This window comes from Bacillus sp. T2.9-1, assembly GCF_950097965.1.
GTDB classification, from domain to species: Bacteria; Bacillota; Bacilli; order Bacillales; family Cytobacillaceae; genus Niallia; species Niallia hominis.
Genome location: NZ_CATNHG010000088.1, coordinates 1 through 48,305, shown reverse-complemented (window position 1 = coordinate 48,305; position 48,305 = coordinate 1). Strand labels below are relative to the sequence as shown.

General features: G+C 36.3%; 46 protein-coding genes and 4 pseudogenes. 37 read left to right on the top strand and 13 right to left on the bottom strand.

The window, feature by feature from the left end; all coding sequences use genetic code 11:
* Positions 1-71: pseudogene (locus QQZ16_RS23245) on the top strand (IS200/IS605 family transposase); the annotation flags it as partial.
* Between the two features lie 117 nt (positions 72-188).
* Here the strand turns inward: QQZ16_RS23245 and QQZ16_RS11215 are convergent.
* The 4 genes from QQZ16_RS11215 to QQZ16_RS11200 all read right to left on the bottom strand — a co-directional run bounded on the left by QQZ16_RS11215 (position 189) and on the right by QQZ16_RS11200 (position 4,330).
* Entirely contained in the window at positions 189-491 is a 303-nt protein-coding gene (locus tag QQZ16_RS11215; protein WP_031536502.1) for a hypothetical protein, read from the bottom strand.
* A gap of 252 nt (positions 492-743) precedes the next feature.
* Positions 744-2,876, bottom strand: coding sequence for a heavy metal translocating P-type ATPase (locus QQZ16_RS11210; protein WP_031536501.1), 2,133 nt, complete (start codon positions 2,874-2,876; stop codon positions 744-746).
* Positions 2,869-3,237 carry a Cd(II)-sensing metalloregulatory transcriptional repressor CadC gene (gene cadC / locus QQZ16_RS11205; RefSeq protein WP_031536500.1) on the bottom strand — a complete coding sequence of 123 codons (369 nt, stop codon included), beginning with the start codon at positions 3,235-3,237 and terminating at the stop codon, positions 2,869-2,871. Before cadC ends, QQZ16_RS11210 begins: the two co-directional genes overlap by 8 nt.
* A 529-nt stretch (positions 3,238-3,766) precedes the next feature.
* Positions 3,767-4,330: a recombinase family protein gene (locus QQZ16_RS11200; RefSeq protein WP_031536499.1), complete on the bottom strand. Its 564-nt coding sequence runs from the start codon at positions 4,328-4,330 to the stop codon at positions 3,767-3,769.
* Between the two features lie 351 nt (positions 4,331-4,681).
* Between QQZ16_RS11200 and QQZ16_RS11195 the strand changes: the two genes are divergently transcribed.
* The 18 genes from QQZ16_RS11195 to QQZ16_RS11110 all read left to right on the top strand — a co-directional run bounded on the left by QQZ16_RS11195 (position 4,682) and on the right by QQZ16_RS11110 (position 17,211).
* A complete protein-coding gene (locus QQZ16_RS11195) occupies positions 4,682-5,134 on the top strand; it encodes a hypothetical protein (RefSeq protein ID WP_031536498.1) in 453 nt (150 codons plus the stop codon).
* A 746-nt stretch (positions 5,135-5,880) separates the two neighbouring features.
* A complete protein-coding gene (locus QQZ16_RS11190; RefSeq protein WP_031536497.1) occupies positions 5,881-6,111 on the top strand; it encodes a helix-turn-helix transcriptional regulator in 231 nt (76 codons plus the stop codon).
* Between the two features lie 248 nt (positions 6,112-6,359).
* Entirely contained in the window at positions 6,360-6,587 is a 228-nt protein-coding gene (locus QQZ16_RS11185) for a helix-turn-helix domain-containing protein (protein WP_031536496.1), read from the top strand.
* Between the two features lie 108 nt (positions 6,588-6,695).
* A complete protein-coding gene (locus tag QQZ16_RS11180; protein WP_152910815.1) occupies positions 6,696-7,235 on the top strand; it encodes a hypothetical protein in 540 nt (179 codons plus the stop codon).
* Positions 7,232-7,468 (top strand): hypothetical protein, encoded by a 237-nt coding sequence (locus QQZ16_RS11175; protein ID WP_031536494.1) that lies wholly within the window; start codon positions 7,232-7,234, stop codon positions 7,466-7,468. Before QQZ16_RS11180 ends, QQZ16_RS11175 begins: the two co-directional genes overlap by 4 nt.
* Positions 7,465-7,857: a hypothetical protein gene (locus QQZ16_RS11170; protein WP_031536493.1), complete on the top strand. Its 393-nt coding sequence runs from the start codon at positions 7,465-7,467 to the stop codon at positions 7,855-7,857. Before QQZ16_RS11175 ends, QQZ16_RS11170 begins: the two co-directional genes overlap by 4 nt.
* Before the next feature lie 88 nt (positions 7,858-7,945).
* Positions 7,946-8,299 (top strand): hypothetical protein, encoded by a 354-nt coding sequence (locus QQZ16_RS11165; protein WP_031536492.1) that lies wholly within the window; start codon positions 7,946-7,948, stop codon positions 8,297-8,299.
* Between the two features lies 1 nt (position 8,300).
* On the top strand, positions 8,301-8,717 hold the full coding sequence (locus QQZ16_RS11160) for a phBC6A51 family helix-turn-helix protein (RefSeq protein WP_031536491.1): 417 nt from the start codon (positions 8,301-8,303) through the stop codon (positions 8,715-8,717).
* Positions 8,707-8,955, top strand: a complete 249-nt coding sequence (locus QQZ16_RS11155; RefSeq protein ID WP_284561359.1) for a hypothetical protein — start codon at positions 8,707-8,709, stop codon at positions 8,953-8,955. Before QQZ16_RS11160 ends, QQZ16_RS11155 begins: the two co-directional genes overlap by 11 nt.
* Before the next feature lie 206 nt (positions 8,956-9,161).
* Positions 9,162-10,802 (top strand): DUF6119 family protein, encoded by a 1,641-nt coding sequence (locus tag QQZ16_RS11150; RefSeq protein WP_031536489.1) that lies wholly within the window; start codon positions 9,162-9,164, stop codon positions 10,800-10,802.
* 1,041 nt (positions 10,803-11,843) lie between these two features.
* Complete coding sequence (locus QQZ16_RS11145; RefSeq protein ID WP_031536487.1) at positions 11,844-12,155, top strand: UPF0175 family protein; 312 nt, start codon at positions 11,844-11,846, stop codon at positions 12,153-12,155.
* Positions 12,139-12,381, top strand: a complete 243-nt coding sequence (locus QQZ16_RS11140) for a hypothetical protein (protein WP_031536486.1) — start codon at positions 12,139-12,141, stop codon at positions 12,379-12,381. The genes QQZ16_RS11145 and QQZ16_RS11140 overlap by 17 nt, the downstream gene beginning before the upstream one ends.
* Positions 12,365-12,634 (top strand): DUF3368 domain-containing protein, encoded by a 270-nt coding sequence (locus QQZ16_RS11135; RefSeq protein ID WP_202908298.1) that lies wholly within the window; start codon positions 12,365-12,367, stop codon positions 12,632-12,634. The genes QQZ16_RS11140 and QQZ16_RS11135 overlap by 17 nt, the downstream gene beginning before the upstream one ends.
* Positions 12,635-13,155: 521 nt before the next feature.
* The gene (locus tag QQZ16_RS11130) at positions 13,156-14,835 is read left to right on the top strand and encodes an SWIM zinc finger family protein (RefSeq protein ID WP_031536484.1); all 1,680 of its coding nucleotides are present in this window, start codon (positions 13,156-13,158) and stop codon (positions 14,833-14,835) included.
* A gap of 279 nt (positions 14,836-15,114) precedes the next feature.
* A complete protein-coding gene (locus QQZ16_RS11125; protein ID WP_031536483.1) occupies positions 15,115-15,645 on the top strand; it encodes a hypothetical protein in 531 nt (176 codons plus the stop codon).
* A 5-nt stretch (positions 15,646-15,650) separates the two neighbouring features.
* On the top strand, positions 15,651-16,082 hold the full coding sequence (locus tag QQZ16_RS11120; RefSeq protein ID WP_031536482.1) for a hypothetical protein: 432 nt from the start codon (positions 15,651-15,653) through the stop codon (positions 16,080-16,082).
* A gap of 59 nt (positions 16,083-16,141) precedes the next feature.
* A complete protein-coding gene (locus QQZ16_RS11115) occupies positions 16,142-16,603 on the top strand; it encodes a UPF0158 family protein (protein ID WP_048717064.1) in 462 nt (153 codons plus the stop codon).
* A 74-nt stretch (positions 16,604-16,677) separates the two neighbouring features.
* Positions 16,678-17,211 carry a helix-turn-helix domain-containing protein gene (locus tag QQZ16_RS11110; protein ID WP_051640932.1) on the top strand — a complete coding sequence of 178 codons (534 nt, stop codon included), beginning with the start codon at positions 16,678-16,680 and terminating at the stop codon, positions 17,209-17,211.
* Between the two features lie 349 nt (positions 17,212-17,560).
* Here QQZ16_RS11110 and QQZ16_RS11105 read toward each other — a convergent pair whose 3' ends face one another.
* A complete protein-coding gene (locus QQZ16_RS11105; protein ID WP_031536479.1) occupies positions 17,561-18,979 on the bottom strand; it encodes an ApeA N-terminal domain 1-containing protein in 1,419 nt (472 codons plus the stop codon).
* 497 nt (positions 18,980-19,476) lie between these two features.
* Between QQZ16_RS11105 and QQZ16_RS11100 the strand changes: the two genes are divergently transcribed.
* From QQZ16_RS11100 to QQZ16_RS11090, 3 genes are read left to right on the top strand one after another with little or no spacing between them, the layout of a single operon-like run.
* Complete coding sequence (locus tag QQZ16_RS11100; RefSeq protein WP_031536478.1) at positions 19,477-21,624, top strand: hypothetical protein; 2,148 nt, start codon at positions 19,477-19,479, stop codon at positions 21,622-21,624.
* Positions 21,605-23,464: a hypothetical protein gene (locus tag QQZ16_RS11095; RefSeq protein WP_031536477.1), complete on the top strand. Its 1,860-nt coding sequence runs from the start codon at positions 21,605-21,607 to the stop codon at positions 23,462-23,464. Before QQZ16_RS11100 ends, QQZ16_RS11095 begins: the two co-directional genes overlap by 20 nt.
* Positions 23,465-23,477: 13 nt before the next feature.
* A complete protein-coding gene (locus QQZ16_RS11090) occupies positions 23,478-24,443 on the top strand; it encodes a hypothetical protein (RefSeq protein WP_031536476.1) in 966 nt (321 codons plus the stop codon).
* Between the two features lie 205 nt (positions 24,444-24,648).
* Here the strand turns inward: QQZ16_RS11090 and QQZ16_RS11085 are convergent, their stop codons facing one another.
* Both QQZ16_RS11085 and QQZ16_RS11080 read right to left on the bottom strand, forming a co-directional pair.
* A complete protein-coding gene (locus tag QQZ16_RS11085) occupies positions 24,649-25,752 on the bottom strand; it encodes a site-specific integrase (RefSeq protein WP_031536475.1) in 1,104 nt (367 codons plus the stop codon).
* Between the two features lie 80 nt (positions 25,753-25,832).
* Positions 25,833-26,135, bottom strand: a complete 303-nt coding sequence (locus tag QQZ16_RS11080) for a DUF771 domain-containing protein (protein ID WP_031536474.1) — start codon at positions 26,133-26,135, stop codon at positions 25,833-25,835.
* A gap of 165 nt (positions 26,136-26,300) precedes the next feature.
* Between QQZ16_RS11080 and QQZ16_RS11075 the strand changes: the two genes are divergently transcribed.
* The gene (locus QQZ16_RS11075) at positions 26,301-27,158 is read left to right on the top strand and encodes a DUF5677 domain-containing protein (protein WP_065429052.1); all 858 of its coding nucleotides are present in this window, start codon (positions 26,301-26,303) and stop codon (positions 27,156-27,158) included.
* A gap of 119 nt (positions 27,159-27,277) precedes the next feature.
* Entirely contained in the window at positions 27,278-28,165 is an 888-nt protein-coding gene (locus tag QQZ16_RS11070) for a DUF2971 domain-containing protein (protein WP_031536472.1), read from the top strand.
* A gap of 299 nt (positions 28,166-28,464) precedes the next feature.
* On the opposite strand, the gene QQZ16_RS11065 is transcribed toward QQZ16_RS11070, so the two are convergent.
* The 3 genes and pseudogenes from QQZ16_RS11065 to QQZ16_RS11055 form a co-directional block, all read right to left on the bottom strand.
* Positions 28,465-29,310, bottom strand: a complete 846-nt coding sequence (locus QQZ16_RS11065) for a nuclease-related domain-containing protein (protein WP_035416230.1) — start codon at positions 29,308-29,310, stop codon at positions 28,465-28,467.
* Positions 29,311-29,575: 265 nt separating this feature from the next.
* Positions 29,576-29,902 (bottom strand): annotated as a pseudogene (locus tag QQZ16_RS11060) (transposase); the annotation flags it as partial.
* Positions 29,903-30,002: 100 nt separating this feature from the next.
* Complete coding sequence (locus tag QQZ16_RS11055) at positions 30,003-30,908, bottom strand: DMT family transporter (protein WP_031536468.1); 906 nt, start codon at positions 30,906-30,908, stop codon at positions 30,003-30,005.
* Between the two features lie 109 nt (positions 30,909-31,017).
* Between QQZ16_RS11055 and QQZ16_RS11050 the strand changes: the two genes are divergently transcribed.
* Complete coding sequence (locus tag QQZ16_RS11050; protein WP_031536467.1) at positions 31,018-32,454, top strand: aminotransferase-like domain-containing protein; 1,437 nt, start codon at positions 31,018-31,020, stop codon at positions 32,452-32,454.
* A 94-nt stretch (positions 32,455-32,548) separates the two neighbouring features.
* Here the strand turns inward: QQZ16_RS11050 and QQZ16_RS11045 are convergent, their stop codons facing one another.
* Positions 32,549-34,126 (bottom strand): FAD-dependent oxidoreductase, encoded by a 1,578-nt coding sequence (locus tag QQZ16_RS11045; protein ID WP_031536466.1) that lies wholly within the window; start codon positions 34,124-34,126, stop codon positions 32,549-32,551.
* A gap of 93 nt (positions 34,127-34,219) precedes the next feature.
* Here QQZ16_RS11045 and QQZ16_RS11040 point away from each other — a divergent pair.
* Together QQZ16_RS11040 and QQZ16_RS11035 are read left to right on the top strand one after the other, a co-directional pair.
* Positions 34,220-34,315, top strand: a pseudogene (locus QQZ16_RS11040) (dihydropteridine reductase); the annotation flags it as partial.
* Between the two features lie 856 nt (positions 34,316-35,171).
* Positions 35,172-35,882 carry a GNAT family N-acetyltransferase gene (locus QQZ16_RS11035; RefSeq protein WP_048719076.1) on the top strand — a complete coding sequence of 237 codons (711 nt, stop codon included), beginning with the start codon at positions 35,172-35,174 and terminating at the stop codon, positions 35,880-35,882.
* A gap of 319 nt (positions 35,883-36,201) precedes the next feature.
* Here QQZ16_RS11035 and QQZ16_RS11030 read toward each other — a convergent pair whose 3' ends face one another.
* Positions 36,202-36,522, bottom strand: a complete 321-nt coding sequence (locus QQZ16_RS11030) for a hypothetical protein (RefSeq protein WP_414630350.1) — start codon at positions 36,520-36,522, stop codon at positions 36,202-36,204.
* Between the two features lie 321 nt (positions 36,523-36,843).
* Between QQZ16_RS11030 and QQZ16_RS11025 the strand changes: the two genes are divergently transcribed.
* The 7 genes from QQZ16_RS11025 to QQZ16_RS10995 all read left to right on the top strand — a co-directional run bounded on the left by QQZ16_RS11025 (position 36,844) and on the right by QQZ16_RS10995 (position 43,778).
* Positions 36,844-37,089, top strand: coding sequence for a hypothetical protein (locus QQZ16_RS11025; RefSeq protein WP_031536463.1), 246 nt, complete (start codon positions 36,844-36,846; stop codon positions 37,087-37,089).
* Positions 37,089-38,438, top strand: coding sequence for a tripartite tricarboxylate transporter permease (locus QQZ16_RS11020; protein ID WP_031536462.1), 1,350 nt, complete (start codon positions 37,089-37,091; stop codon positions 38,436-38,438). Before QQZ16_RS11025 ends, QQZ16_RS11020 begins: the two co-directional genes overlap by 1 nt.
* Positions 38,439-38,484: 46 nt before the next feature.
* Entirely contained in the window at positions 38,485-39,453 is a 969-nt protein-coding gene (mvk, locus tag QQZ16_RS11015; protein ID WP_284561358.1) for a mevalonate kinase, read from the top strand.
* A gap of 24 nt (positions 39,454-39,477) precedes the next feature.
* The gene (gene mvaD / locus QQZ16_RS11010; RefSeq protein WP_031536460.1) at positions 39,478-40,467 is read left to right on the top strand and encodes a diphosphomevalonate decarboxylase; all 990 of its coding nucleotides are present in this window, start codon (positions 39,478-39,480) and stop codon (positions 40,465-40,467) included.
* Positions 40,468-40,482: 15 nt separating this feature from the next.
* A complete protein-coding gene (locus QQZ16_RS11005) occupies positions 40,483-41,559 on the top strand; it encodes a phosphomevalonate kinase (protein ID WP_031536459.1) in 1,077 nt (358 codons plus the stop codon).
* A gap of 16 nt (positions 41,560-41,575) precedes the next feature.
* On the top strand, positions 41,576-42,595 hold the full coding sequence (gene fni, locus QQZ16_RS11000; RefSeq protein ID WP_031536458.1) for a type 2 isopentenyl-diphosphate Delta-isomerase: 1,020 nt from the start codon (positions 41,576-41,578) through the stop codon (positions 42,593-42,595).
* 217 nt (positions 42,596-42,812) lie between these two features.
* The gene (locus QQZ16_RS10995; protein ID WP_031536457.1) at positions 42,813-43,778 is read left to right on the top strand and encodes a tRNA dihydrouridine synthase; all 966 of its coding nucleotides are present in this window, start codon (positions 42,813-42,815) and stop codon (positions 43,776-43,778) included.
* Positions 43,779-44,772: 994 nt separating this feature from the next.
* Here QQZ16_RS10995 and QQZ16_RS10990 read toward each other — a convergent pair.
* Complete coding sequence (locus QQZ16_RS10990) at positions 44,773-46,116, bottom strand: ISLre2 family transposase (protein ID WP_284561357.1); 1,344 nt, start codon at positions 46,114-46,116, stop codon at positions 44,773-44,775.
* A gap of 186 nt (positions 46,117-46,302) precedes the next feature.
* Here QQZ16_RS10990 and QQZ16_RS10985 point away from each other — a divergent pair.
* The 3 genes and pseudogenes from QQZ16_RS10985 to QQZ16_RS10975 all read left to right on the top strand — a co-directional run.
* A pseudogene (locus QQZ16_RS10985) lies at positions 46,303-46,596 on the top strand (tyrosine-type recombinase/integrase); the annotation flags it as partial.
* Positions 46,597-46,758: 162 nt separating this feature from the next.
* Positions 46,759-47,160, top strand: coding sequence for a VOC family protein (locus QQZ16_RS10980; RefSeq protein ID WP_031540344.1), 402 nt, complete (start codon positions 46,759-46,761; stop codon positions 47,158-47,160).
* A 260-nt stretch (positions 47,161-47,420) separates the two neighbouring features.
* On the top strand, positions 47,421-48,164 hold the full coding sequence (locus QQZ16_RS10975; protein WP_031540343.1) for a hypothetical protein: 744 nt from the start codon (positions 47,421-47,423) through the stop codon (positions 48,162-48,164).
* The last annotated feature ends 141 nt before the right edge of the window (positions 48,165-48,305 follow it).

Below are 48,305 nucleotides of genomic sequence, written 5' to 3'. Positions count from 1 at the left end.
ATTATATGGCTGATCAGCTAACGTTGTTCGAAGAATTCGATCCGTTCACGGGTGAGAAAAATCGGAAGTAAATAAAGAAATTCTTTAGAATTGGTGAGTGAATGTGGTGCAGAAGGGAAACCTTTTCAGTGGGCCTTTAAGGCCGAGGCCGGTAAGAGAGGCTTTTAGCCGCAGAGCAAACCACCAGTTCACACTGGTGGTTTTGATTCCCGATAGTTTAACAATGATTGAATAATTTCTTCGTTTGGAAGTTGTTTAGCTGCCAAATCGTCAAGAAACTTCGTTGAATCGCTTGCGGGATCGCTTGCTTCGTCCTTCGGGAATTGTAATTTCGATAATATTGTAAATGCGTTGTATTGATGAACACGGTCAAGGGGTGTTCCTTCTTCGTAATAGATAGACGCCAGGTCAACGGAATCCCCTTCCGTGATAATCTTCTTATGTGCTTCGATCGAAACAACAAGAAGACGGTCTTTCAAGTATTGCTTCAAAGTAATTCACCGCCTGAATAAAATTCTTGCGTATATTATAGCAAATTTGACGATAAGCGTCACAAACCGCCGCTTTGACGCCAACTTTTACAACTTAGAAACTTTTTGTTTTTGTTTATCATGGTAATTCCCAAACTAAGGCGGAAACATTAAGCCCTACCGAATTACTCGCCTACAGCATCAGTTAGTTAAATTAGGTATTCAATATTATTAAAAAAAGCCAGGGAAACCCTGGCTAATGAAACCTAATTTTTACTCTTTTACCTTTAATAATCGTAAGCTATTTAATGTCACAAGAAGTGTTGCACCCATATCAGCAAAAATCGCTATCCATAAGGTTAACCATCCAGGCATGACTAAAAGTAATGCCACTAATTTAATCGCTAAAGAGAAGGTAATGTTTTGCTTGATGATTGCCAAAGCCTTACGGCTCAATTTAATCGTATATGGCAATTTACTTAAATCATCGGACATTAACGCAATATCGGCTGTTTCTAATGCTGTATCCGTTCCAGCGCCACCCATTGCTACACCAACTGTGGAAGCTGCAAGTGCTGGAGCATCGTTCACGCCATCACCAACCATCGCTACACTTTGATGTTTAGCACGAAGTTCTTTAATGAAATTCAACTTATCTTCTGGAAGTAAATCGGCTTTAATATCCGAAACACCAACTTGTTTTCCAATTGCCTCGGCAGTCCGTTGGTTATCACCTGTTAGCATCACTGTTTCGATTCCCATATTGTTCAACTTTCCGATAACTTCTTTGGATGATTCCCTCATTTCATCAGCTACGGCAATGAACAAAAGAATTTCTTTTTCAGTTCCTAACACCATCACAGTTTTCCCTTGGGTTTGCATTTCAGCGATTTTTTCTTTCCTGTCATTTGAAATGCTTCCGTGCAATTCCTCAAAAAGATTCGGACTTCCAACATAGTACATTTGGTTGTTTACTTTAGCTTTAACGCCCTTACCAGTAATAGATTGGAAATCATCGACTGATACATCATTGAACTTTAATCCCTTTTCCTCTGCTTTTCTCATAATCGCTGAAGCAAGAGGATGCTGGGATCCTTTTTCAATGGCTGCCGTGGTTAACAACAAGTTATTTTGATCTCCACCAAAGATTAAGATGTCGGTCACAGCAGGAATACCTTTTGTTAATGTTCCTGTTTTATCAAAAGCAATAGCTTTAAGGGCTCCCGATTCTTCTAAATGGATACCGCCTTTAATTAAAACGCCATTTTTCGCAGCATTTCCAATGGCAGTAACAACAGCAACAGGAGTTGAAACAACCAAGGCACACGGACAACCAACCACTAACACGGCTAACCCTTCATAAATCCATTTGCTCCAATCCCCTCCAAAAAATAAAGGAGGTACCACAACAATTAAAAGAGCTAGGATAACAATTGCTGGTGTATAGTATTTCGCAAATTTATCTACAAACGCTTGAGAAGGTGCTCTTTCTGCTTGAGCTTCTTCGACTAAATGAATAATTTTCGAGATTGTGGTATCTTCGACTCGTTTTGTTACTTTAACTTCAAGTAACCCTTCTTCATTCAAGGTTCCTGCAAACACTTCATCATCAATGTTTTTTGTTACTGGAACACTTTCACCAGTAATAGCAGCCTGATTTAGCGTAGAAGTGCCTTTAATGACCAATCCATCCATCGCTAACTTTTGACCAGGCTTAACAATCATAATATCGCCAATTTGAATATCTTCAACGTGGACGACCATTTCTTCATTACCACGACGAATTAACGCTTCTTTTGGAGCAATATCCATCAACGATTCAATGGATTGACGAGCTTTATCCATAGAATAACGCTCTAAAGCTTCACTGACAGCAAACAGTATAACAACGGTTGCCCCTTCGCCCCATTCACCAATGATTGCAGCTCCTATAATGGCGATCGTCATTAACGTATTCATATCGAACTTTAACCGGCTTAGATTTTTAAGACCTTTAATAAACAGTGAATATCCGCCAATTAAGATGGACGCTGCATAACCAATCGTTGGAATAATATGTTCTTCTCCTAATTGCTTACCTAAAAACCAGCTAATCACAAGCAAAACGGCTGAAATATATACCTTAATATTTTCTTTTTGCTTCCAGAACGGTTCTCGCTCAACTCTTTGTTCTTTTTCGTCCCTGATCTTTAAATTTTCAAATGCTCCTGCTTTTTCTAATTCTTCAATTGTTGTCGTACCTTTAACATAAACTTTAGATGCTCCGAAGTTAACTTTCGCATCCTGAACACCTGGCAATTCTTTAACATTATTTTCAAAAATAGCCGCACAGTTCGTACAAGTAAATCCTTGAACACGATAAGCTTTCATTTCTTGTTCAGATAGTTTTGCTTGTTGTTCAGACATTGACCTTCACCTCTTTCTTATGTGCTAATGCAATCATCATAATCTGTCTGATGTGTTCATCATCTAACGAATAAAACGCGAGTTTTCCTTCTTTTCTAAACTTCACAACACCTTGTTTATGAAGAGTTCGCAAGTGATGGGATGCATTTGCAACTGTAACACCTACAATATTTGCTATATCACATACACATAACTCTTCATCTTGACATAAAGCATAGGTAATTTTTGCTCTATTTTCGTCAGCGATTGCTTTTAACATTTGGGCAACACTAACAATATCAATTGTTTGTAAATCCCCTTGTATTCGATTGACCTTTTCTTCGTCATAACAATAAATCTCACAAGTATCCTTCTTCTTCATTTTCTCACCTCATTCTCATTCAAATATTTACTTGAATGTATTATAACCCTTTTCTCAACTAATATTCAAGTGGTTACTTGAATGAATTAAATAAAGAATTGGAATCGCAATTCATTTAATTAAAGGAGAAAAACAATAACAGCAAATTAACCGAGTTAAACAAATGTATGGAGGGGGTTCATCGTGTAGCGTCCTTTTTTGGCGCTGCATTCCCTTCGAATGACGTTTAATAATAACAATCAAGTTTCGAATAGCTATCAAAGGGAAAAAAATATGCGGAAGGGGGCTCGTTTTTGGCGTTGTGGGCTTCGTTTTAGCTTCGAAGGGTTAGAAATAGGGGAACGTTCGAATTCGCTGAAATCGGCAGAATAACGCCGGAATTAACACTTCAAAAACCCGCTGGAAGCCCTTTTTACGTCCCAAAGCGTCCGAAAAATTCAACAAGCTAAACACGAACATTCCCAGCAACGACAAGGATTCGAAGGGCATGGCGATTTTATTCGATAAGACACACAAAAAAGACGACGATTTATTTCGCCGCCTTTACTTTATTCTTCGCCCTTATTAACGTTGATTTCGATATTCCCGTGGTTTCGCTAACTTCCTTGTATGAATGCCCTTCGTCCAACAATAAAAGGGCATGTTCGATTTGTTTCTTCGTGAATTTCTTCGGTCTTCCTTCTCGAAAGTCTTCCCGCTGCTTCGCTATTGCTTTGCCTTCTTGCGTCCTTGTTACAATCATATCCCTTTCGAATTCGGCGAATGAACTCATAACGTTGAAGATTAATCGTCCCGTTGGCGTATCTTCGACAATTCCCATATTCAAAACGTGTACCTTTACGCCACGATCGAATAGTTCTTTGATTGTTGTCATTGCGTCGATTGCCGACCTTGCAAAGCGGTCTAATTTCGTAATAACAAGCGTGTCACCTTGCGATAATACTTCAAGTAAAGATTCGAATTCTGGACGCTTCTTCGTTGTTCCCGTAAATTTCTCTTTATATATTTTGTCGCAACCTTCCGCTTCCAACGCTTGAAGTTGTGCTTCCAAGTCTTGGGCGATTGTTGAAACTCTTGCATATCCGTACTTCATTACAATTCCCCCTATTACTTTTGATACTAAGTTATGACACCGTTGGATACCTTAATTTTATTACGTTGTTAAATCGGTGTCAATACTTATAAGATATGAAACCATTTAGGTAGCTACAAAGCCCTATTAAATGAAGAACAATAAATAATATTTGCGTGTAAAAGTTCGGAAATATTCAACCCCTACCACCGCCCCACTACCCCCTTTTTTCAACGGAAGAAGGCGTTCAGAAAATATACGCAATAATTTCGAAAAGTACGGGCAGCAAACGGACAAGAAATGACACGCTTTTCACTGTTTGATAGAATCGAAATAGATAGATACATAATTTTACATAAGGGGGAATTCGATTTGCCTACGTGGATTCAATGGGTTAGTTTTGCGTTATCGGTTGTCGGTTCTATCTCGGGAATTTACGCTTTGATCCTCAACCATCAAAGAACTACAATCACAAAACGCAAAGAAAAGGAACGGCTTGAAGCAAAAAAGAAAGCGAAATTCTCGATTGAGCGAACCAAAGAAATGGGTTCAAAACGAATGCAAGACAAATTTATCATTCGTAATATTGGCGAAGCAGAAGCAAGGAACGTCAAAGTAGAATTTTACAATTACGATAGGAAAGGCGACGGTTCTAAACGATTAGTTACCCCACTTATGGACGTTATTCCTTCGACTATAAACGCAGGTCACACAATTAAAACTGTAATGATTATCGCTGGAAATACCGCACCGCCTTGGGAAGTCGTTATTACTTGGGACGACGATTTTAAAGAAGGAAATGTTATCGAAATTACTTTAAATTGACGACAAAAATTTGTTATAATATTGCCAACATCTTCAAGCAATCGTTCACCCCTAGCGGAAGAACGAAACCCGTCCTAAATTCTAACCTATGGGGCGGGTATTTTTTTTTGTTTATGAAGTTGAACATTGTCCCCGTATCGTTACAAACGTAGGTAGTGACAAAATTGTCATGACGTCACAAGCGGGGCGGACGGGTGCTGCCTATGCTTAAAATCGTCAAACAGTCGTTCAATATATTACAAAAATGTTACAAGTGTTACTTAAATGTTAAAATTTTGTGAACGACCTTGTTAACGATTCCGGCAGCTATATTAATTATTGAATAACGCTATAACGTTAGTATTACGTTAAGATTCAACGAATCTTCGATAACAATACTTCGAATCAAGTAAAAAGTCTTCATTCGTAACAATTAACATTGTTACTCATGAAGTCTTGCAAGCATAGCTTGCTTGGCTTTGGAACAAAGTGACAAAGACAATTAATAATAACGACAAAGATATTCGAGTTATAAAACGTTATATACGTTTATATCGCCAAGATTAACGATAATAACGAATTCATATTGTCGTATTAAATTACGAATAAGGCGATAAGACCAACGTTTCATATTAACATTCATTTTCGAATGATTCCCCTATATTGCGGCAACTTTGTTGATTTGCCGTTCTTATATTCCCGTCTTATTGGCGGGATTATTTTTTTGTCGTTTAAGTAGCAAATTTCTAGCGTTCGGGGGTGCGGTTATGGACGGTTATTTCGTTAGAATCTTACGGGTCAATCTTGGAATTAATCAAGAGGAATTCGGAATGGAAGTCGGCGTTTCACGTCAAGCAATATCCGCAATCGAATCGGGCAAATTGGCGATTTCAAAGCGATTGGAACAAAGGATTCTTTATCGCTTTAACATAACTGACGAAGAACTTCGGGCAATTGAAACCTTGAAACGGATACTTCACGGCATTGAAAAAAAATAAAAATTTTTTCAAAAAGATACTTGTCGGGAAGGCGTTTTGTTTACTTGTATTACAGGAAGGTTTGCCAGTCGCCTTTCTTGTTGCGTTAGTTGGGCTGGAAACACCTCTTTTGTAGTTTAACTAAGACGGGCTTTTCGTGTTGCATACGTTCAACTTCTTTAATTGGGACGCTGGAATAGCGTCTTTTATTTTTTGGTCTTTCAAGTTTACTAATATAACAATCACAATTTTATAGTGGGGGTCAATTCATGAGAAGCGATTTTCAACTTTACGGTAAAGCGTTAAAGATGATTCGTCTATCCAAAAACCTCAAGGCGGTCGAAGTTGCGAAAAATTTGAACGTCACAAAGCAATATATTTCAAACTGCGAAACTGGAAGGCGAAAACTTTCGGCAACAAAAACGAAGCAATTCCTTGAACTTGTTGGAATAAGCGAAGAACAGGCAAAGGCATTTGTTCAAATTATTGAAAATTAAACACATTGGGGGAATCGAAAAATGATACTATTTGAAAATGAGAAATTAACGAAGGTCAATGAACGTATCAAGGAACTTGAAGATAAGAAGGCAGCCGTTCAAAGCGAAATGAATGAGATCCTTGAAGCAATCGAAAAAACTATTGAATCATATGCACTCGGGGATGTTGACGAACAAGACGTTGAAAAAGCAAAGGAACTTCTTGAAGCGAAGAAAAATGAAATCAAGGAAATTGACGAACTAATCCAGCGGGTGAAAGCCGTTCGTAAATCTGTTGTTATGGATTCCGTTCCGTTGGTTCGTGAATGGCGACAAAAACAGGTCGAAACGGTTCAAGCCGAAGTAAATAAAGCGGTTCAAGAGGCGTTAAAAGCCCGTGAAATTTACGTCAAGTCATTAGCGAAGATTGGGCAAGCAGCGAAGAAAATAGACACAGCAAATGACGATTATAACGCTATAATGCGAGAACTTGGCGAAAGGGAAATACAAGGCGGCGTAAATATTCCGTCAATCTATCCCGAACAAATCATGATTGGATTGTACGGTTCAACAATCGAAGAATCAACGGCAATTGGTTTGTCGAAGGAAACGCAAGAAGCCGCAGTAAAGAAAGGAATCTTACCGTATTGGGTAGGTGATTCGAATTGATTAAAGGAAAAATGACGGCTTTTGAATACTTCGTGAAACAATTGGATTATCAAGTCAAAACGTTAGAAAAAATTCTTTCAATGAAAGGCGAAGGGAAATCCGCCGAAGAAATTTCCGAGTTTGTCGGCGTGACCCCTTCCGAAGTAAACAAAGCACGTCCGAAGCACCTTGAAATTGCATTGGAAAACCTAAACCGATATAAAAAACGAAATAACGGGGGTTATAAACTATGAAACTAAACGAATTTGACAATTTACGTTATGAAAAAGCCAAACGGCAGCCGCTTGACGATATTATTGACGGCTATAACAAGCGAAATCCTATTAAAGAAGAAACGCCTACCGACTCGGTCGAATATTTGCGGGAACAATATCGAAAAGACCCGTCTTCCTTGAATGGAATTCAACTTTTAATGTTAGGAATGGCGGAATTAAAGCGTAAAGAAGACGCCAAGCAAAAAGAACGTCAAAAGGCGGTCAATGACTATATGAAGCCTTATCATGAAGCGAAAAAGGAACAAGAAGAATATATTTCTACTCATAGCGAAGATTTCAAGCTGTTAGCGAAGCAAATGGCGGAACTACAAGCGGAATTTCAGCGGTTGAACGGCGGTGACAATTAAAAATGATTGTCGCCGTCTTTGTTTGTTACGCCTATTTTTTCGTCTTTTCGTGTAGAAATTGGCATTCTATCAAACGGGGGTGATCGGAATGCCTGGAAGTGAAGATTTACAACGTTGGGAAGAAACTGACAAACTACTTTCTAAATTAAGTATTATGCTTTACGGGATTGATACAACAAAATTAAATTGGAGGGAAGAACAGGCATTCATTGAAACGTGGGAAAAGCGTCGGCAACTTGAAGAAGAACTTGAACGAAGGAATCCGAAGCCAAAGCCCGTTCTTTCAAAAGCGGAAGAATTGGAACAACGTCGGGCAAATTTACTTTTGGCGAAGTTCGAAAAGGTACGAAGTAAAAAGCCTTTGAAGGAAACGACAAATGAAGAAATTCGGAAACAATTTCAAATATTACGTTCTATTGTTGCAGCGTTAGGAGGTGAATAATTTGGATATTTTCGAAGGTTTAACTGAACTTGAGGCCAAGATTGTTGTTGAACTTGCCAATAGAAACAGCAGAACTTACGAAGAAATTGCCGCCGCTTGCGGAATAAGTGAACGTCAATTGTATCGCTATCGTCAAAAGCAGCATATCAAGCAGGCAGTTCGTGAACTAGCGATTCAAGAACTAGAATCCGAGATTCCCGATATTATGCAAGCGTTAAAAAGGAATATCAAGAAGGGCGATTTCCGTTCGATTGAATTGGCGGTCAAAATGCTTGGTCTTCTTGTTGAACGCCGTGAAATTAATCAAACAACAACAATCAATAACCAGCGTCTTTTAGAAATGAGTGACGAAGATATCAACGAAGAATTACAAGCGATTGAACGGGAACTAAAAGTAATAAATGGCGGTGCAGAATAAAATGCATCACTTTTTTGATATTACAGAACAGATAACGAACGGAATTGATTTCGAAGTTCACGCAACAAGGGGCGAACATTGGGACGAAAGTATTTGGAATGAATTCGAATCACGAAAGGAAAAGGCGGCGGCTATGCTTCGGAATGATATGCCGAACAATATTTTCAAGATAGCACAAATCGTAAAATTGCCCGTTATGATTGTTCGTGAAATGGAATCCCAATATATTTCGAAATAGAAAGTCCAATGAAAGGCGTATTGAATAAAAAATATCGAAAAGTGACTTCCTTTTAAGAGGTCGTCACTTTGTTTTGATTTTTGATAATATTTATGAAAATATTAATATTCAAATAAATAAATAAAGTATTTGTAATAGTATTGTAAAAAATTTGAAGATTTATGGTATTATATGTTTATCTTCTAAATAACTTGGGGCGAATTATAATGAGAGATATAAAACATAAATTTGCGATTTATAAAATTAAAGACATAATTGCTTGTATAAAATCTTTAAAGGATAAAGGGTTTGAAGAAGTAACCTGTAAAGATCCAAACTTTAAACTTTTTATGGCTAAAAAGGTAAACAAAGCAAAATGGGAAAGAATTCTTACTCAAGTAGCGGAAGACCCCAAAAACATAGATGCATCAAACGAAACTTCTTCTTTTGTTTTATTAAGGACTATTGAAGAAAATACATATGCGTTTACCGGGGGAATCGGTTATTACGTAATACAAAATTCAATCTTTACTGATTTCGGCTTAGACCTTATGAGTAAAATAATTGAACCAAATCGTATTAAGTATATAAAGCAGAAGCCTTTAGCTGGAAAAACGGTACAGGAAGAAAGTGTCTACAAGGAGTATTATAATTATGAGTTTGATACTACTAATTGGGGGAAGATTTCTAAAGAAATTCTTGGAGAAATCAATGATACTGATTTAAAAGATGAATTGGGGATTGAAATTACCGGAAAGTTTAAGATTCGTTTGCAAGGGAAGTCTTCTTTTACAATAAATCGTGCATTAACTTTAGACCAACTTGATATAGTACTTGTAAGTTTAGATGAAATATCCAAAAGGGAAGATAAGTTCCGTTTATATAAAGGATTTTCCGAGGTCAAGAACAAGGAAGACTTAACGAAATTATGGGCAAAATTAAATAATAACCTAATTATGTTATATAAAGGATATAGAGAAAAAATATACGATTCCCTTGAATCAAATATAATTATTTCCTATTCAGATGTAAGGGAATTTATCCTAACTGATTATTATGTAATTACATATAAATCAAATGTGATTAGACTGACTGATATAAACTTAGAAGCAATTTTTGACTTCTTAATGGATATAGGTATCGAGGAGTTTGACGAAAGGCTTTTAAATCAAATAACTATTACTGGTCAAGATAGTGACGGTGGAATTAAATATACAGATAAGCTTAAAGTCTTTTTGATGGTTGATACTGTTGATAATGACAAAAATTATTGTTTAATAGACCAAAAATGGTTTGAAGTAAGTAAAGATTTAATTGAAATCGCCAATGAGCAAGTAGCGGAAATTTTAGATAACTATATTGTAGAAGGGTTCGATTTACACAAATGGAATCACTCGAATGAAAAGTTGGAAACTGAAGATTCTTATATCGAAAAAGTATGCGGGACAAAAGACCTCGTACAAATGCATAGAGATCATATCTATATCAGAGGTCAAGATAAAGCGGAAGCGTGTGATATAGTAGATTTTAGAACAGAAAATAGTTTGTTTATATTTGTAAAAAGAGGCTTGGGGACTTCTTTACGGGAATTATTTGCCCAAGCGAGAAATTCAATGGAATTGTATTATAAAGATCAGAAATTTCGATTAAGTGCTTTAGAAAAAATTAAAGGTAAAACCCAGGAGAATTTCGATGAAAATAACATAGGGGTAATCCTTGCATTCACAGACCATATTTTGAAACGAGACAATGTATTGCTTGTGAAAAAAATAAGCACTATTGTAAAGTTAGACATGATTCAAACATTTAGTTTTTTAGAAAATATGGGTATAAAAAATATTATGTTATTTGAAATTTCACACTCATAACAGTAAAATCATCGTGATTAAGGGACGTTCTACGTGGGACGTCTTTTTTGTAGTTGAAGAAAACTTTGCTACGAAAAATCTCGGCTAAATAAGGCATAAAATAGGTGTAGGAGAATCACATTATAAACCAATTATCTTCGGGACAGTGTATGTTGCTGTTCGATTTTGGTTTATGTGTTGACATAAACGGCGCTAATCGTTTAATATTGCATTATAATTGATTCGCACGACAAACGTTCAACGTTTTATAAGTGCAAAATACGAATAATATGAACTAATACGAATAGTGTGACGTCCTTCACGCTTCAAATTAACGATATATCAACGGAAAGGGGTTCGTTCCTCTTTCGAAATTAACCGCTGCACGACTCAAAATCGTGTTCCTTCTGGAGTGTCGGTTCGACCCCGACCACCGGTATCTCCAAGTAAAAGCGAGTTAATTTAAGAAACGATAAAACACTCACAAATGTTGATATATCAATGTTTGTGGGTGTTTTTTGTTTTGTGGGAAGACGGCTGACTAAGGTAGGTTTTTAAATCATTTTACACAAATTTTACACAAGAAAAATTAGTAATGCTTAATAGCGTATGGGTTTTACGAAGGTGATAAAATATAATTAGGTAAGGTTTGAATAACTATTAATGGGCAGTTTTATGAGTGAAAAGTAGGAAACAAGGCCATTTCTGCAAAGGATGTGGGGTTTTTCTGTCTAATGAAAAATTTAGCGGTAGAGGTCACCGTGAACATCTTTGTAAAGAGTGTAAAAAAGCAGGTATAGTAAGAAATACTAAGTCAAATTCCAATTATGATCGGGATTTTCATCGTCTATCTAATATAGATAGTATTTTAGTCCAAGCTGAAATCCGACCTGAAATACAATTCGGAGATGTTATTTCAACTAAATGGGTCTTATTTTGAACATGGTTAATTGTTTTTTTTGTAACTTTATGACTTTTACGAATAGATTTCTTCTGTTAGTATTCATTAATTGTTATAATGTAATGATAGAAGGAGTTCAAGGGAGGAATGTACCATTGGCTATGGATGAATCAAAAGCAAAAGTTGGAATTAATCCTGAATTCATACCTTTTCTAAAAGGGGCACATGTAAATTCAATTGATGAAGATGTTAATATATCACTAGCCTTGTATTTGTTTACTGCGAGAAAAATAACACTTGCACGAGCAGCTGAACTGGGTGGTAAAAGCATATCAGATTTTATTCAAATCTTAATTAATCATAATATTCATTGGGCAGAGTATACAGAGGAACATAAAAAGCAAGATGATGAAACGATTGATTTTATTCTAAAAGAAGATGGTAAAGGAAAACAAGATGAAAGCGATTTGTAATACTAGTCCTATTATTGGGCTATCTATCATTGGTCGTCTTGATCTTCTGTGGGAACTGTTTGATATCTATATTCCACAAGAAGTTTATAATGAAGTTGTGAAACAAGGTAGTGAACAAGCAATCGGGAAACAAGAATTAAGAGATGCTGTGGCTAAGGGGTTAATAAAAGTCCATGAAGTAAAAGATCAAGGTTTTGTAGTAAAGTCTTATGGACGTTTGCATTAAAGGAGAGCTAGAAGTAATCGTTGGAGCCAAGGAACTAGGTGTGAGTATTGTTATTATTGATGAAAAGTCTGCAAGGAATTTTGCTGAAACATTAATGCTAAAACCATTAGGTCTTTTTGGTATTTTAAAACTTGCGAAACAAAAAGAAATGATTAATGAAATTAAACCACTGATAGAATTGTTAGTTTCGAAAAAGTTTCGGATATCCGAAAAGCTAATTAGCCAGTTACTAATGGAAGTTGGAGAAAATTAAATGGTCATCACACAGAAATGTCAGCAGCATATAATTTACTGGTGAAATTCAAATAACTGTTATCATGGTCCAGCTAAAGTTAACTGGGCTTATTTTGTTGTAAATATAAATTCAGGAAGTTAAGTTTGTGAACAGTTACGCTTAGAGTAACCAATTATTATAATAAGACTATTACAAAGCGACTTAGAACTTCTATCTACTTATAAAAAAGTAACATAACCTGGCCGCAAAGTAATGTGAGTTACTTATTTCTTGCAAGTATTAAATTAGCCACCAGCACCGCGAATAACTGATGCTGACGTCGATGTTCGTGCATCGGAACCTTCATATATCATAAACCACAATGATCTTAACTTCAAATAAGCCTGTAAATTTTCATAGGTATCAATTGTCTTTTCTCATCTCTTCCCACGGTTCCTTAATTACATGGGTACTTTGGTGCCTGTGAACTCTTTAATGATAAACGATGATTCAAAGAGTTTGAAAAAAACGAAATAAATCTTCACTAGGGGTGTAATGAGATGCATTTATCAAATTTTGAAAATTACTTTCAGGAGCATATTCTTGGGCGTGGCCTGGATTATTATCACAGTAAATTGATTACTAGTCTTGAAACAGATGATGGACATCATTACGTCGCAAGCGTCGACGGTACGGAAATGTATAATGTACATGTGGTTATAAGTGAGAATGAGGATGTTACTGAAATTTCGTGCGACTGTCCTTACGACTACGATCAATTATGCAAACATATGGCAGCAGTCCTTTTTGCTATTCGCGAGCAGAAGGGTGTTCCTATACCAGGGGAAATAAAGCAGGACTTGCCCTCACTGCTACAAAGTCTAGATAAAGAGGAACTTATACGTATCCTTCTTGAAATCGCGGATGAACGCCCGGATATTGAAAAAAGGCTATTATTTATCTATTCAAAAAGTGAAAATGAACTTTTATCGAGTGATCGATTAATTAAAGAATATATACGTCGAGCTAGTAGAAAGGGCTATATCGAATGGAATCAGGTTGATTACGCCCTTGAGGGGGCTGATATGGTCTTGGAAAAAGCCCGAACGAAAGCGGATGAAGGAAATTACAAAACAGCTGTTTTATTAGGAATAACCGTCTTAGCGAATGCGGTTGAAATGTTAGAATACGCAGATGATTCAAGTGGTTCAATTGGAATGGTCATATCTTGGAGTATTGAAACGATTGATCGGGCTATTTGTGAGGGAATAGATGAATTCCCATTACATGAAAAAGCAGAGCTTTTTGAGACGCTGATTAAAGAAGCTATGAACGAAAGATATGACGATTGGTGTGAGTGGCGTATTGATTTATTAAGGGTATGTGTGCACTTTTGTGCAGCAGAGGAATTGCGCAGAACATTAGAAGAACGGTTATCAAGAATGATGAAAACCGTATCTACAGATTCTTGGCGTTCGAGTTATGAAATAATTGAATTGAAAAAACTTCAGCTAAAGATAATTGAAAATTTTGATGAGGATGAAAAAGCGGAACGATTTATTGAAGAAAATATTGTTCACCCCTATTTTCGTGAACAGGCAATTACAAAAGCAATGCAAAAAGGAGAATATAACAAAGCCATTCAGCTTGCATTAGATGGGGAAAGAGAGGCAGCAAACCAGTGGAATGGATCTGTTAAAAAGTTTAAAGAATATCGTTATCAAGCGTATAAACTGATGGGTGACATTGATAAACAAAAAAGACTAGCACTAGAGTTTTTACAACACGACGATTTTAACTATTATGCAGAATTAAAAGGACTTTACTCACCGGATGAATGGCAAGTAAAATTAAAAAATATAATTGCCTGGTTCCAAAGCCAAAAGAATCGTTCTTACACATACCTTTCTATTATAAAAGAAGAAAATTTAACGGAGCATATTCTTGAATATTGTAAAGCCAAGGCATCCACGATCACAGAACTTTATCCCTATTTAGAAGAAAGATACCCTGATGAGGTGAACAATCTTTTTATTGAATATATCCGAAAGGAAGCAGAAGCTGCTTCTAATCGGAAGCAATATCAAAGCGTTGCTTCCATAATAAAACAATATAGAAAGGCTTGTAGTCTAGGACAGCCAACTGACATCATTGATGAGCTAAAACTAAAAAATAAAAGGCGTCCGGCATTTATAGATGAACTGGAAAAAGTGAGTTTCGCTTTTGCTAGAAAAAGATAATCTGTTTGAACAATGCTGCAATAGTGAATAAAGATTTGAGGTTATTAGTAATGGGGAAGAAGAAGGAAAATAAGAACAAGAATTTGGGACCGCGGCGCAAACGAATGAATCGAAAAGGCAGTCTGCAGAGTGCCAAGGGACAATCATACTTATTTCTCCCTCATCTACTTTATCAACTATGTTCCTGAATGAATATGCTTAATAGCGTATTGGTTTTACGAAGGTGATAAAATATTAAGTAGGTAAGGTTTGAATAACTATTAATGGGGAGTTTTATGAGTGAGAAGTAAGAAACGAGGCCATTTCTGCAAAGGATGTGGGGACTTTCTGCCTAATGAAAAATTTAGTGGTAGAGGTCACCGTGAACATCTTTGTAAAGAGTGTAAAAAAGCAGGTATAGTAATAAATACTAAGTCAAATTCCGATTATGATCGGGATTTTCATCGTTTATCTAAAGCTGTTAGAAACTGTATGATTATTTATATGGAGCATGAAAGTTACTTTTTATTTGAATATCAACTTTCCCGGTATATTATTGGAGGAGGAGATGAACTTAGCTCAGAAATCTATGTGTATCAGGGAGACAAGGAGCAAAAATTCCTTATATCAGAAAAACTACAAAAGAATGAAGCTGTAATGGACGTTTTATACAAAAAATACTACGATACAATGGATAGCAACCAAAGTTTTGATTATGAAGAATTGATATACGAGGAGTATGTAGAAATTTCAAAGAAACGCAGACAGTTTCTTGAAGTAATATCATCGATTCATCATTTGAAGGAGTTCTTGATAGTTGGAAGGGGATAGAATTGATGACTCAATCAAGAAAAATTCGTCTAAAGAAATTATATGTTCCTTGTCCTGCTAAGGAAAACGATGAAATATTTCGAAATGGAGTATTTCATTTTAATATATCTAGAATATTGGAAGACATTCATTGTGGGAAACTAGTTGTTGATAAAGAATACGTAGATATTAATGAATGGTTTAAGTGGTATGGACATCATTCATCTTTAAATGAAGACCATTTACCTACAGTTAATATAGATAGTATTATAGTCCAAGCTGAAATCCGTCCTGGAATATTTTCTATCATAGATGGCAATCACAGAATAGAAAAAGCATTTCGGTTGGGTAAACCCTCCATTTATTCATATAAGCTAAAGGGAGAGCAGTTGATTCCATATTTTATAACTGAAAAAGGTTATCAAGCTTTTGTGGAATATTGGAATTCAAAATGTTAGATAAGAAAATTGGAATGAAGGATTTAATCGAAACTATTTTTTAGAAGGGATAAATGTCTATGAGGGTGAAGCTTGAAGATATAGTTGAGGGAATGGAAATGCAATCGGATGATAACCGATCATTTCTTAATCTAGATACTGGTGAAATCGTCCATGTCTCACAAGAGGCTCTATTAATTGCTGAAGATAGTGAGGACTATGAACACTTATCTGAATGGCAACAAGATGAAGTGAAAATAGCCTTGGATATAGTAGAGAGTTTTGGAAAGTATGCTGCACTTCCTTCTCAATTTGATATTTATGAGTATGATATGATGGAAAGTTTTTGTTATAGCCTTTCGGATGTTAAAATGCAGGATGTATTACTCAACTCAATTCGTGGAAAGGGAGCATTCAGACGATTTAAGGACAATATCCATCGTTTGGGAATGACTTATACATGGGATGATTACCGGGATCTGGAATATAAGGAAATAGCTAAGGGATTTTGTGAGAGGAAAGGCATTGACTATATAATTTGAGTGGCTTTAATCTTTTGGTTTATTTTGCTTATTTGGTTGGTTGGTTATACTAGGGATAAGGAGGTGCTAGCCAAATGATTAATGAAGGAGAATCAAGAATTGCTGATGTCATTCACGACTTGGAGGAAGTTTTGAAGGGGACGAAAGAAAAAGAGCAGAGCCTACGTTTGCAAAAGGCCATTAATACGCTTAAGGAACATTCTGTTACAGTAAGGTTAAAAGACACCACTATTACATTTTTAGCAGAAAATGCAGATGATGTTGTAAGTGATTCTGAAGCCAGTTATCACCCAATCACATCTCATGCTGTAAAACCAGTTGTTATTGGACTTTCAGAGGAAACAATAGATGAAAATGGTGTAAGGTATATAGATACCAAAACCGTGGCCGATTATTATGGCGTATCAACAGAAACTGTTCGCAATTGGATTAAGGACGGAAAGATTTCAGGTAAGCAATTATCCAATCGTGGGAAATGGTTCATTCCAGCTGAAGAGTTTGAGTATCTCAAGGAGCAAAGAGAAAATGATGATACTGAGGGTGAAATAGCTCAACTTCTTGGAGAAGATTTTGGTGACGATTGGGAAGTTGAATTAGCTGAAGAATAAAGGGGAGAAACGCGTGGTTGTCATTGCAAAAGATACAAACTTCGTTACTCCCAGAATTCTTCATGGTGGAAAATGAGGTAACCAAGAAATAAACTTACTAGACCGTTTGCTGTCTGATACCGTTCTTTTCCCCACTTTGACAATATTAGGAAAGTAATTTGATTAATGACAGGCACTTGTTGATTAAAGGTTGGCCATCTAATATCTCTGGTGTTACACAGAGAGAAAAATCAAGAGATTAAAAAGGTTGCAGTTCGCCACAGTCTACAACCACTAAATAACTTCCTAGAAAGATTACATAAAAAATACCAGGCACTCCGACAAAAGGAGCGCTTTTAAAGCATATTTACTAATATTGTTTATTTTTATCGGCTTTCTTTACATCGTTACTTATTATTATAGGCTTGATTCTTTCTCTAATTCTTTCGTGAATAAATTCTTCTTCAAAACCGAATTCTTTTAGTAGATAAAACTCTAAAATATTTCGGAGGATATAGAAACCATTTATTAAGTCTTCACCTTTAAGAGCTCTATCTTCAAGCTTTTTATCATAATGAGTATAATAATTTCTTGTGTCTGCAATTACTTTGGGAAAGTCAAGATGGTTTATATCAACAGTATAAAAATAGAAAGTATAGTCTGCTATTAATAAATCAGCTAAACGACTTCTTAAAGTTACGTACTTATGACTACCATTTAGTAAAAATTTTCTATCTTCATCCCTAAAGCCTTTAGGCCTAATAGAGATTAACTGTTCAACCCTTTTCTTAAAATCAGGTAAAGTATTGCATATTCTACGTGAGTGGTATGTTTCTAGTGCTTGTACCATGTTTTGAAAATGGCGACTAATAGATAATTTCTCGTTATATATACTGTCTATATACAACTCTATTATTGGTTCCATGATTGATGATATTTCTTGCCATTTTGAGAAGTTAGCATTTCTTAGCTCATTTAAACTAAAAAGAAAATCATGTCTAAGTCTGCGTCGCTTATTTTTATTTTTGCTGATGCTTTCTTTAAAAGCGTGAATAACCTCTATTGGTCTACTATGTTTTACATCATCATCAAATTCATAATAAATCTCAGGCGATTCTAGTATCACTTTATCAAAACTAAAAGGTTCCGCCATCGCTATTTCAATAAGTCTTTTCATTTGTTTGGCCTTACTCATAAACCACTTCAATCGCTGAAGAGACTTAGATTCAACTATCAGATAAGGAGTTTGTTTTAAAGTAATCTCTTCCTGAGTAAGATTAAAACCTGGAGAGGAGAAATCTAAAAAATATGATAAGGAATATTCATCGTTAGAATAAATTTCTATTGGTTCAGTTATGTCTAGCTCTATTAAAATGTCACTTTTACCATCGTATTTTGGCCTTAAATAATTGGAAATATCTCCCCATTCTATTATTCCAGGTATGCTTATTCTCATTTTTGAAAATCTAATATCATCCGTAGTTTCAAAGTCAACGCCATCAAGCATATAATTTGCCTGATATCCAAAAACTTCTTCTGAACCAACTCTACTCTCAGTTTTTATTCTTATACAGTCTAATAAAGTTATTTTTGCTCCATTCATTGTGGAGCCTTTAATAAAAGGTATTTCAAGTGGAAGTTCTAAAAAACTCATAATTGGTCCACTGTTAGGTATTCGAATATAAAGAGCTATTCCTCCTTCATCCTTATTTAGGTACAAGTCACCATAATACTCTTTTTCTGAGTTGTCTATTTTCCAAGTTCCAGTTGCTGAAAGGCTGACTTCCATTTAGATCATCCTTTATTTATTGTTTTATCTTAATAGTAACATGTTACTTAAGGTGGTTCTTTCATAAAAACTTGATTTTATCAATAACATTATCAAAATCTCTTCTACCGTCTTCTTCAGGCTTTACAAGTAAGTGCTCAGTATAATTCGGATACAGTATTTGTCTGTTTTTTAATAAAACCACACGTACATATGCTGCATATTCTGTTTCGCCATTTCTTCCTAATCAACTTCTCTAAAGCAAACCTTATTGATAAGTGCCAAGTACTTATCGATTAAAAAATTGTGCGAATATATAAACAGGTAAGAGGGTGTCCCAACAGGTCGTTGAATGACGGCTTTAGTGGGACACCCTCTTATACAGTTTTAAAGTTTAAAAATAAATGAATAGGTTTATTCCATCTAAAGGGGACTGAAATGGTAAAATATTGTTATGGTATCTTTTACTATTAAAATTATGTGTTTACTAACAAACTAATCTAAAAGAGGGATTGATTATGACAGTAAAATTCATTTCACATTTGGGTACTAGCCCTGATATTGTCATTGACCAAATGCGTTTAACCTTAAATGAAATTATTGCAAAAGCACATCGCGTGAAACAAACAACAGAACTAGATGCCATACTTACGAAAATGAAAGAATTATTCTTTAAATTAAACATGGCCAAGTTAACAATTGACAAAACTATCCTATCGATTACCGGTTTACAAGGCGTCGGAAAAACAAAAATTCTTCGCCATTTATATGAATTAGACGATACATTACTTCCATCCGATGCAGGACGTGGAGAAGTATTACCTGTACTCTTTACCGAGACAAAAGGGATCAGTTTTCCTAAATATTTCGTCCGTCGTGCCATTCGGAACCATGCTAACATGTTTGAACTACATGATATCGAAGTAACGTTATCAGAGTTTAATCAGATTGCGGCAGATAATGAGATGGATGAGCTATGGCTTGAAGTTCGCCTCCCACAGCGATATTTCAATACTGAAATTTCTTTAGTTCTTTTACCTGGATTTGAAAAAGAGCGAAATCAAAAATCTCAAAGGTACTTAGAGACATTTTTAAAACTTTCCACGTCAGTTGTGCTTGTTTTTAACCATAAAAAACTGGCACAGTTGGATCAACAATTATTGATTGAAAAAATAGCATTGGATTATAGAGAAAGTGCCCCAGTCTTTGCTCTATCTTTTGCGGAGGAACTAAATCCTGAGCAGAGAGAGCACTTAATAAACGATTTATCTCGTAAGTACAATATCCCTTTCAATGAAGCTGATCGGCTTGTTTTTACCGGGACAAGTGAGGATCTAAAGGACTATCCGGAAAAAATCATACATGCGATTCGTCAGTATTCCTTAACCAATGCTAGCGGATATGCAATGCAGATGCATATGCTGACTTCTCTAACGAGTGAACTCATTATGTTATCATCATCATTCGAAGAGGAGATCAACTCGATTAAAGCAGATACCCTAAAAAAACATCTGCAAAATGAGAAGAATAGCAGCCAACTCGGTTTATATGAAATTCGCGATGCCTTCCGTCAATATCGCGAAAAGGTAACCAAAGAGGTTAGGAATGTCGTAAACAGAACACTTACCGCGCACGTGAACGAATGTTCAGTTCAAATGGATGAGTCAATCAAATCAGAGAAATATAGTCCTCTAGATAAGTTTAAATCTGCATTTATCAAGCAGAGAACTTTTGAAGAACAGCTTCTATTTAAAAATGAGATTAAAGAAAAGTGGAAAGGCAAAAACGAGGTGGAGGCAGAAAGAAGACTAATTAATGCTTTAGAGTCTTTTGTTGCGAATGAAACCCGTTCCTTACAAACGCAAACCACTCAGACAAAACTCGAAAAACCCGTCAACCCGTTGCTTGCTCCTGTAAACCTTTTGGAAAAAAGCAATGCAGCAGTGGATACTAATAGTGTGATTGAGACGGCGTTAACTAATATGGACCGTTACATGAATTTAGGGGTAAGTGACTTATCGATAACACTAACTCGGGACGATTTAAAAGTTTTGCCAATTGTGGCGGTAGGGATTGCACAAGAGATGGTAGTTGCCAGCCTCATTTTAGAACATGAAAAATTTGATCGGTTAGATCAAGATGTAAAAAACGAAATCTTGGATAAATCCAACAAGTTGATTGCGGAGTTTCAGGATTTAGCTGTATCTACGTCTACTGTGGTAAAAGGTGCTGCCATCTTTTTTGGAATTGATGCATTGGATGGAACGGTCAATACATTTGGTGCCTTGACAGGTTTGTTAACATCATTAGGCGTATCATCAGCAGCGGCTGCACCAATTGGATTACTCATTGTTGGCGCAGTTGGTAGCGGCCTTGCAATTAATAAAGGATCAGAACGAATTGAAAAATATAAATTTGAGCGAAGCCAACTATCGAAAGAAATCTTTCATTTGTTTGCTAACGCACAAGAAGAATCTATTATTGCAACGATTAATAACATCCTAGACAAAATGGAAGAGAAATTAATCGATACCTACCACGCGAGAAAAGGCACGGATAAAAACTTTGGATTACTGGATGAATTGGACCATCGCATCAGTCGCTTACAAAATCTGTGCGGTGAGATGCAGGAGTTGGCTTTTAGAAATGAATCCTACATTCACTAAATTTCATCAAAATCGACTTGAATGGGCCTTTCAAGCGAAAAAGGAATTCATCGACCATTTCGTAAGGTTGGATGTAGAGATTTCGGAGTCCACTTATTCAAAAGAGCTGTTGATATCAGTTTACGGACCCACCCAAGTAGGGAAGACGACGGTAATACTCTATTTGTTAGGGATTAAGCAGGACAAGCTTGAGCAGTTATCCACGTGGCTTAGGGGCAGGAAAAAATTAGGCGAGTCCTCTACGGTAACGGTGATGCGCTATGAACGGTCGCAAGATGAATATTTCCATTTACGACTGCCAAATCATTATGAGAGAGTCGGACTAACGGGAGAGCAATTAGAAGCAGAATTGCACTCCCTTCGTTTCAATGTAGAACAGGAAGGAGCTTATTCTGTAGAACCGGTTACGGTTGAGATTCCTTTCTATTTTTTCGAGGAAAGAGATGTTCATATTAATATTGTAGATTTACCGGGAATAGAGTCTGCCGAATTAAAAGAAGTAGAGCACGTAAAACAATGTATAAAACACTGGCTTCCGTTAAGTGAAGTTTGTTTACTGGTGGACGATGCGACACAACTAACTGCCTTTACGCAATATACCTTAAAAGGGATCAAAAACTGGTATGAGCAACTTAGTAATTTTCGTGTCATCCCTACACGGGCATTATCTTTGGATAACATTCGAAGAAAAATCCAGAACTGCCTGATTGTCTCAGCAGACGACTTAATTGCTGATTATGCAAAGGTTTTAAATCGTGTTTTGAAGATGGATCTCGACCTATCTAAAACCATTTATCCGATTGATTTGGGTAATTCTTGGAATGTGATTCGGGAAAAAGAACCTTTTTTATACGAAAAAATGAAATATATCATAGCAGAGATTTTGGAGAATTTGCAAGAGGATTTAGAGAATGTGGAAGTCAATGAACTATCTTTCAATCGTTTAATGGGATTGTACAAAGAAGCGGAAGAAGCAAGTAAACAAGAGTTGGAACAGCAGCAAGATAAAATAGATAAATATAAGAAATTCATAGAACGACAAACTTTTATGTTTGAGCAGGAACAGGAAGCGGACGTTCAACAATACGAGCATATACGTAAGGAGTTAGACCTCTATCAAGACTTCATGAATAGAATTAGGTTTCAAGATGTAAATCCTGATGCGATTATGCACCGGATTCATCAAAATATTCGTTACACGGATAGTGATCGGAAAGCAAGTGCTATTAATGAAGCGGCATCCAAATTACAGCTTGGATTGGAAAAGGAATTGGATGCTAAACTAAGGGCAATTAAACAAGAAGCGAGCATCTTAAAAATATCAGGTACCCATCAGTTAGAGCTGCCTTATCTTTATCCGATTCCGAAAGTTGAAAAAATGTTTGATGCTTTTAGGTTTGAGAAAACCTATAAGAAGGCTTTTTATGAGACGACGGACTATGCATTTGATTGGGTAAATGTGATGTATCAAAATTTTAATCACCTCATTAAGCCCATCTATAATAAAGTGAAAAATCAGGTAGAACTTTTGGAGAAACAGGTTTTAGATTTAAAGTTTGTAAGCGAGGAGAGAAAGAAAAAACGAGAGAAGCTGTTTGTAATGTACCAGGAGGAAAAGGGAAGGTTTGAAAGCCACTATCAAGAAATCTTAGAAATGTGGAATCAAGACCGGGAACATGCGACACAGTTACAAAGCTATTTTATTAAGCATTGGATGAATTATAAAGCGGAGCTGCAGTATCATTTTCTATACGGAGATGAGAAGGAACGCTGGCTTGCATCGCAGTATCTGCAGCTTTTATTACAGGACGGGAAGAAAATAATTGAATCTTTAAACTGAGGCGAAAAATCATATGGTGAAAACACATTTACCAACGAAGAGTGAATACGATAGGGCAGTCGATGAATTAAAAAAGTTAAATGAAGATGTTTTTTATGATGATTTTAAAGACAAAATCGAAAAACTAGAAAAAAGTTTCATTGAAATAACCGTAAGCCATTCAAACGATTTTAAAAAAGAAGCCGAAAATATAAGTAGCCGAGCGAGTATGTTATTTCGTCAGATGGAATCGCAACAAAAGGAAATAAAAGGCTATTTGGAAGAAAAGCAAAACCATATCATTCAAAAAAACCAGGATTTCCTAGAGTTAGAAAGGACTCAGCTATTATTTGTTTATGAAGAGCTGCAAAAGAGCATTCAGTTATTTAACGAAAGAATGTTAGAATTGCAGCAAACTGTTGAGAATAGGACCAAGGATTTGCTGGGTCACACGTTACAAGCTATTGGAAATGTTTCTAGCGAGGTAACCGAATTTACAAAGAAACTATCGAATTCAGACGAGAGAAATATACAATTTCTAAAGCAAAACGAGGCCTATGTCACGCTAACAAAAGAAAAGCTAGCCTTAACAGAAGGGAAAATTGCTTCTCATATGGCGGCCCTTCAAGATATGGAAAATCAGCTGAAACAGATGCATAAGCGATACGAAGAAATGTTTCAAAGACATTCAGATTCGATCAAAACTATTTTGACGGTTCGAGAAGAAGCACTCATCAATAAAATTACCCAGCAAATAGAATACTCGGACGCAAAACATTTTGAACATCATGAGAATATGAAACGGGAACTCCAACAGTGGCACGAACATATGGAAGCTCTTAATAAAAAAAGTAATGACATACTAGGGTTGATTTCAAGTAGGATGTCCAGCAAAGAAGATTTAGAAAATGTAGAGAAAAAAAGTAAATGGAAACTGAATTTCCTCTTGGCTATCGTGGCAATCGAAGTGATTGTTATTGGGATTAACTATTTTTTATAAAGAGTCGTGGTGTTCCTCTTCTATATGATATTTGCTATCATGTGACCAATAACCGGGATGGAAAAAAGTGTCACATGAAGTGTTAACCCTGTCCTATTTTTGGACGGGTTTATACACTTTTAAGTATTAAACTCAACTTGTACATACGGGTACTTTAATGGAATTAGCTATAGAGTAGTAAAAGCTCAGAGCTAAGTCTCTGAGCTTACAAATTTTCAAAAGTACTAATCGTTTGTTTTTCTTCTTCTTCACGAAGTTCTTTAATCACATGGGAATAGTACTTATAAGTGGTTTCGATATCACTATGCCCCAATCGCTCACTTACATAATTTATGGAGACTTTTTTATATAGTAGGACACTTGCATGTGTGTGCCTCAGTCCGTGCATTGTAATCGGATCAATCCCGAGGCCTTCTAAGGTTTTACGAAGGAGCTTGTTGGCATTTGTGTTACTGATTACTTTGTATTTTGACTCAGGGCTATAAAAAACTAACCCATACATATTTGGCGGTAATATCTCAAAGAGTCTATTAAATGTGGCCATTGTTTTTATATCTAATTTGATCGTACGAATGGATGCTTCATTTTTTGTCGGACCAAAACCTTCGGGATGCCTTTTTGCATAACCCCATGTTTTATCAATTTTTATTGTGTTATGTTTAAAGTCGAAATCCTTTCTTGTTAGTCCGACTAACTCTCCAAAACGTGCACCAGAAGTCAAGCCTAGTAATATTAAATAATACCCTAACCCTTGGTCTAACAGCTTGTAAATCGCTTGACGCAATCTTTTAGTTTCTAAATAATTTAAATGTTTTTCTTCTGGTTTCTTTGCAGGATTTGTCCAAGTTAATACGGCTTTCCTAGTAAAATCATTCTGGATAATTTGCTCCTCAATTGCATCCTGAACACACCCCCGGATATGCGTATTTACTTTTTCTACTGTTTCTCGTGCCTTATCCGCGCCAAATTTATTTAAAAATAATTGATAGTCATGGCGCTTAATATCCTGTAAAGGCCTACCGCCAAAATATTCTTTAATTGCTTTGGATGTATAATCGTAATGAAGCTTTGTTGTTTTTGTTAAATTGGATTTATAAAGATTCACCCATTTTTCGAAATACTCATCAAACGGCATTGGCTTTAGATGTGGTAAAATTCCTTTACTTAATTGCGCTTCTATTTCTGCTGCTGCAATTTGTGCCTCTTTTTTGGTTTTAAATCCACCTTTTCTTATCGGCTTCGCTACGCCGTTAACCGTGTGACTCACGGTAAATTGATATGTTTTACCCCGTTTTTGAATACTTGCCATGATGTCACCTCACTATTGATAGTTGGGGTAACCAGGCGCAGTAAGGTGCTGCGCTCGGTAATATGGTAGAATGATAGGTTTTAAGCAAAAATCCGGTCAAAATTTTCGTCTAAAAACTTTGCCATTTGTGATGCTTGAAAGGACCATGTTTGACCTTTGCTTTTCGGGTAGAAAACAAAACCTCCATTTTCAACGTCAAGTATCTTTCGGAATCTTGTCGGATATAGGATATTTTCCTTTATCCACTCACTTTTTCTATTAACTCTCTTTTCAAGATCTTTCATAGACCAATAGACCCCTGTTAATTGCAGCTTTTTCAGTTCCTGAAGCTCTACCTTTGAAATGATTACTGTATCGTTTGGAATCGGAATATTTAAACTCACAGAGAGTAGTTGTGAATTTGATGTAGATAGCTACCAAAGTTTGCTTGATATTATGGGTAAACTTTAAATTGAATAAATAAAATATTTGTAATGTATATGCAGGTGAAAACTAATTCACCTGCATATTTGGTAGAAACCTGTAAAAATATTGGTGGAGGCCATTCTATGAATAAGGATGAAAAAATCCAGTATGCAAATTATTTAATTGATGAAATTACTACAAAGTTTCTTCAAAAAGATAATCCATATATCATAATGGAAGGCTATGAGTATTTTCGTGAAGTGATTACACTTTATGCAAAACAATCAAACTTATTGGAAAGTACTTTGCTATTAATTGAAAATAACCATGCTGAGGAAGCTTATGTATTAGTAAGGTCAATGCTAAACAACGCAATGTTAATTGATTACTTATGTAATGATGATGATGGAGAAAGATATAAAAATTACATGATACAACCTACTAAAGCTGAGCTTTCATTCTTTTACGATATTAAGAAGGCATTGAAAAATGGCTGGCTTAAGGAAGCCCCTCCAGAGTTAGATAAGAGAATAAAAGAATATGAGGAGCTTCTTAAAAATGAAGGCTTTACAACAAAAAAGAAAACTAGAGGTAAACTTCAAGATGGTATTGACACAAAACTGTTAAACATAAAGGGAATGGCTTTAACTGATGAACTCTTATTTGCTCACTACATGATGTTTTATAGAGAGGGAAGCAAATACGAGCATTCAGATTTTTCCTCATTAGAAGTTTATAGAAATCCAATTGAGGATCTTCCTAATACAGTTGCTTTTATTTTGGATTTATCAAGAACTGATCCGGTACTTGAAGAAAAGTTGTTGAATCTTGCTATTACAATTTATTCTCTTACTTTCATTAGACTATTGCAGCATATAACTAATAAACAGGGTCACTTAATACAAGAAGAGAGAAAGCCCGAGCTAGCAAAACTCTCTTTCATAATTCAATCTAATAATTTATACTTTCCATATACGAAGCAAGAAAATCCAACTAAATGAAAGTGGACGCTTAATGAAAGAGGGAAAAAGGAAATAAAATGTTTATGATTGTCTATTACTGCATTCTGATTAACTCTAGGGTCTTAACCTAATGCTATTTTACATGTTGGAGGATTCTTATGGATATAAATGAAGAAAGAGAAAAATATATTAAAGAAAATCCAATGGATTATTTAAAAGCTTTAGAAGTCCTAAATCGTTTCCCGAACGATGCTTTTAATACGATTTATAAAATAATAAAATTACATGTTCCTGATGAGGTTTATAAATATTACTCGTTAACTAACAATGAGGAACTTAATAATATGAAGTTTACAACATTAGAAAACAGAGAAGTATACCTGTCATATGCAAGTGATTTTAATGACCCTTTTGATAATCGATCCTATTATTATGATGTTGGGAGATTGAAAAAATACAAATTTGGATTTTTCTTTGATGAAAGTTTTGTAGAAGATAAAATAAAATATACAAGATTGGCATCCTTTTCAAAGTCAGGGATTAGTAATTTACCAATGTGGGCGCATTATTCCAATAATCATCATGGTTTTTGCGTAAGTTACTCAACAGACTTTAATAAAAATAAAGAACTTAGCCCATCTTTATTTCCGGTACAATATTTAGAGGGACGAGTAGATGTTACGGAGTATTTTGAAGGCTTTTTAATTAATGTAGAGGATAATTACGCAAATGCTATTAAAGAACAACAAAATGAAATATTAATTGATAATTTAATGTTATTATGGGTTCAAATCTTAACTTGTTACATTAAACAGAAGAAGTGGGAATACGAACAAGAATTTAGAGTAATGAAACCTGCAAATGTTCTTAAGGCTGATTATATGAGAGCAAACCCATCAGCAATTTATATTGGTTATAAATGCAAAGACGAACATATAGTCCGATTGGTTAATATTGCTTTTACTTTAAATATTCCAATTTATAAAATGGAATTAAATCCAACCTCAGAAGACTTTGAACTTGTACCAAAAATAATTTCTTTATAAAACGCAAAGCGTGGATCAAGTATTTTCCTAATACTATGATTTACAAATAAACTTAGGGAATAGGTATGAATGTTTTAAGATATTAAACTTACCTTTCTTGAATAAATTTTGCTCATCTAAATCTTTTTACACAAATTTTACACATAACTAGTAAAAAACCTTATAAACTCAATAACTATCAAACTATATCGACCCCGACCACCAGTATCAAAAAATTTAGTTTCCTTTTGTACTAAGTATCCATTTAGACTAATGATTCTATTATCTAAATGGATATTAACTTCTGTTTTCCTTCTATTTCATAAACTTTTTTGATGCTCAAAACAATAAATTTTTCCTTGGAACTTCTTATTAGATAAACAGAAGGCTTTTACTTTAGCAGATACTGGTTTCTGACAGACTATACATTTAGTTTCCTTTTCTTTTTTATCAGTGATGTTCTTTTTTTCTTTGATAATATCTATATGCTGCTTTCTAATTGCAGCGTCTGTAATATTAGCATTCAAAAGTGAATTGTATATCGTCTCAATCTCATTTTTTAGAAAAATCGGCTTTTTGTATTGTAATTTAAGAACAGCCACCTTTCTATTAATAAAATGAGTTAATTCAACGTCATAAATTACCAATTCATTAGAATGAATCTTTCTCAATTCTTCCTCAATTTTAAAAGTGCATCTCTTTGTAAAGGAAACCAATGAAATAAAGTATTGCTGGTATTTATCTTCTATAAAATTTTTGAGAGCTTGAATATGACCATAATTCTGCATTAAAGGATTCCTCATTTTAAACTTACCATTGATTAACCAAGTTTTTTTATTTTTGCCTCCATAAATAGTGCCTTGATAATTCTTTGTTTCAATTACGAATAAACCATAAGGGGTTATGATGATGTGGTCAATTTGGGAATATCCCGTTGATGATTTAGGATTTTTAATTAGTAAATCACTTAAGTACATATAATCTTTAGATAGTTGGGATAGTTGAATATCGATTTTGTATTCTCCAAGTTCACCTTTTCTAACTGCAGTTCGGTTGTCCTTTATTTTTGTTGTCGCGTTGTTTGTCTTTTTTACAGGGATTGGAGTTTCTTTCATATTATTATTAATGTTGTCTTTCTTATTTTTAAATAGAAAATCTAAAAACATGATTTGCCTCTTTCCTATGGGAAATATTTCATTATACTTTAATATCGACTTACATGGACGAACTTGAATAGAGGTATGCTTAATAAGGAAATCCAGTATTTTTGACTATTAATTTATTTCACTAGTGTCGCATAAATAAGTTCTGAATTTTCAGTTTTGTATTTTCTATATTTTTAAGAAAAAATAAAAACACCAAAACTAAGGTAGTAAACATCCATTTTTTTACTATAACCTGTGACTTATCCAACAACGACTGTTACAGCCCTTATGGCACGCACTTTCCTTTGATTTTGCGTAACCAAATGTTTGCGGATTTCCAGAGAGCTGCTTTTAAATAGCGACTAATTTGTAAATAACTTCGGTCGCTATTCGAGTTCAACTGGGCCAATACGTTCAAACAATACACAATCATCGCTATATACACTTGATTGTGTACAGCTTGCTCACTATGACCATAGAACTTTTTGATATTCAAATGTTGTTTCATCCATTTGAAAAAGAGTTCAATCGCCCAACGTGATTTATAGATTTCTGCGATTTCGTCTGCACTTAAATCAAATCGATTCGTTAGTAAGGTTAGCTCTTTGCCTTTTGTATCAAGTAATTTCAGTCGACGTGAAGTGAGTGTCAGGCACCGTAAAAAGACAGTTGTCTTTTGATGGTGCCTGACACCATTTTTTGGCACCATTTTTTTAAGAGGATGCCATATTTTTGATTCCAATGAATTCTATGATTTTCCGAATGTTTATTAACACAAGACTACTTAATATTAGAAAAACTCCAATAAGCATGATTGGGTGGACATTTTCCTCATAGAAAAAATGGCCGATAGTTAAAGCGATTAGCGGTGATACATACAACCATGTCGAGGGAAGAAAGGCATTGGTCTTTGCCACTAGGTAGTAATAGATAGTGTGGCCAATCATTGATCCCGCAATTGTCAAGTAAACGATAGATAAAAAACTCGGGATTGTTAGTGCAGGTGCTGTTTCCCTTGTAAATAGGGATAGAAGTAGCAAGAATATTCCTCCATAAATCATTTGCACACCGTTCATGGCCATTGGACTTTCCTCTTTAAATGTGCCGATAATTTTTCCAGAATAAATCGTACCGACTGCATAGCCGATTTCACCTAGGAGGATAATTCCACATCCTAATATCCAACGGATGCTCCAATCGATTGTAAGTCCAGGCAGAAAAAGAAAGAAGACACCAATAAAACCTATTATTACTCCGCAAATGCTGGATAGATTCATCTTTATTCGTAAAAATGCAGTCTGAATTAGGATAATCATAATTGGTCCTGAAGCCGAAAGTACTGCTGCAATTCCTGAAGAAACAAATTGTTCTGCCCAATAAAGGCTAGCAAAGGTAATAAAGGTTAAAGAAAATCCTGTGAACATAAGTTCTTTGCGACACAGTAGTTTCCAGGATGTTCGTTTGCGTATAAGAAGAAAAAAATAAAGGATGGCACCTGCTGCTAAAAACCGTATTCCCGCAGATAGAAAGGGCGGAAAGCCTTCATCTATTCCTACCTTAATGGCCAAAAAAGTAGTTCCAAAAATAAAACACATGATACAATACATAATTACCGTCATCGTAATCCCTCCTGCAATTAATTGTAAAATAGGCTGGATAGACCAGATGGGATTATATAGACCAGATTTAAGCAAATGGTACAATAATAGAAGATGAGGAGGGATTATAATGGTTGTAAAATCAGAACATACTGCCTTATACAAGCAAGTTTATGAATATATACTGACACGTATTAAAACAGGAGAATGGGAAAAAGACAGAAAGCTTCCTTCCATAAGAGGTCTTGCAGATTTGCTAGGGGTTCATCGGTTGACAATCTTAAAAGCGTATCAACTTCTAAAGGAGGAAGGTCATGTCTACGCAAAAGATAAAACAGGCTATTATTGTAAAGATAGCAATTATTTAAGTGAAAAGGGAGAACAGCCTGCTATCCACTCCTATATTCAAAATAGCCATTTATCAGAAATTCATCGTGAGCAAACTTTTTATAAATTCTCTGCTGCAGTTATTGATCCAACATTATTGCCAAACAGATACCTTTCTCAACATGTTAAAGAGATATTTGATCGATACCCTCACTTGCTTGGGACTTATGCACCTGTAAAGGGAGATGATGAATTGATTGCAGGATTATCTGCCTATTTCCAAAAGTATGACAAACTGTACATAGAAGAAGACTCCATTATCGTTACATCTGGGGCACAGCAGGGTATTGATATTATTGCAAAGGTGTTTGTTCAGGGGCATGATTATGTGATGATTGAAAGTCCTACATACAGCGGAGCAATCGATATATTTGTGAATAGGGGAGCGAAACTCATTTCCCTCCCTATTACAGAATCAGGTTTTTGCCTAAAAGAAGTAGAATCGCTTATGAAAAAGTATAAACCAAAGCTTTTTTATACAAATCCAACCTATCACAACCCGACAGGTTATACCGTGCCAGCTGAACAAAGAAAGCAACTCGCAGATTTAGCGGAAAAATACCAATGCATTATTTTGGAAGATGATTCTTTTCATGAAATCTATTTCCACGAAACTCCTCCACTGCCAATATTTTCATATGATACAGGAGGGTATGTTATTTATTTACGCAGTTTCTGTAAATATATGGCGCCAGGATTGAGAATATGTGCAATGGTCGCCCATCCAAGCCTTGTCAAATGGCTCATTAAGGGAAAGGCGCTTGCGGATAATGGAACTCCCTTGCTTAATCAGAAAGCTTTTTTGTTTTACCTTACTTCGGATAGGGTCCGTATACATATGGAAAAACTAAGAATAGCATTGCAGTTAAGAAAAGAGCGAATGGAAGCAGCGCTCAAGAATCATTTTAAATGGGATAGCCCGGGTGGAGGATTAAATCTATGGGTTCGTATTGATGAAGAAATGGATAAAAGCTTATTGAAAAACAGAGCACTAGCAAGTTCTATTTCGTATGTACCAGGATCTATCTGCGACCCGCATGGAAGAGATATCCCATATATAAGGCTTAGTTATTCTTTCCTGAATGAACTAGAAATTAAGAATGGAATACGAGAGTTAATGAATATTTATGATTTTACAGCCAAAGAAATAAGGGGAAGAGGTGCTATTTCAGGGAGATAGAAAATGGATGTTTTCTCTAGCTATTTTACCTTTTTGTCGACAAACTAAAACAGCTAAACAATATTTAGCTGTTTTTTTTGCTTACTTAATTTACTTAATAACCAGAGTCTTCTGAGGTAAAATTATCTATCAGTTTATAATCATATTTTTGTAATGGCTTCTCGGCAGGTCCTTCCAGCACTTCCCCTGTATACGAGAATCTAGAACCATGGCACGGGCAATCCCAAGATCGTTCACCATTATTCCATTTCACTTCACACCCCATGTGAGTACAAGTTGTATCTACGATATGAAGCATACCCTCTTTATCTTTATAAGCCCCTTTTCTGTGCCCATCAATGTCAATAACAGCTCCCTCATCGTTGGCTAGATGATGGATACTCTTCTGAGGAATTTCTAATTTCCCTTTAATTAAATGACTAACAACGTTCGCATTTTCCGTTAAGAAGTTTTTCAGACTTGGATTCGGATGAAAACGGGAAGGAGAATATAATTCCTGGTACTTGTTCTTTTTTCCTAGTACGATATCTCGGAATAAAAGCGCAGCTGCGGTTCCATTTGTCATCCCCCATTTCCGATATCCACTAGCGATTAATATATTTTTTTGACCAGGGGTAATTTCGCCAATGTAAGGAATCTTATCCAGTGTAACTAAATCTTGAGCTGACCAACGGTATGTAATATTTTCAATGCCGAATACTTGTTGGCCGAAGGTCTCCAAGGCCTCGTAATGTTTGAGTGTTTCCCCTCCTTGTCCTGTTTTATGACTTTCCCCAGAAATAAGAATCATTTCTTCGCCATTGATTGTTGCATAGCGGAGAGACCTTTTCGGTTCATCGGCACTAATATACATACCACCTGGATATTCTGTTTTTATTTTAGCAGCAATAATATAGGAACGGTCTGCATGCATTCTTGTAGAGTAAAGTCCTGCTCCTTCATAAAAAGGGAAATGAGAACAGGCAAGAACGTATTTTCCTGTAATTCGAGCTCCTCCACGAGTAAGAACGATGGGGTGTTCGCCAGTCTCTATATCTACAGCTGTTGTATTTTCAAAGATGTATCCACCTTTTTCGGTAATTATTTTTGTAAGATGAGCCAAGTATTTAAGTGGATGGAATTGTGCTTGATTTTTCATAACAAGTGCATTAAATATTTCTAAATCGAAAGGGAGTTTATTTACGAGTTCGCCTTCAATAAGAAGCTCCTTATAGGCATCTGCCTCTTTTTCTAGTTTAAGTGCATATTCTTCTGTTGTGCTATAAACATAAGCATCTTGCTGAGTGAACTCACAATCAATTTGATGTTTATTGATCGTTTCTTGAACAAAGTTTAAAGCATCGGTGTTTGCCTCGTAGTATAATCTTGCCATCGTGTTCCCAGCATAGCGGATTAGTTCATCATAGATTAAATCATGCTGGGCAGTGATTTTAGCTGTGGTATGTCCTGTTGTCCCGTTCAGTAATTTGTCTGCTTCGATAATAGCAACTTTCAGCCCTTCATTCGCCAGCAGATAGGCGGAAGTAATGCCTGTAATGCCACCTCCTACAATAACGACATCAACTTGCATGTCATTCTCAAGGCGGGGGTACTCTGGTAAATGAGCCGTATTTATCCAATAAGATTCTGCGTTAGGGGGTAATTTTCCATTGTAATTAGTGTTGGTGGTCACTATATAAATCCTCCATCTAATAGGTTATACCGTTATTATTTCCATTTACTAGAAGGATGATACTTGCAAATAATGGAGTAAGGAGAATATACAATGCAAATATACTGGACAAAAATAAATAAGATTATTGAGGAAACGCTAGAGGTTAAAATATACCTACTTGACCGCCCGGAAGACTTTATATGGAAGGTTGTTGCCTGACACCATTTTTTTCTATTTTTCCCTTACTCACCATTTTCATCGTAACGACTTCCGTTACGCAAAGGAAAGAAGCTTAAAAGTAAATTAGGTATAGTATGTAGATAGGCAGTTGGTAACAAGAGATGAAAACATCAACAATCAGTATCTGGTAATCTAGATTAGCCTTTCATTTTTTTCTTCATCGCTCATTACCGAATGGACTTTTTATTTAACAAAGGGGATTAACTTGCAACAAATATAAAACGCTAACTTCTAAAGAGCTAAAATTTAGTTACGAGAGACTTAGGCACAATCCGTCAAAATGGTTAGTGAGAAATTTAAAATCTATTAATTGTGTATTGGAAATCATGTTATAGGGTTTGAATTTTCTCAGTCTATAATTGTTGGGATATTCTAATAGCATCAAAACATATTAATAAAAAAACTATAAAATAATTACAAAGAGGCTGGGACATAAGTATTTCAATCAACAACAAACACGAACTATAATGTAATTTAGTTACATTATAGTTCGTGTTTGTTTTTTAGAAAAAGGTTTAAAAACGAAGTGAAATGGAGCGGAGGACGCTCGACTCCTGCGGGAAATAGAGACGCTTTAGACCCCGCAGCGCAGCGAGGAGCTTAGCTTCCTCCCCGGCGCATCGTGCGTCCGTAGCGCAATGGAACGACTGGTTTTTACACTTATCTAGATTTAAAAACATAGATAACCATCATGAGAAAGTAGCTTTATTTAAGAGATAAATTAAAGATTGTTCGTCTTTAAAGATTAGTTATTTAGTTTGGTCCCAGCTTCTTACTTTGCTATAATTATGTCATCAAATATGACATTCGGAGTGTAAAATAAATGAAAAAGAATAGATTCAAGCATGATGATTTTGAATATGATACAAACGATGAATTTTATTTTATAGCTGGTCACACGGATGGTGGTGCAACATTTGGACTTCGTTGGGAAGATATTATCCCAGAAGAATTGAATTTCAGACCAGCTATCAAAAAAGATGCAGAAGAAGTTGTAGAACTAATTCATCTTGCAATTGGAGATATCACTGAGCAGTTAACCGGTCAAACGAAGGTGGAAAATATTCATACGACTCTTGCAAAATTTTTTCGTGAAGAAAACAATCGTCTTAGCTATCAAAATGTGATAGTTGCGGATATTTTTGACGAGATAACTGGAATTATCGTAACTTATTCTGGCACAGATGCTTACCAATTGGACAAGCCTCTACTTGAACGTTTAAGAAGAAAAACAAGGAATCAGAACATTAACTTTGATCAAGAGGCGGATATTGGAGATTTATATATTGATACGATTTCTGTCTCACCAAAGTTTCAGGGCTATGGAATTGGGTCAGAATTGTTGAGGAAGGCTGAAGAATTAGCGTTACAGAAAGGATATGAGCGAATATCCCTCAATGTTGCCAAGGATAATCCCTATGCAAAAAAGTTATACATTCGTATAGGATATCAAGAAGATAAAGAGATACAGATTAATGGTCACACTTATGACTATATGGTGAAGACATTGAAATTTCATGCTAATAGGGATTAATTTATGTTGTTCCATCTAGGGTACATATTGGAGATTTTTTAAAGGAGAGCTTCTTCTGAAATTAGGAATCAATAAAGCAAGTGCGATTGATTAATTCAAGTGGAAGCAATCATTGATGTAGAATGCGATAAGCCAGATAATTTAATATACTAAATAAACTTGTAGAGTCATATTAGAAAAAATTCAATTGTTAGATGGGTAAACGTTTTAATTAACGATAATAGGACAAACGGAATGGTCAAAGGTTTAGAAGATTGTAGAGAAATGATATCTCAACAATTAATGTTTCAGGGGACAAGAAATCTGTCCCCTGATCCCTTTAGTATCCTGGATAATAAGGATTCGAATATGGATAAGGATACGGGGATGGGTAAGGATACGCATACGGGTAAGGAGCAGGTACTGGATAAGGAGTTGGTGTTGCGGCAGCGCCAAGTGCTAATCCTGTAAGAGTACCTAATGCAAATCCTCCTCCTGGATAATGTCCACCTTGATGATGCCAGTTTCCACCATTTCCCCAATTTGGATTTGGATGTCCGCCGCCATGTTGATGCCAATTATTGTGTCCACCATGGCCACCTGATGCATGACCACCACCGCCATGATGTGACCTCATGCCTATTTGATTAAAATTCATCATTTTTTTGTCCCCTTCCTTTAAAATCTTTATATCATATGCCTATATTCTCAAAATGGATATCAAAAATAGGTGACAAAAAATAGGTGACAGGCACTATAAAAAGACAACTGTCTATTTATGGTGCCTGTCACTATTTAAAATAAAAGAAGTGGTTATGCCATACGTAATTTGTGGTATAACAACCATGGAAATATATTTTATTTTTTAGAATTCAATTGAGAATCGTTTTCAGCATATGGGATTTAGTGTATAATCTTCGTGGGGAAGCGGAATCTAACAGTATGCTCATTTATGATCATTAAATACAAGGAGTTTGATTTTATGGATAATAAAAATAGGCAAGAGGCAAACGATAATATTGAGGTCTGGGAGGATCTTGTTCGAATAAAGGATTTGGTTTTGGCAATAGCCATTTGTGCTATAACCACGATGGGTGCCTATTTTATCGCGCCAAACGAAGCACCGAAGCCGTTGTTTTTTGGTCTCGCTGGTGCACTTATTGGGTTTATCATTTGTAGTTTTATCATTAAGCCAAAAAGAAACTTTAAGGGAACAGGAGAAAAATAATGGACATTGTATTAATTATAGAGATGATTGCTGCTGCCGTTTTAGCAGCTGTTTTATATACAATAATCGGCGTTGCACCAGGGACAGATGAAACAGCTGTATTAGCTCCGGTGACGTTAGCAATCGTATTGGCAGGGGTAGAGCCAATTGTGGTCTTAACCTTCTTTATCTCTGCGATTGTGGCTAATAAAGTAACGGATTCGATTCCAGTTGCGCTCGCTGGTATTCCTGGCGGGGTGATGGCAACCCCAATGGTAGAGCATGCACTCGTATTAAAAAAACATGGTATGCCTGATATCAGTATTCGCAAAATGGCATCTGGCTCTGTTATTGGGACGCTCGTTTCGGTTCCTGTAAGCTTACTTATGGCACAAGCCTTAATACCATTTTCTGATGTCATCAAAGAATATGCAAACCCGCTCTTTTTCATTGGTGCCGTTTTACTTGCATTAATGACCAAAAATAAAGTGTTAGCACTTGTATCGATTCTTCCATTTGCTTTACTAATTGAAGGCCTGCGCCATCTCTATTGGGGAATCGGAGTAGTGCCTGAGGGAACGAATGTCTTCATTTCCTTTTTCTTGGGAATTACAATTGGTCCCGTCATTTTGACCATATTTGAACTTTTACATAAAGAAAAGCGAGATAGTATGCCAAGGTTTCCAAAGAAAACGATTGATTTTGCGCAAACAAATCCCATTAAAGGATTTCCTAGTCCTTTTAAAATATTGACAAAGCAGGAAACCGCATCAAGTGTACTTGCCAGTTTTATCGGTTCTATCACCTTCATTATGAGCCCTGTCGGCATGACTATATTTCTTGGAGAACTTTTTTCAAGTAGAGTAAAGGATCCGGTGAAAAAAGCATCTGTTGCGATTGCATCAATGGAGGGGCTGACAAATGCTACGTATATTTCTGGAACCTTGATTCCTTTAATTGCACTCGGTATTCCCTTGTCTCCAATGGCGATTGGTCCAGCTAATGCCCTTTTTAATGCGCCGCCAGTCTTTACAACAGAGCATAACCTGCATCATATCTTATCAAATGCAGACTTTGTCTGGGCGACGCTTACCGGTGCAACGATTGCCCTTGCGATCACTTATTTTGTTACCGTCAAATACGCCCATAAAATTTGTGCCTTTGTGTTTCGGTGGGTTCCCCATGAAGCAATTCTAGGACTATTTTTCGGACTTGTGCTATTATTAGCTTTTATGGACGCTGGTTTTATTAATATTATTGGTGTACTAGTTATCGGGTTATTTGCTGGTATGCTTCACCGTTGGGGCGTGAATTATGGCGTTCAGTTTATGATCCTTTATTCAGCACCATGGATCATTACTTGGTTTTAAAATGTAGACAAAAGAGGTACATCTAGGTAAACATCCAATTTATTCAGTGAAAGTGGGGATATCGATGCTTGAAACTCCACAAAAAGTTGCGGTAGGCCGAGCACATAGTAAATTGATTTTAATTGGGGAGCATTCCGTTGTTTATGGGCAACCGGCAATTGCTTTTCCTTTTAAACAAATAGAAGTAAAAGTAACAGTGAAAACGATTGGGGGAAATACGATCCAAATCGAAAGCCCCTTTTATCAAGGACCAATTGAACAGATTCCTGAAAAGATGGAGGGAATTGGTGATTGTGTCATCCAAACATTGAAGGTTCTTGAAAAACGTTCATCAGGCTTACATATTCGGATTGCCTCCTCGATTCCAATTGGGCGTGGACTAGGTTCAAGTGCAGCGATTGCGATTGCACTTGTTCGCGGTCTTTTTGCTTTCTTCAATCAGAGTCTCAAGGATAGTCAGCTGATGGCATTGGTGGAACGTGCCGAAAAATTTGCTCATGGAACGCCAAGTGGGATCGATATGATGGCAGCATCTAGCGCCAATCCCATTTGGTTTCAAAAACAACAAGAGGTTGAAATGGTGAAAATAGGTGCTCCCTTTCATTTGGTTGTAGCAGATAGTGGCAGGATTGGCGATACGTATTCAGCAGTGAAATCGATTCGAGACAAGTATGAAAGGAAGCCGAAACAAATCGAGGAATCCATTACATTACTTGGCAAATTGACAGAAGATGTACGGTTAGGACTTGCAGTTGGTGATTATCAAAAGGTTGGCGATAAATTAAATCAAGCACATCAACAGCTCTCTTTACTTGGTGTCAGTGATCTAGGATTAGATGGCCTAGTAGAAGCAGCTCGAACTGCTGGAGCAGTAGGAGCGAAATTAACAGGTGGTGGCCGTGGTGGTTGTATTTTGGCACTAGTAGAAAATGAGACTATCGGCAAAAAGGTTGCAGATGCCTTGGTTCAAGCTGGTGCTACTCAAACATGGCAATACACAATAGCTAAATGCTAATTAGATTAATGAGGAGTATGGTTAATGGAAGCGATCGCTCGTGCGCACACGAATATTGCATTAATAAAATATTGGGGGAAACGCGATTCTAAGTTGTTTTTACCAATGAACAGTAGTTTATCGATTACTTTGGATCATTTTTATACGGAAACAAAGGTACAGTTTTCGGATCAGTTTGAAAAGGATTCTCTTGTCTTAGATGGAAACCAAGTCTCGGATCAGGAGATAGGGAAAATAACCACTTTTCTTAATCATGTACGCAATATTGCAGGGACTAAAACCTTTGCAACAGTGACATCGGTGAATCACGTGCCGACAGCTGCCGGTTTTGCTTCTTCTGCTTCCGGATATGCAGCATTAGCAGCAGCTGCAAGTAAAGCATTACAGTTAGATTTATCAGGCACAGAGCTGTCTGCTTTAGCTCGTCAAGGCTCTGGTTCTGCTTCTCGCTCTATTTTTGGCGGATTTGTTGAATGGCAAAAAGGAGAGAAAACGGACGGAACAGATTCGTTTGCGACACAAATCATAGACGAACAAGCGTGGGATGTGACTGTTCTATCTGTGGTAGTGGAAGCTGGGCCGAAGTCTGTTTCGAGCAGAGATGGCATGCAGCGGACTGTAGATACGTCTCCGTTCTATGATGGCTGGTTAGCAACAATAGAAGAGGATTTAAAGGGGATAAAGGAAGCCATTAAAGCGCGCGATTTTACGCAGCTAGGAGAAATCGCAGAAGCGAATGCCCTGAAAATGCACGCTACAATGCTAGGAGCAAAGCCGCCATTTTTATATTGGCAAAGTGCAACGTTTGACGTTATGCAGAAGGTCATGGAATTGCGCCAACAAGGCATAGAAGCTTACTTCACCATTGATGCAGGGCCGAATGTAAAAGTGCTTTGTGAACCGAAGAATGAACAGATAATTAAAGAAAAGTTTGCTGCTTTGCCTTCTGTCCGTGATGTGATTGTATGTCATCCAGGACCTGGGATTGAATATTTATCAGAGTGGAATGGATAAAGGGAGTGAGTCTGGATGCATGAAATCAAAGTTCCAGGGAAACTATTTATTGCCGGAGAATATGCGGTATTAGAACCTGGTTATCCGGCGATTGTTGTAGCAGTTGATAGGTTTATTACAGCACAGATTACAAAGAGTGAACAACAGACTCTTTCTTTGCCGCAGCTGGGTCTTCCTAATGTTGCTTGTCGATTTGAGGGTGGACAAGTCATTTTTGAAGAGGAAGACACAAGATTAGATTTTATAAAAAATACAATCGCTGTGGTGCATCAATATTTACAAGAAAGGTCTATTGAAACCAAGCCTTTTTCCCTGACGATAACGAGTGAATTGGATGATGCCGATTCTGGCCGGAAATATGGACTAGGGTCAAGTGCAGCCGTAGTTGTCGCTGTTGTTTCCTCTATTTTAACATTGTATAGAGATTTCTTGCCTGTTTCGAAAACCCTTATTTTCAAACTAGCTGCAATCGCTCATTATCAGACACAAGGGAGTGGTTCTTGTGCAGATGTGGCAGCATCGACATATGGTGGTTGGCTCCACTATACAGCGTTTAAAGCGAGCTGGTTAAAAGAAAGGCTGAAAGAGAACGGATCTATTACTCCATTGGTAGAAGAAGAGTGGCCACATCTACAGATCGAGCCACTAGAAGCCCCTGAAGAATTAGTACTTGCTGTCGGCTGGACTGGTAGTTCTGCTAAAACAGCTTCTTTAATAAAGAAGATTGAGCCGCTTAAACAGAAAAATTCTACTATTTATGGAGATTTTTTACGTAAAAGCCGTGATGCTGTATCGACAATGGTAGAAGGGTTTAAACAGAGCGATATGGAACTAATGATGGCTAGCTTATCCGCTAATCGATTGGCATTGCTAGAGTTAAGTGAAGAGACTGGTGGCGCAATTGAAACGATTCATTTAGAAAAATTGATTGCCATTGCTAATTGTTATGGCGCCGGAAAATCGTCTGGTGCAGGTGGCGGTGATTGTGGAATTGCTTTTACAAGTACAGACAAGCTTGAACGATTACATAAACAATGGCAGGATGCTGGTATTGTTCCATTAGATATCCTCCCTGCAACCAAATATAATTAGACTGGAGTTTGGAAAAATGACTGATTCAATTGATAAAAGAAAAGCCCAGCACATTGAGTTGGTTTTAAATGAAAAAGTAACAGGTGATAACATATCGACTGGTCTTGAAAAGTATCGTTTTCTACATAACGCCTTGCCGGAAATTGATTTTGATGAGATTACATTAGATACAGCGTTTTTAGCTAAAAAAATGAAGACGCCTTTTTTGGTAAGCTCGATGACCGGTGGAGCAGCAATGGCGGGGACGATAAATCGAAATCTGGCCATTGCTGCAGAGGAAAGAGGTTGGGCATTTGCCTTAGGTTCTACAAGAGCACTGATTGAAAATGAAAAATATCGAGAATCCTTTCAAGTTCGAAAATATGCACCAACCATTCCAATCATCGCTAATTTAGGTGCGGTTCAGTTTAATTATGGCTTTGGAATCGACCAATGTAAACAAATTATCGAGATGACGGAAGCGGATATGCTCGTTCTTCATTTGAATAGTATTCAGGAGATTGTACAACAAGAAGGAGATCGGAATTTTAAAGATTTGTTGGGGAGTATTGAGCAAGTATGTACACAGCTAGATATTCCCGTTGGTGCAAAAGAGGTGGGCTTCGGAATTGATGGCACCATCGCGAAAAAATTGACCGACGTTGGCATCTCATTTATCGACGTCGCTGGTGCAGGCGGTACATCATGGAGCCAAGTGGAAAAACTACGCTCTAAAGAGAAAATCAAGAAAATAGCAGCAGAAGCTTTCAGTAGCTGGGGGATCCCAACTGCCGAATGTATTGTATCTGTTAAAGACGCGATTGATAAACCGATTATCGCAAGCGGTGGAATCAAAAATGGAATGGATGCTGCTAAGGCTATCGCGCTTGGATCAGATATGGTTGGCTTTGCCCGGTCGATTTTAAAAGAGGCTACAGAATCACCAGAGGATTTAATTGAACTTTTTGAGACTCGAGAGCTGGAATTACAGATGACTATGTTTGGAATTGGTGCAGCTACTGTTGGGGAATTGAAGGGAACAGATAGGATTAGGTAAGGAAGCAGGGGAGTTCTTTTGCTTCCTTTTTGGCTGCCATCTATACTATATTAAATAGGCACTTCATACATTTTTAACATAGTATATAATGTTAAAATTTTCTTTAGTTTGATAAAAGTTAGTGAAAAATGGTATAAGTGTAAAAGAATCATGAATTTTGTACTTATTAGGGACAAGGGGTCTGTCCCCTTGTCCCTTTGAAAGGATTTGAATAGATATGAAAGAGAATTTTTGGCGTGACTTGCCACGACCATTTTTTGTGCTTGCACCAATGGAGGATGTGACAGATGTTGTTTTTCGTCATGTGGTGAGTAAAGCAGGGAGACCAGATGTGTTTTTTACTGAGTTCACAAATACGGAGAGCTATTGTCATCCAGAGGGTAAACAAAGTGTACGTGGAAGACTAACTTTTACCGAAGATGAACAGCCAATGGTTGCCCATATTTGGGGGGACAAGCCCGAATATTTTCGCCAAATGAGTATTGGTATGGCGGAGCTTGGATTTAAGGGGATTGACCTTAATATGGGCTGTCCTGTACCAAATGTGGCAGCTAAAGGGAAGGGAAGCGGCCTTATCCTACGTCCAGAAGTCGCTGCAGAAATAATCCAAGCGGCAAAAGCAGGAGGATTACCGGTAAGTGTGAAGACAAGACTTGGTTATACGGAGATAGAAGAGTGGCACGATTGGTTAGCACATATACTGGAACAAGATATCGCTAATCTCTCCATTCATCTGCGTACAAGAAAAGAAATGAGCCAAGTAGATGCCCATTGGGAGCTTATCCCAGAAATCAAAAAGCTCCGTGATCGCATTGCGCCAGATACCCTTTTGACAATCAATGGGGATATTCCTGACCGTCAAAAGGGCTTGAAGCTAGCCGAGCAATATGGTGTGGATGGAATTATGATAGGGCGTGGTATTTTCAAAAATCCATTTGCCTTTGAAAAAGAACCGAAAGAGCATAGCAGCAAGGAATATTTGGATCTCCTAAGATTGCAGCTTGATCTTCATGATAAATATTCAAGTGAATTAGAGCCACGTCCATTCCAAGCTCTTCATCGCTTTTTTAAGATATATGTAAAAGGATTTAGAGGAGCGAGCGAATTGAGAAATCAATTGATGAGCACAAAGTCGACGGATGAAGTGCGTGCGATGCTTGATGGGTTTGAGGTTGGTGAGTGAGATTAGTGGATAGTAGACTAAAGCGATCCTCCAAATATATAGGCTAATATTAAATGGGTATGTGTGTTTTGTATAAAACTCACACACCCATTTTTTGCATTGGCTGAAACTTGTAAGTCAGCGTTTCTAAAAACATTAATAGTCCATATTACATAAATTTTGGGGGGGAATCATTAAATTAAGCCTCCGGAACATTTGGTGAGTGGCTTTGCAAGTCCAAAGTCTAAGAAACAATTTGTACTTACAGATGAAATTTATGAATTTATTTGTAATGCATGGATTATTAGAGAATATCGAGGGTTCGAGAAGGTCCGCACTACTCGATTCAGGACAAAACATCTTATTTAAAAGGGAGTGAGTTCAAGAGATTCTCATTTTAACTGCATTAGGGTTAATCGTACCAAAAGTAAGTAGTGAGTTCTTATATAAATAAGGATTTTGCCTTTCAAATAAAGAAACTCGCCAATTCCAATGGAAAGATTCCCATTTTATATACCAATGCCACTATCAAATCGGCACATATTTAAAGAAAAGCACCTCAAAACGGAGCCCTTTACTCTAACAGTAGAGGTTTTTTTACGTTATTTTAAAAGTAATGAACATATATTTAAAGTGAAAGTAAAATTACTCTGTAAAAAGAAAAGCGATTAATTTTTAATAAGGAAGTCATAAACTATTTTACTAAGTATTACTGGGTAAAGGTATTTAAATCCCTTCCCCACTATATATTATCTTAATGGATATAATTTAAGGATGATAGAAATCCATATACTTAATTTTTAATAATCAAATACTTATGTTTTTCTTGAAAATAGAAATTAGGTTTTTTGTATTATACCCGATTAAACCTAAAGGAGGAACCCACCATGCTAACCCGATTGAGTCAAGTTTTTGTGGGAGTTTTTTTTAGCTCCCTTTTTATAAAGTAAAACTTCTAATTTTGTATCCGTTTTCTAAATGTTTTCTTTCATCAAAATTTCGTTTTTTTCTTTTTTTAAAAACCTTTTAATCCCTGTAAGGCAAAGTGAACGGGTTTTCCAATCGCTTGATTTAAGTATGGTATGTTCTGACGCACGGTTTCTGTTACTAATTTTGTGGGTATTTTTCTTTTCGGTCGATGTTCTTTCTTTGATGTATTTAGGCTTTTTTCTTTTTCCCATTTCCCATATATCGTTTGGATGGATAGGTCATCCTTCAATCCAATCCACAAGCGCGCCATGCTCATGACCCCTTTTTTGCTCCATGCTCTTCCATTCTTTAATCGTTTGGCTAATTGATTCATCATTGCCTCTGCACTTCCCATTGGACGATACGCTGTCGTGTCCAAGCCTTTCTCCTGTAACCAACTACGGTAATCTTTTATGGTTTCCTGATGATGCGTTAAAAAGCCGAGGAAATGCTCTAGTTTTTCTTCTTCTTCTGGTGTATCCATTGTTCCTACTGCGCTATTCAACTCTAGAAGTAATGTTTCTACCTGGTAGTTTTTTAACGCTCTTTTCATGTAGCGGTATCGAGGATGGCTCTTCATTAGTTGCTTCATCGAACGAGCGACATGAAAACGGTCCATGGTGAAAAAGGCGCGTTCCCGAAAATACTCCCGACATGCCGTTATCCAGCCTGCTCCATCGCCATTAATAATAAGCAAGGTTTGGGTAGGATCATACGCATAATGATTCTGTAAGAACGTTTCAAAGGCTTCCCAAAAGGGTTCTTTTCCTTCATAAAGAAAATGCCTTTTATTTCGGAGCCTGACTCGCTTTCCGTTTTCTTTCCATCCCTCGTGTACAGCGGCGAATTTCAACTCCCATCCACGCTTTTTCTTTTCTTGACTCTTCACATATAATCCATCTACTTCTACAAACAATACCTTTTGAAAAGGGCGTTTTTCCTTAGCGGGAAGTACGCTTGTTTGAAGAAGATGTTGCCGTAATGCTTCGTGGCTCATCGCCGAATAGCCTAAAAATTGTTCGAACGTTTCCACCGCCTTTCGATAGGAGGAACCATTCGTCGCTAGTTCTAACCCCCATTCTTCTAGTAGCGGACTAAATCCCTTATTCCCCTGAAACTGTAAATAGTGATCTAATAGACAAATATATTTTTTGGTCACACGATCAAAATAATAATTACGCTTCAGCTCCACTGCTCCAAACGCTGTATCTACTCGTATTTCTCGTTTATCTCGTAAAGCAAATCTTCTTTTGTCTCGTTGCTGAGCAATCTCTTGATCCCAATTTTCTAATGTTTGAACAAGGATTTCTTGAAACGTCATTTGTAGTGTTCGAAATAAAGTTTTTTCCAATTCTTTTAATGATGGCATTTTTGTGTTACATTGATTCATGAGAGCCTCTCCTTTTCGTAGTTTTCTAGTCAAATTCTACTTTACAAAAGGAAGCTCTCTTTTTTAATGCTTAATTTTTTCCAGCTACCGCGCTCTCGCTTGGTGGCCTTTTTGTCTAGTTGGGGGAATCGTCCCCCAACTAGACAAAAAGGATATTTATTCTCCCACAAACATTTTACTCATACTCTAGAGGAAAGAAAAGATAATGAGGAGGCTTTATTTGTTACTCTCCGTGCCCCACACCGAATGGGTGTTGCACAAATGAGATATGTCATTAAACAGATTTCGTTAAGAGCAAAAATTAGTAAGTGTATACATCCGCACCAATTAAGGTATAGTTATGCAACCACCTTAATTAATAATGGAGCACCATTAGAAGTTATTCAAAACTTGATGGGGCATGAGAAAAGTGAAACAACAAGGATTTACGCTTATCTAAGTGGACAATTAAGACGAGAATTATATAAGAAGTATTTCTGAAAGAACTGCAGGGAAAATTGCAGTTCTTTATGTTTTTATCAGAGCCGTATTTCAAGAATAAATGTCGTTTGTAACAATAGGGGCAGGTTAGTAAGAGAATGGATTTATAATACAAGTTGAATTATAATTTAGAAAATAGATAATAAAAGGAGTAGATTTATAATGGAAAAAATGGTCACACCATTTTTAATGTTTCAAGATGGCAAAGCAGAAGAAGCAATGACTTTTTACACATCTCTGATTGAGGATTCAGCAATTACAAATATTGTTCGATATGGTGCAAATGAAGGTGGGGATGAAGGAACTGTCATGCAGGCTACTTTCACCTTAAAAGGTCAAGAATTTATGTGCAGTGACAGTAATGTAATACATCAGTTTTCCTTCACACCTTCGTTCTCAATATATGTTACTTGTAATACCGAAGAAGAACTTGACAATATTTATCAGAAACTGATCGAAGGTGGACAAGCTCTTATGCCACTAGGAGATTATGGATTCAGTAAGAAATTTGGCTGGCTAAATGACCGTTTTGGAGTTTCGTGGCAACTAAATCTACCTAAATAATATGAAGAACTTAATATCCTGTTCATACCAATAATAAAAAGCATATATTGTTTAAACTAACGGGTGCTTTCCTTAAATAGAAGGCGAGCCTTTTCGTATGGTGCTAAAGGGGCAGTTTAGTGAAAGAAGGACTTTAAATAATAGACGGCGAATTCACATACAATAATAATCAATGGGGATATAAGATTGAAAATCTAAGAGGACACCTGTAAAGAAAATACTGAAAGGAATCTTGGGAAATTCAAGATAGTGAAGTGAAAATGAATAATCTAAAGAAAATATCTAGAGAAGAAGCAGCTAAACTAGGACAAGATAACAGAACAGTTTACTTTGATAACAAAGAAAAAATAGCAAATTTAGATGTTATTGAAATCCCAGATAATCTATCATTAGTCCAACAATTAGTAATTGCTAAATACTATTATATTTCTCAAGATTATCAAGATTTTATATATATTTATTCACATGAACAGTACAATTACGATGATCTTTTATGCTTATTTAATAAAGGATATTATTGTTATAAAGGTAATAAAAAAATAGCATTTTTATTAGAAAGTCCAAAACAACAAGCTATTGATTATTTTAGAGATGCGGTAAAAAACAATAAAATAAGTCCTTTTTTAACTAGTTTTTATAAGAAAAAAATAATAAATACGTTGGTTAGAGATCCTAATGAAATGCTGTCAATAAATACTACTCCAATTGAACAAATTAAAGAAATCATACCTAAGAAGAGAGAGTTAAGTTTCTATTTACTTAACACAAAAGATTTTGATTCTTCATCTATAGAGTCAGAACATAAACCGTTACTCAGTTATTTACAAAAACATCATCCGATAAGCTTTTCTATTCCTTCACCAAATAATATTTGTTTAGATAGCAACATTATTAATAATTATGGAATAAAACTCTTGTCATCAATATATAAGAGTATCTTACTAATTAACGAAGATAAAGATAATAGTGTTCTAGAAATACTATTCAGTAACCCCCTCTGTTAGGATAGATGTCGTACGATACTTTAGTGTTATACTTTAAGTAAATAACACGGAGGTCGATCGATATGAAAGAAAAAAATGGAGTACGATACTCGAAGGAACAAAAAGAGGCAATTGTTAAACGAATGATGCCACCACATAACG

What these genes read in the sequence shown, in the direction of transcription:
- QQZ16_RS11095 (WP_031536477.1), top strand. Translation starts at nt 21,605, where the DNA reads ATGAATCCTACATTCACTAAATTTCATCAAAATCGACTTGAATGGGCC.
- mvaD (WP_031536460.1), top strand. Translation starts at nt 39,478, where the DNA reads ATGGAAGCGATCGCTCGTGCGCACACGAATATTGCATTAATAAAATAT.
- QQZ16_RS10990 (WP_284561357.1), bottom strand. Translation starts at nt 46,116, where the DNA reads ATGAATCAATGTAACACAAAAATGCCATCATTAAAAGAATTGGAAAAA.
- QQZ16_RS11130 (WP_031536484.1), top strand. Translation starts at nt 13,156, where the DNA reads ATGCATTTATCAAATTTTGAAAATTACTTTCAGGAGCATATTCTTGGG.
- QQZ16_RS11185 (WP_031536496.1), top strand. Translation starts at nt 6,360, where the DNA reads ATGAGAAGCGATTTTCAACTTTACGGTAAAGCGTTAAAGATGATTCGT.
- QQZ16_RS11110 (WP_051640932.1), top strand. Translation starts at nt 16,678, where the DNA reads ATGATTAATGAAGGAGAATCAAGAATTGCTGATGTCATTCACGACTTG.
- QQZ16_RS11115 (WP_048717064.1), top strand. Translation starts at nt 16,142, where the DNA reads ATGAGGGTGAAGCTTGAAGATATAGTTGAGGGAATGGAAATGCAATCG.
- QQZ16_RS11050 (WP_031536467.1), top strand. Translation starts at nt 31,018, where the DNA reads ATGGTTGTAAAATCAGAACATACTGCCTTATACAAGCAAGTTTATGAA.
- fni (WP_031536458.1), top strand. Translation starts at nt 41,576, where the DNA reads ATGACTGATTCAATTGATAAAAGAAAAGCCCAGCACATTGAGTTGGTT.
- QQZ16_RS11065 (WP_035416230.1), bottom strand. Translation starts at nt 29,310, where the DNA reads ATGTTTTTAGATTTTCTATTTAAAAATAAGAAAGACAACATTAATAAT.
- QQZ16_RS11105 (WP_031536479.1), bottom strand. Translation starts at nt 18,979, where the DNA reads ATGGAAGTCAGCCTTTCAGCAACTGGAACTTGGAAAATAGACAACTCA.
- QQZ16_RS11005 (WP_031536459.1), top strand. Translation starts at nt 40,483, where the DNA reads ATGCATGAAATCAAAGTTCCAGGGAAACTATTTATTGCCGGAGAATAT.
- QQZ16_RS11170 (WP_031536493.1), top strand. Translation starts at nt 7,465, where the DNA reads ATGAAACTAAACGAATTTGACAATTTACGTTATGAAAAAGCCAAACGG.
- QQZ16_RS11075 (WP_065429052.1), top strand. Translation starts at nt 26,301, where the DNA reads ATGAATAAGGATGAAAAAATCCAGTATGCAAATTATTTAATTGATGAA.
- QQZ16_RS11210 (WP_031536501.1), bottom strand. Translation starts at nt 2,876, where the DNA reads ATGTCTGAACAACAAGCAAAACTATCTGAACAAGAAATGAAAGCTTAT.
- QQZ16_RS11085 (WP_031536475.1), bottom strand. Translation starts at nt 25,752, where the DNA reads ATGGCAAGTATTCAAAAACGGGGTAAAACATATCAATTTACCGTGAGT.
- QQZ16_RS11055 (WP_031536468.1), bottom strand. Translation starts at nt 30,908, where the DNA reads ATGACGGTAATTATGTATTGTATCATGTGTTTTATTTTTGGAACTACT.
- QQZ16_RS11025 (WP_031536463.1), top strand. Translation starts at nt 36,844, where the DNA reads ATGGATAATAAAAATAGGCAAGAGGCAAACGATAATATTGAGGTCTGG.
- cadC (WP_031536500.1), bottom strand. Translation starts at nt 3,237, where the DNA reads ATGAAGAAGAAGGATACTTGTGAGATTTATTGTTATGACGAAGAAAAG.
- QQZ16_RS11135 (WP_202908298.1), top strand. Translation starts at nt 12,365, where the DNA reads ATGGACGTTTGCATTAAAGGAGAGCTAGAAGTAATCGTTGGAGCCAAG.
- QQZ16_RS11120 (WP_031536482.1), top strand. Translation starts at nt 15,651, where the DNA reads ATGACTCAATCAAGAAAAATTCGTCTAAAGAAATTATATGTTCCTTGT.
- QQZ16_RS11030 (WP_414630350.1), bottom strand. Translation starts at nt 36,522, where the DNA reads ATGATGAATTTTAATCAAATAGGCATGAGGTCACATCATGGCGGTGGT.
- QQZ16_RS11165 (WP_031536492.1), top strand. Translation starts at nt 7,946, where the DNA reads ATGCCTGGAAGTGAAGATTTACAACGTTGGGAAGAAACTGACAAACTA.
- QQZ16_RS11145 (WP_031536487.1), top strand. Translation starts at nt 11,844, where the DNA reads ATGGATGAATCAAAAGCAAAAGTTGGAATTAATCCTGAATTCATACCT.
- QQZ16_RS11200 (WP_031536499.1), bottom strand. Translation starts at nt 4,330, where the DNA reads ATGAAGTACGGATATGCAAGAGTTTCAACAATCGCCCAAGACTTGGAA.
- QQZ16_RS11140 (WP_031536486.1), top strand. Translation starts at nt 12,139, where the DNA reads ATGAAAGCGATTTGTAATACTAGTCCTATTATTGGGCTATCTATCATT.
- QQZ16_RS10980 (WP_031540344.1), top strand. Translation starts at nt 46,759, where the DNA reads ATGGAAAAAATGGTCACACCATTTTTAATGTTTCAAGATGGCAAAGCA.
- QQZ16_RS11150 (WP_031536489.1), top strand. Translation starts at nt 9,162, where the DNA reads ATGAGAGATATAAAACATAAATTTGCGATTTATAAAATTAAAGACATA.
- QQZ16_RS11100 (WP_031536478.1), top strand. Translation starts at nt 19,477, where the DNA reads ATGACAGTAAAATTCATTTCACATTTGGGTACTAGCCCTGATATTGTC.
- QQZ16_RS11070 (WP_031536472.1), top strand. Translation starts at nt 27,278, where the DNA reads ATGGATATAAATGAAGAAAGAGAAAAATATATTAAAGAAAATCCAATG.
- QQZ16_RS11180 (WP_152910815.1), top strand. Translation starts at nt 6,696, where the DNA reads ATGAATGAGATCCTTGAAGCAATCGAAAAAACTATTGAATCATATGCA.
- QQZ16_RS11090 (WP_031536476.1), top strand. Translation starts at nt 23,478, where the DNA reads ATGGTGAAAACACATTTACCAACGAAGAGTGAATACGATAGGGCAGTC.
- QQZ16_RS10975 (WP_031540343.1), top strand. Translation starts at nt 47,421, where the DNA reads ATGAATAATCTAAAGAAAATATCTAGAGAAGAAGCAGCTAAACTAGGA.
- QQZ16_RS10995 (WP_031536457.1), top strand. Translation starts at nt 42,813, where the DNA reads ATGAAAGAGAATTTTTGGCGTGACTTGCCACGACCATTTTTTGTGCTT.
- QQZ16_RS11035 (WP_048719076.1), top strand. Translation starts at nt 35,172, where the DNA reads ATGAAAAAGAATAGATTCAAGCATGATGATTTTGAATATGATACAAAC.
- QQZ16_RS11190 (WP_031536497.1), top strand. Translation starts at nt 5,881, where the DNA reads ATGGACGGTTATTTCGTTAGAATCTTACGGGTCAATCTTGGAATTAAT.
- QQZ16_RS11020 (WP_031536462.1), top strand. Translation starts at nt 37,089, where the DNA reads ATGGACATTGTATTAATTATAGAGATGATTGCTGCTGCCGTTTTAGCA.